Origin of the sequence: Paenarthrobacter nitroguajacolicus (genome assembly GCF_007786235.1) — a bacterium.
GTDB classification, from domain to species: Bacteria; Actinomycetota; Actinomycetes; order Actinomycetales; family Micrococcaceae; genus Arthrobacter; species Arthrobacter nitroguajacolicus_A.
In genome coordinates this window covers 1-57671 of sequence record NZ_VNFK01000013.1, presented here as the reverse complement: position 1 = coordinate 57671, position 57671 = coordinate 1, and the positions used below count along the sequence as shown (strand labels likewise).

Here is a 57671-nt window from a genome sequence, read left to right as displayed (position 1 = left end):
TCCCACCATCGGCCGTGGCAGGGTGATGCGGGGCGGCTCATACCTCTGCCACGATTCCTACTGCAACCGTTACCGCCTGGCCGCGCGGAGCTCCAACACACCGGATTCGGCCAGTGCCAACCTGGGCTTCAGGACTGTGGCACTGTAGCTTACTTGGGCCTGTGGCCCCTGTGCCCGTGGCCGCCCTTGACTCCGGCGGGCAGTTCCCCTGCCACAATCCTTATGGCGGTCACGGTATCGCCGTCTTTCGTGCCGCTGAGGCGCACCGTGTCTCCGGCGGCGAGGTCAACAGCGGCGGCCGAGGGCAGCGTGGGCTTGCCCCTGCCGTTCCTCAGCTCGGACACGTTTGCGGGGACCTTCGCGATGCTGGTTTCCGCAGTGATCGCGTACCGCTGCGTGAAGCCGTCTTCGCTCTTCACGGTTACTTCGGAGCCACTGATCGCGTCGATGGTTCCGGCCTGGGTGACAACGGTCCGGTAGGTCCCGTCCTGCTGCCTCACGACATGTTCGCCATGGATGGCATGCCCGCGGCCTTCCGTGGACTGGGCGTTGGCGGATGCCGATGGTCCGGGCGACGCCGAGGCGCTCGACGGCGACGGGCCGGGTTGGGTGCCTGCCCACACGACGGCGGTCCCTCCCGCGGTCAGTGCGACGGCGATCCCGCCGGCGAGAAGGGCCCTGTGAAGGCCTGGAGTCGTGGTGCCCATGAATCCATTGTGCGCCCGTCCCACAAAAAAGTAGCTCGCAGTTGTGGTTGTTCTGAGCTCTCAAAACAACCACAACTGCGAGCTACTTGGGCTTGGACCCGGAGTCCTTAGCCTTCTACGCCGAGCTTCTCCAGGATCAGTTCGCGGACGCGGCCGGCATCTGCCTGGCCACGGGTAGCCTTCATGACACCGCCAACAATCGCGCCAATGGCCTGGACCTTGCCGCCACGGATCTTCTCCGCGACATCCGGCTGTGCGGCCAGTGCGGCGTCGATGGCTTCCAGGAGCGGACCGTCGTCGGACACGACCGCGAGGCCGCGCTTCTCGACGATTTCCGCGGGGGTACCTTCGCCGGCGAGGACGCCGTCCAGGACCTGTGTGGCCATCTTGTTGTTGATCTTGCCGTCTTCGACGAGCTTGTTCAGCTCAACGATCACCTGCGGTGTGACACCAAGCTCGGAAGGATCGACGTCAGCTACCTTGGCGCGACCGACGATCTCGCCCATCCACCACTTACGGGCGACATCGGCGGACGCACCTGCTGCGATGGTCTCCTCGATGGAATCCATGACACCGGCGTTAACGACGTCGCGGAATTCCAGGTCCGAGTAGCCCCAGGCTTCCTTGAGGCGCTTGCGGCGCTCTGCCGGCGGCTCTGGAAGGGTCGCGCGGAGTTCCTCCACCCACTCACGGGAGGCGACGACGGGAACCAGGTCCGGCTCCGGGAAGTAGCGGTAATCGTCGGCGTCGGACTTGGGGCGACCCGACGTCGTCGAACGAGTGTCCTCGTGCCAGTGGCGCGTCTCCTGGATGACCGGCTCGCCGGAGTCCAGAACGGCGGCGTGGCGCTGGATCTCGTAGCGGACGGCATGTTCGACGGCGCGCAGCGAGTTCACGTTCTTGGTCTCTGAACGGATGCCGAACCGCTCCCGGCCGTGCGGGCGCAAGGAAACGTTGGCGTCGCAACGGACGTTGCCGCGCTCCATCTTGGCATCGGAAACGCCGAGATTCTTCACGATCTCGCGGACAGCCGCGACGTAAGCCTTGGCCAGCTCAGGCGCACGGCTCCCGGCCCCCTCGATCGGCTTGGTGACGATCTCAACCAGCGGAACACCCGAACGGTTGTAGTCCACCAGCGAGTAGTCGGCGCCTTGGATTCGGCCTGCAGCGCCGCCCATGTGGGTCAGCTTGCCGGCGTCCTCTTCCATGTGGGCGCGTTCGATCTCCACGCGGAACACCGTGCCATCCTCCAGCTCGATGTCGAGGTAACCGTCGTAGGCGATCGGCTCGTCGTACTGCGAGGTCTGGAAGTTCTTGGGGGTGTCCGGGTAGAAGTAGTTCTTCCGGGCAAAACGGCAGGATTCGGCGATCTTGCAGTTCAGGGCAAGGCCGATCTTGATGGACGACTCCACAGCCGTCTTGTTCACCACGGGCAGGACGCCCGGCATGCCAAGGTCAACCTCGTTGACGTTGGTGTTCGGCTCATCACCGAAGACGTTCGGCGCGGAGGAGAACATCTTGGTCTTGGTGTTGAGCTCCACGTGGACCTCGAACCCCAGGACGGGATCGTACTTCTCCATGGCCTCTTCGAAGCTCAGGGTTGCGTCGACGGACATTAGTTGGAACCTCCGGCGGTGGTGGATGCTGCGTCAAGGACAGCATTTTTCAGATCCGGCGCCTGCGCGAGCATGGGGCCGCCCCACTTCTCTTCAAGGATGGATTCGAGTACGGCACCCACGCGGTACAGGCGGGCATCCTCGCGGGCCGGAGCCAGCAACTGGATACCAACGGGCAGGCCGTCTTCGTCAGCAAGGCCACCCGGAAGGGAAAGGCCAGGGATACCGGCAAGGTTTGCGGGAATCGTGGCGACGTCGTTCAGGTACATGGCCAGGGGATCGTCCAGCTTCTCCCCCAGCTTGAACGCCGTGGTTGGCGCCGTCGGGGAGATCAGGACATCGGCCTTCGCAAACGCGGCGTCGAAGTCACGCTGGATCAGCGTGCGGACCTTCTGAGCGGAGCCGTAGTAAGCGTCGTAGTAACCGGCGCTCAGTGCGTAGGTGCCCAGGATGATGCGGCGCTTGACCTCGTCGCCGAAGCCGGCAGCACGGGTGGCACCCATGACGCGTTCAATGGTCATGGGACCATCCTTGGGCAGCACGCGCATACCGAAGCGGACGCCATCGAACTTGGCCAGGTTGCTGGAGACCTCGGACGGCATGATCAGGTAGTAAGCCCCCAGGGCGTACTTCAGGTTGGGGCAGGAAACCTCGACAATTTCCGCACCGGCATCCTTCAGCAACTGGAGGGACTCGTTGAAACGGTTCTCGACACCGCCTTGGTAGCCCTCGCCGTGCAGTTCCTTGATGATGCCGATCTTCATGCCGGCTACGTTGCCCACGCGGGCAGCAGCAACCAAGTTGTTGAACGGGTCAGTCAGGGACGTGGAATCAAAGGGATCGTGTCCACCGATGACTTCCTGCAGCAAGGCGGAGTCCAGCACGGTGCGGGACACCGGGCCGATCTGGTCCAAAGACGACGCCATGGCAATGGCGCCGTAACGGGACACGGCACCGTACGTCGGCTTCATGCCAACAGTTCCGGTGACGGCACCGGGCTGGCGGATGGATCCACCAGTGTCCGTCCCGAGGGCCAGCGGAGCTTCAAAAGCGGCGACGGCGGCAGCGGAGCCACCGCCCGAACCGCCGGGAATGCGGTCCAGGTCCCATGGGTTGCGGGTGGGGCCGTAGGCCGAGTGCTCCGTGGAGGAACCCATGGCGAATTCGTCCAGGTTGGTCTTGCCCAGGATAGGCATCTTGGCCGCGCGAAGCTTCTTCACCACGGTGGCGTCATACGGGCTGTGCCAGCCCTCGAGGATCTTTGAACCAGCGGTCGTCGGCTGGCCGATGGTGACGATGAGGTCCTTGACCGCGATCGGCACACCCGCAAGGGCGTGCAGTTCCTCGGCAGCAGCACCGCCGGCGGCGCGAGCAGCATCAACTTCCGCGGCAACGGCCAAAGCCTCTTCGCTGTTAACGTGCAGGAACGCATTAACCTGACCGTCGACGTCGGCAATGCGGTCAAGGTGCGCCTGCGTCACCTCGACCGCGGAAACTTCGCGGGCAGCCAGCTTGGCAGCAAGATCGGCAGCGGAGTGGCGGATGAGTTCGTTCTTCAGTTCAGTCATGGTGATTAGTCCTCATCCAGGATTGCCGGGACCTTGAAACGGTTCTCGAAAGCATCCGGGGCGCCGGACAACGCCTGCTCGGCCGTGAACGTGTGACCCACAACGTCCTCACGGAAGACGTTGGTCAACGGAATAGGGTGCGAGGTAGCCGGGACATCGTCCCCGGCAGCTTCACTCACGCTCTTCACCGAATCCACGATGACAGCAAGCTCAATAGCCATCCTGTCCAGTTCTTCGGCACTCATTTCAATGTGAGCCAGACGCGCAAGATGCGCGACGTCGTCACGGTTGATCGCAGCCATGGATCTCCCCTGCAAAGTTCAAATGGTTTTCCGAACCAGTCTACTTGTCTTGGGTGTGCCGGGGTGTCCTGACGCTACACCCGGGCGCCATCCTCCGCGTGCTCGCACGCCAATTCGCGGGTCCGCTGCACAATACGCCGTTACTGAACGGCGAATTCATAGCGAACCCGCGAACTCGACACTTGAAGTGGTGGCTGGTTAGCCGATGCCGATGGCCCCGGTCAGGACTCCGACTGCCAACATCACGATCGAAATGACGGCCGTGCGCCAGAGGACCTTCTTGTGGTGGTCGCCCAGATCCACCTTGGCGAGGGAGACCAGCAGGAGGATTGCCGGAACCAGGGGGCTCTGGAGGTGGAAGGGCTGGCCAGTGATGGAAGCGCGAGCCATGTCCGCTGCTCCTACGCCGTAGTGCGCGGCGGTTTCGGAGAGGACCGGAAGGACACCGAAGTAGAAGGCGTCGTTGCTCATGAAGAACGTCATCGGGATGCTGAGCAGGCCGGTGATGACCGCCATGAACGGGCCCATCTCTGCGGGGATGATCTGGACCAGCCACTCGGACATTGCCTTGACCATGCCCGTGCCGTTCAGCACGCCGGTGAGGACAGCAGCAGCCATGACCATGCTGACTACGGCCACGATGGACGGTGCGTGGGCGATCAGCTGGGCGCCTTGGTCCTTGACCTTGGGGAAGTTGACCAGGAGGGCGATGGCCGAGCCCACCATGAAGACAAACGGGAGCGGCACGATGTTGGCCACCAGGACCACCATGACGGCTACGGTCAAGCCCAGGTTGAACCAGAACAGCTTGGGGCGCAGCGTGGTGCGATTGGGGTCCAGGGCGGTATCTGCCATGGCGGTGTCGTGGTCGTCAACCAGGGTTGCTGGATCTTCAAGAACCGCGACGCCGGAACCTCCGCCGGTGCCCGGCTTGCCTGCGGTGGCGACTGAACCGCCGCGGCGACCTGAGCCGCCGTCGAACGCTTGCGAAGGATCAGCGACGTCCCCCCAGATCTCGGGGGCAGTGGTGCGGAGGCGGTTGCGTTCCTGCAGGCCGAGGAGCCAGGAGAAGACCAGCACGACGATGAGGCCAACGATGAGGGACGGGACCATGGGGACGAAGACGTCGTTGACATCCAGGTGCAGCGCGGTGGCGGCGCGTGCGGTGGGACCGCCCCACGGCAGGATGTTCATGGTGCCGTTGGCGAGGCCGGCCACACAGGTGAGGACCACCGGGCTCATCTTGAGGCGCAGGTAAACGGGCAGCATCGCGGCAGTAGTGAGGATAAAGGTGGTGGAGCCGTCGCCGTCCAGGGAAACTGCTGCGGCGAGGATGGCGGTGCCGAGGACAACCTTGGCGGGGTCGTTACCCAGCTTGCGGAGGATGAACTTCACCAGGGGGTCAAAGAGTCCGACGTCGATCATCAGGCCGAAGTAGATGATGGCGAACATGAGGAGTGCGGCCGTGGACGTCATGGACTTCATGGAGTCCATCACCATGTCGCCGATGCCGAGGCCCGCTCCGGCGAACAGGCCGAAGACGGTGGGAACGATGATCAGCGCCAGCACTGGCGTCAATTTTTTGGTCATGATCAGGACCATGAATACCGCAATCATTGCGAATCCAAGCAAAACCAGCACGGCCGGCTCCTTACTACTGTGAATGGCGCCACGTCGATGTGATGCGCACTACAGACGATATGGTGGCGCCCGTCACGGGCTGGGGTTTCCGGGAATTGTTGGGAATACTGCTCATTGAGAACGTTTTGCGCATTGTGCTCAATGCTTCAATGGAGCTGGAGGAAAGGAGTGAAGGTGCCCCGCAACAGGCGAGTCAGTATGCGCTTCTCCACCCAAACCCTCCTCCTCCAACTAGGGGTGGTGCTGCTGGTGGTCCTGCTCAGCGGCGCCGTCCATGCCTGGCTGGTGTACGAGCGGATCGGCGACGAAGCCGAAAACCAGGCCCTGACCCTTGCCAGGACAGTCGCGGCAGATCCCGATATCAGGGCCGGTGTCCAGGAGATCAGCAAGGAAGAAGGCACACCGCCACCGGAGGTCCTCGCTTCCGGTCCCCTGCAGGCGGCAGCGGAGGCAGTCCGCGTCCGCACCGGCGCTCTCTTTGTTGTCATCACCGATGAAACAGGGCTTCGCCTGGCCCACCCGGAGACGGCCCGGCTCGGCGAACGGGTCAGCACCGATCCCACCGTGGCCCTCGGCGGACAGGAAATCACCACCCGCAACACAGGAACGCTGGGGCCCTCGGCCGGAGCCAAAGTGCCCGTCTATGCACCGGACTCCACCAGCACCATCGTGGGCGAAGTCAGCGTCGGCTACTCCGTTGAGTCCTTGGGCAACAGCCTGGCGCGCGACATTGTCCCCATTGCCCTGACCGCAGGCGGGGCGTTGCTGGCGGGCGTGCTGGCGTCCTTCCTGCTCCGGCGCAGGCTGCAACGGCTCACCCTCGGCCTGGAACCGGAAGAAATCAGCACCCTGGTCCACGACCAGGTGGCAGTGCTCCAAGGTGTGGACGACGGCGTGATCGGCGTGGCTCCCGACGGTCGGATCTCGGTGTTCAACGCAGCCGCATCCCGGCTCCTGGACATCCCGGACGCCACCGGCCAAGACTGGGCCACGGCCAACGTTCCCGAACAACTCAAGCACCTCACCCAGCCAGCGGCGCAGGACGCCCAGGCCGTTGAAATCGTGGCCGGCGGACGGGTCCTGGTAGCTAACGCCCGTAAGGCCTGGCACCGCAAGGAAGACCTCGGGTGGGTGGTCATGCTGCGCGACCGCACGGAACTCCAGCAGCTCACCCGGCAACTGGACGCCGTGGGAACCATGTCCACGGCCCTGCGTGCTCAGCGCCACGAGTTTGCCAACCAGCTTCATACAATCGCCGGGTTCATCAGCATCGGCCAGCACGATTCCGCCAAGGAATACCTTGCCAGGATCTCTGCCACAGGGCCGCTGAAATTCCCCGTTGAGCAGGCAGAGCTCCTGCAGGATACCTATTTGCAAGCCTTCATCGGCGCCAAGGGGGTGGAGGCCTCGGAGCGCGGGGTTGCCCTTCGCATCGGCCCGGAAACGCTGGTCCGTGGGCACGTTGCGGATCCGCAGGACGTCACCACAGTGCTCGGCAACCTGATCGACAACGCGGTAAGTGCCGCCGTCGCCGGTTCCGCAGCGGAGCGCTGGGTGGAAGTTGAGCTGCTGGACGACGTCACCCGGAGCGGCGGGACGCTGCACATCGTGGTGGGCGACTCAGGCGACGGTTTTGGGAGCCTGGAACCTGAGGAAGTCTTCGCCGAGGGATTTACGACGTCGGAACAACCGGTACGCTCGGGGGCCGGGCAAGGTTTGGGGCTGGCACTGGTCCGGCAGCTTGCGCGGAGGCGCGGAGGCGATGTTCGTGTCCTGGATCCAGGCAGCGAAGGTGGTCCGGGGGCGGTCTTCATGGCGAGCATCCCGGGGGTCATGGATGCGGCCGGCACCGGGGTGGAGTCGACGATGAGGGAGGACAGCAGTGGCTGAGGATCTGAGGGTGCTGATCGTTGATGACGACTTCCACGTGGCCAGGCTGCACGCGGCCTATGTGGATTCGGTGGCCGGTTTCATGGCCCTGGCACCGGCCGGCTCTGTATCCCAAGCGCTGCAGGCTATCCACAGCCTTCGGCCCGATTTGGTGCTGCTGGATGTGTACTTGCCTGACGGCTCGGGGCTGGACCTGCTGGGCCAGCTGGACGTGGATGCCGTGATGCTCACTGCTGCCTCTGATGCGCAATCCATCAAGGTGGCCCTGCGCCGCGGAGCCCTCGGATACATGCTCAAGCCCTTCACCGCGGAAACCCTGTCCCAGCAGTTGAGGTCCTACGCCCGGTATCGCAGGATCCTCGGACAACAGACGGCTGTCGACCAGACCACCATTGAACGTGCCAAGCGGTCACTCATTCCCGGCGACGTCGCACCAAGCGCCAAGCCGAGGTCCGCAACTGAAGCGGCAGTCCTGGATTCCCTGCTTCCGGGCGAGCAATACTCCGCCGCCGAGGTCGCGGAACGGGTTGGCGTCTCCCGCGCCACAGCGCAAAGGTACCTGTCGTCGCTCGCGGACGATGGCGCCGTCGAAATCCAATTGCGCTACGGAACCACCGGCCGCCCGGAACACCGCTACGGCATCCCGAGCTAGCCCAACCAGCTGGCATTAGTGGTTGTTCTGAGCGCTCAGAACAACCACTAATGCGACTCAGTTGGGTGCGTTACGCGGACTTCTGGGCCACGAGTTCGATCTCCACGAGCATTTCGGGATCCAGGAACGGCAGGACGTGGACAAGGGCCAGCGTGGGGCGGATCTCACCGAAGACCTCGCCGTGCGCGCGTCCGGCATCTTCCCACTTGCTGATGTCCGTCAGGTACAGCTTGGACTGGACCACGTCTTCGTAGGAGAATCCGGCGTCTTCCAGCACCGCGCCGAGCTTCTCAAGGATGTACTTGGTTTGCGAATAGAAGTCATCGCCAACAATGCCATCGGGGCCGCTGGCAGCCGTGGCGGAAATGAAGAGAGTGTTGTCCACCTGCACTGCGCGGGAGTAGCCAAGGGTCTGCTCCCAGACCGAACCCGTGCCGAATGTCTTGCGCATGCCGCGCCTTTCCTGTCGTTTTCGCCCGGTCCGGTGACCGGCCGTACCAAGGAAACTTTATGACTGCGAGAGCTCGAGCCTGTAAACGAACAGCTTTATGTCGGTGCCGGGAACGAACCAGTCGCGGTGCGGGGCGCGGTCAAAACCGGTCCGCGAGTAGAGGGCGTTGGCGCTTTCCCATGTTGCCCCGGTGGTCAGCGACACCGCGTTGATCCCGTCCATGGCTTTGGCTTGGTCCACCACGGCCTGCACCAAGGCCCGGCCCGCGCCGGAGCGCTGGACAGCCGGATCCACCACGAGGGTGCGCAGTTCCAGTTCGTCATCCAGTCCGATGTCCGAGAAGCCACCGCCGGCCGGAGCTGCCGTCACGGAACCGATGACCTCACCGTTGCGCTCTGCCACCAGAATCTCGGCGTGTTCCGCACGGCCGGCCACGTCCTGGAGTTTTTGCAGGTACGGGTGATCGGCGTCGCCGTAGTACCCCGCGGTGACGTAGGAGTCCTGCGTAATGCGGGCAACGGCGTCGTAGTCTTCGGGCAGGGCGGGACGGACGGTAATCGGCGAAAGCACCTACCAATGGTAGTCGCGCCGCACCGGCGCCGCGTGCCAAATGCGCCTTTCCGTGATGGAACTATCAGTCACGTGTGGAAGGCACGACGGCGGATAACCGGCTGCCGCTGTTCAGCCGGGTGGCCAGTGGGCTGCTTTTGTGTTGCCTCACGTGGCGGCGAATTGAGCCGCATTGCGTGCGGTGAACCCCGGTTTCCTGCTGTTGCGTGCACATGTCGAAACGCTGGTGCACGGCATAGTGCGCGTGTTTGAGTTGCCACACGGGGAGTGACTGACGCCCTCACCTTTGACATCTTCGTGGATACAGAACAGGAGGAACGATGCCCAAGACCGTTTCGAATGCGCACGCAACGCAGGCTCACTCCTGCTGTCCGTCCTGCCTTCAGAACTAAGCGATCTCCCCCGCTGCCCCGTCGATGCCCTCGGCTCCGGGCCACCAGCGAACCCCCAAGCACCTGAAAGGCTGTTCATGTCGTCCGCGTCCCTTCGCGCCCAAAAACACCCCAAAACCCCTCCGAACCGCCGCCATGTCCTCGGCGCCCTCCTCGCACTTCCTGCCCTCGGCCTGCTGACGGCTTGCGGTGGAGCAGCAACAGCGGGAGGTGAAGCCACGCAGGCCGCACAAGTGACCGCCCCTCTTGCTACTGCCGTGCCGTCGGGCACCACCCTGGTAGTAGGTGACCCCTCGGTCCAGGTGGCGCTCGAACTCTCCGGTTTGGACAAGCTGCTCAGCTTCCCCGTGAAGTTCGCCAACATCTCCGGCGGCCCTGCCACCACCGAAGCCTTCCGGGCCAACGCCCTGGATGTGGGGTCCGTCGCCGACATTCCTCCCATCCACGCCACGTGGACCGGTTTGGATGTCCGGATCGTCGCCAGCGTCTACCGCCAGGACGCCGTGAACCACCCGCTGTACGAACTGGGAGTGGCACCCGGCGCGGGCATCACTGACTTGCAGGGCCTCCGCGGCAAGAAGATCGCGTACAGCCCCGGCCAGGCTCAGGGTGCTTTAGTGCTGCGCATCCTGGAAAAGGCGGGCCTTCAGCAGGGCGACGTGAAGCTCGTGGAACTGCCCAGCACCGGCGACACCTATTCCACGGCCCTGTCCAGCAAGCAGGTTGATGCCGCTCCGCTGGGTGGCGTCCAGATCAAGCGCTACCTGGCCAAGTACGGCGCCGACGGCGGAACCACGCTGCGGCACGGGCTCCGCGACGACCCCGGCCACCTGTATGCGCCGGCCAAGGTGCTGGATGACCCGGCGAAGGCCGCAGCGCTTGCTGAGTATGTCGAGATCTGGGGGCAGGCCCAGCGCTGGATCCAAGACCACCCCAAAGAGTGGCTTGAAGGCTACTACGTCAAGAACCAAGGACTTTCCGCTGAGGACGGCCAGTACCTGATCGATGCCGCCGGCGAGCGCGACCTCCCCACCTCATGGACCGACGCGATAGCACGGCACCAGCAAACCATCGACCTGCTCTCACGGGAGCAGAAGAAACCGAACCTGGACGCCGCCAAGCTGTATGACCTGCGATTCGAGGCCATTGGCGGCACCGCCTACGCCGCTGCAGGGAAGGGTTCGTAGCCATGACTACCACTGCTGCCCGACGCTCGACCACGGTCACCGCTCCCCCGTTCGGGGGCGGCCACGGCACCCACCCGGGTACCGTCGTCGAGCCCCATCTTGATCCGAACCTCTCCACTAGGCCGGACATCCGGCCGAGCAGCCGCCGCCTGGGACCTGGCCGACGACGCCGTTTTGCCGGTCTGGTTGGCCCTGCCGCGCTGATCCTGTTGTGGGTGGCAGCCTCCGCCACAGGCCTGTTGGACCCCCGCATCCTGTCCGAGCCGTGGACCGTAGTTTCCACGGCGGGGGAACTGATCGCGGATGGCCGGCTCCAGGAGAACCTCGCGATCTCTGCACAGCGTGCCGGTCTGGGCCTGTTCTTCGGAATCGTTGTGGGTGCTGTCCTGGCGGTCCTGTCCGGGCTGAGCCGTGTGGGTGAGTCCCTGATCGATGGTCCTGTGCAGATCAAGCGTGCCATCCCCGGGTTGGCGCTCATCCCATTGCTTATCCTCTGGTTCGGCATCGACGAAACCATGAAAGTCCTCACCATCACATTGGGTGTGTTCGTCCCGATCTACCTCCAAACGCACGCCGGACTGCGCGGCATCGATCTCCGCTACGTGGAACTGGCACAGACCGTTGGCCTGAGCCGGGCCGGTTTCATTCGCCGAGTGGTTCTTCCCGGGGCATTGCCGGGGTTCTTCCTGGGCCTGCGGTTTGCCGTCACAGGCGCGTGGGTGTCCTTGGTAGTGGTGGAACAGATCAATTCCACCAGTGGCATCGGCTACATGATGGAGCTCGCCCGCACCTACGGCCAAACCAACATCATCGTCCTGGGCCTGGCCGTGTACGGCGTCCTGGGACTGCTCTCCGACGCCGCCGTCCGGCTCCTGGAACGAAAGGCCTTGTCATGGCAACGAACACTGGCGGGCTAGGCACGCCGCCTTCCTACGAGGTTTCCGTCCGCGGCCTCATTCGCAGCTTCGGGCCGAAAGGTGTCCTGAACGGCGTCGACCTCGACATCGCCCCCGGCGAGTTCGTGGCCCTCCTGGGCCCCAGCGGCTGCGGCAAGAGCACGCTGCTGCGCGCACTGGCGGGCTTGGACCGCGATGTCCGCGGCAGCGGAGTGGTTAAAGTCCCCGAACAGGTCTCGGTGGTGTTCCAAGACTCCCGGCTTCTGCCATGGGACAGCGTCTTGGGCAACGTCACCTTGGGCCTCAGGGACCACGACGCCGACGCCCGCGGCCGACGCGCCCTCGCCGAAGTGGGACTCGCCGGCCGTGAAAAGGCGTGGCCGCACGAGCTGTCCGGCGGCGAGCAACAGCGTGTTGCCCTGGCGAGGTCCTTGGTGCGCGAGCCGCGTCTGCTCCTGGCCGACGAGCCCTTCGGGGCCCTTGATGCCCTGACCCGCCTGAAAATGCACGCGCTCCTGAAGGAACTCGTAGCCGCCCATCAGCCCGCGGTCCTGCTGGTCACCCACGACGTTGACGAGGCCATCACGCTCGCGGATCGCGTCATCGTCCTCCAGGACGGTCGTGTCGCCCTGGAGCGCGTGGCCGGAGCCGGCGTCGACCATTACTCGCTGAGGGGCGAACTGCTCGCCGCCCTTGGCGTCCACGCAGCCGCCTGAATACCTACCGCCCCACCTTAATTGCCACCCAAGGAGAAACCATGTCCGAACCACAGCGCCACCTCCACCTCAACGCCTTCCTCATGAGCACAGGGCACCACGAAGCTTCGTGGCGGCTCCCGGAAAGCGACCCCCTGTCCCCCACCAAAGTGGAGCACTACCAGCACCTCGCCCGCACCGCCGAGCGCGGAAAGCTCGACTCCATCTTCTTCGCCGACTCCCCGGTCCTGTTCGGCGAGGTGGGACGCCGTCCCGCCGGCAAACTGGAGCCAACCGTCCTGCTGACCGCCATCGCGGCGGCCACGCAGAAGATCGGACTGATCGCCACGGCGTCAACCACCTACAACGACCCCTTCAACCTGGCACGCCGCTTCGCGTCGGTGGACTGGGTCAGCGGCGGCCGCGCTGGTTGGAATGTCGTCACGACGGCGGGACCGGACGCCGCGCGGAACTTCGGCGTGGATGACCAGCCGGCCCACGCCGTCCGCTATGAACGGGCGGCCGAGTTCATCGACGTGGCCCAGAAGCTCTGGGACAGTTGGGAAGACGACGCCGTACTGGCCGACAAGGCCGAGGGTGTGTGGGGCGACGACAACAAGATCCGGGCCATCGACCACCAAGGCAAGCACTTCCGTGTCCGCGGTCCGCTGAACGTTCCGCGTTCACCGCAGGGCCATCCCTTGATAGTGCAGGCAGGATCCTCTGAGGACGGCAAGAAGCTGGCCGCACAGTACGCAGAAGCTGTGTTCACCGCGCACCAGACCCTGGCCGACGCCCAGGCGTTCTACGGTGACCTGAAGGCCCGCACCGCCGCAGTGGGCCGGGACCCCGAGGGCATCAAGATCCTGCCGGGCATCGTCCCGGTGATCGGTTCCACCGAGGCCGAGGCCTTGAAGCTTGAGCGTGAGCTGGACGAGCTGATCAAGCCGGAGTATGCCCGCGAACAGCTGGCCAAGACCCTGCGCCTGAAGCCTGAGGACCTTCCGCTGGACCGGCAGTTGCCTGCAGACCTGCCCTCCGAAGATGAAATTGAGGGTGCCAAGAGCCGCTACACGCTGATCGTGGAACTGGCGCGACGCGAGCAGCTCACGGTGCGGCAGCTGATCGGTCGCCTGGGCGGCGGACGTGGCCACCGTACCTTCTCCGGAACGCCCGAGCAGGTTGCGGACGCCATCCGGGATTGGTTCTTTGCCGGCGCCGCCGACGGCTTCAACATCATGCCGCCGGTCCTTCCTTCGGGCCTGGAGACCTTCGTGGACCACGTGGTGCCGATTCTCCAGCAGCGTGGCCTTTTCCGTACCGAATACACCGCCTCCACGCTGCGCGGACACTATGGGCTTGCCCGCCCTGAGAACCGCTTCGCCGGTTCCAGCGCTCAGCAACTCACGTCCATCGGATCGGCGTTCTGACCGTCGATCAGCGCTTGGGCCAGCTCCATAACGGACCTTCCAGCGATCCCAGGCCCTTGATCCTGGTTTCGCCGAGGTCCTTGTAGAGCTCATGCTCATGTGCCGACCCGCTCTCCCGCAGTGCTTTGAGCAAGGCCTCGGAGTGGGTCACCACGATCATCTGGCTGTTGGCACTGGCCTGGACAATGAGTCCAGCCAGTGCCGGCATCAGATCGACGTGGAGGCTTGTCTCGGGTTCGTTGAGCACCATGAGTTCGGGAGGCCTTGGAGTCAGTAACGCAGCTGTGAGCAGGAGGAAGCGAAGCGTCCCGTCCGAAAGCTCGGCGGCCTTCATCGGCCGCAGCATGCCAGGCTGCCGCAGCTCCACGCTGAAACGGCCATCGCTGACGGAGATCCCCAGCCGACTTCCGGGAAAAGCATGATCGACGGCGGCGTCAAGCTGCCGTTCGAAGCCCACCTCGCGCAGCGTCTGGAGGGCGGCCGCCAGGTCCCTGCCGCTGTGGTGCAGAACAGGGGTGCGGGTACCTATTTGGGCCTGCCGCGCGGGAGCTTCGGCATCCGTTCGGAAATGATCGTAAAACCGCCAGGATCGCACGGAATCGCGGACCCGCAGGACTTCCGGGGCCCGGTCCTGGTCCGAGACCTCAGTCAGCATGCTCTGGTAGGTGTCCAAACGCCGGGAGAGTTCCGTCCACTCACCGTCCGGACCGCGCAGCCTGGCGAGGGCCCCTTTGCGGTCAACCAGCAATGAGCCCGGCCTGGCTACCGGTCCGGAGAAGATCTGCTCCCGTTTGATCTCCGGATCCAGGCTGAAAGCGGAGGGCTGCGTTTTCCCGGTCTCCGCGTCAAAGCCGGAGCCGCTGGACACCGGCATGCCGAGGTCTACCAAGTAGCCGAACCCGTCACCGGAGTAGCCCAGTTTCAGGTTGACCGACTCCCGCCGGACGGTTCCTTGGAGGGGAACATCACCGCGGCGCATTGCCTCGCTGATGGTCTCCGGCCCGGCCCACAGCGTGGACGACAATCCACCGTCCCGGGCAAGGGAACCCACGACGTTTCCGGAATCGCCCCCTGCGCATTCGGCCAGCAGCCGCAGGGCGCGGTACAGCGAAGACTTCCCACTGCCGTGGCGCCCGTGACAATGTCCAGTCCGTGCAATTCCATCGCGAGGTCCCGGATGGACCGGTAGTTGGCGATGGCGAGCGTCCTGATCACTGGATGGTTGTCACAGCGGGAATTTGCCGGACAGTTCCAAGGCACCGGCGCACATCCAGGCAGCCAGGCGATCCTCTGTGCTGGGCCCGCCGTCAAGGGGACTTTCCAGCCGTGGCCTACGCACCCAGCAGCCTGCTTCTTCAGCGATCAAGGCACCGGCGGAGAAGTCATGCTCGTTGAGTCCGCGTTCGCCGTATGCGTCGAAGGTACCGTCCGCCACCAGGCAGAGGTCCAAAGCAGCAGAGCCCAGCCGCCGGACGTCCGCAAAGCCGTCCATGAGTTCAGCGAGCCCAGCTGACTGATCGGCCCGGGTGGCGGGATCGTAGCTAAAGCCGGTGGCCAGGATGAGTCCGGTCCTTCCGGGGACCGGGCCGGCAAGGCGCGTTGTCTCTCCGGCAGTTTCGAGCCAGGCACCGTGGCCCCGAGCAGCGGAATAGACGCGTCCCAGCGCTGGTGCGTGAACCACGCCGGCCAGCCACACGCCGTCGGAATCCGCCACAGCGACGGACGTCGCGTAGTAGACGATGTTGCGGATGAAATTGGTGGTCCCGTCCAGTGGATCGATGGACCAACGGTAGCCGGAAGGTTGGTCCGGGCGGGTAGTCCCGTGCTCCTCCCCCGTGATGCTGTCCTTCTCCCGTTCAGCAGTAATTGCTTCACGAACGGCGTTTTCCGCGGCGACGTCGAAGGCTGTGACCCAGTCCCCGGCCTCGCCCTTGTTCGTGGTGTCCAAACCATCGCCGGCTGTTCCACTGGCAGAGCGCTGCGACAGCACCGCGGCTCCCGCCGCAGCGGCTCGTTTGGCGACAGCAAGCAGTTCCAACGGATCCGTCATTCGGATTCTGCCTCCGCTGCCGGTTCTTCGGGTGCTGCTTCCGGTTCCGCGTCCGTCTTTGCCGGTCCGTTGGCAAGGAGCTCGCGGAAGCCGTCCTCGTCCAGCACCGGAACGCCCAGTTGCTCCGCCTTGTCCAGCTTGGTCCCGGCGCTTTCACCGGCCACCAGGTAGCTGGTGTTCTTGGAGACGGATCCGGAGGCCTTCCCACCGCGGATGATGATGGCTTCCTTCGCTTCGTCGCGGCTGAAGTTAGGGAGCGTGCCGGTGACCACCACCGTAAGGCCTTCGAGTGTTCGCGGCATCGAGGTATCGCGCTCATCCTCCATTCGGACACCAGCAGCCGCCCAGCTGTCCACGATCTCGTTGTGCCAGTCCACTGCGAACCATTCCTTCAGGGCCACCGCAATGGTGGGGCCCACGCCATCCACATGCGCCATTTGCTCCTCCGTGGCGTTGCGGATGGCGTCCATGCTGCCGAACGCAGTGGCCAAGGCCCGGGACGCGGTGGGGCCCACATGGCGGATGGAGAGCGCCACCAGCACACGCCAGAGCGGCTGCTTCTTGGCTTTCTCCAGCTCAGCAAACAACTTCTCGGTGGTGGCCGTCGGCTTGGACGGGGACTTGGCCGTTCCCTTGGTGTAGAAGTACGGAACGAGTTCGTACTCGCCCGTGCCCACGCCCTTCGAACGCTTCTCCCGGCGGATCAGGACATCCGCCAGGTCCTCGCGGGTCAGGCTGAACAGCCGGGCTTCGCTGGTCAGCGGCGGCGTTTCCGGTTCCGCCGGTTGGGTCAGCGCAACCGCTGCTTCCCAGCCCAGTGCTTCGATATCGAACGCACCCCTGCTGGCTACGTGGAACACGCGCTCACGCAACTGTGAGGGGCACGACTTGGCATTGGGGCAACGAATATCCACATCGCTTTCCTTGGCCGGCGCCAAGGGGGTGCCACAGGAAGGGCATTCCGTGGGCATCACGAATTCACGGACCGGCGGATCCTGCTTGTCCCGCAGGGCGAGCACGGGGCCTACGATCTCTGGAATAACATCACCGGCCTTGCGGAGAATCACGATGTCGCCGATCATCACGCCCTTGGCCTTGACCACATCCTGGTTGTGCAGCGTGGCCATTCCCACGGTGGATCCGGCAACCTTCACAGGCTCCATCAAGCCGAACGGCGTCACGCGCCCCGTGCGGCCAACATTGACGGCGATGTCCAGGAGCTTGGTGTGGACTTCTTCCGGCGGGTACTTGTACGCCGCGGCCCACCTGGGGACGCGGGACGTGTAACCAAGCGCGCGCTGCGTGGCAAAGTCATCGATCTTGACCACGATGCCATCGATCTCGTGCAGGAGTTTGTGCCGGCGCTCACCGTAGTCGGCAATGAACTTCAGGACATCGTCGAACGAGTCCAGGACCTTGAGGTACGGGCTGACGGGAAGCCCCCACTGCTCAAGAAGCTTGTACGTTTCCGATTGGCTCTTGGCATTCAGACCTTCACGGGCACCGATGCCGTGCACAAACATGCTGAGCGGGCGCTTGGCCGTTTCCGCAGGGTCTTTCTGGCGCAGCGAACCTGCCGCAGCATTGCGGGGGTTGGCGAGCGGCGCTTTACCCGCGGCGACGAGGGTCTCATTGAACTCGAGGAAGGCCTTGGAGGGAATAAACACCTCGCCCCGAATTTCCACTTCCGAAGGGTAGCCGGATCCGCTGAGCTCCCGCGGGATTTCCTTGATGGTGAGGACGTTATGGGTGATGTCCTCCCCCGTGGTGCCATCGCCTCGGGTGGCAGCGCGGACCAGTTTGCCGTCACGGTAAAGGAGGTTCACGGCCAGGCCGTCAATCTTCAGCTCGGTCAGCCATGCGATGGCCGGGACGGAGTCGCCCAGCTTAGCAACGGAGGCTTCGGCCTTGCGGACCCAGGCTTCGAGCTCATCCAGCGAGAAGACGTCGTCAAGGCTGTACATCCGCTGCAGGTGCTCCACCGCGGCAAACGCCGAGGAAACCTCACCGCCTACTTCCTGCGTGGGGGAATCGTTGGAGACGAGCTCCGGGTGGAGCGCTTCCAGCTCTTCCAGGCGCCGGTACAGTTCATCGAACTCAGCGTCCGATACCGTGGGCGAGTCCTCCTGGTAGTACGCGTAACGGTACTTGCGTACGAGGTCCGCCAATTGCTCATACTCGTCACGCAGCGTTTCCGACGGAGGTGTTCCCTCGTCAGCAACGATGGCCGCTGCGGCGTCCTGGGTTGTGGTGTCGACCGGATCCGGATTCTCTGGTGTGCTCACAGGTCTATCTTGCCGCAAGCGGCAGACATTAAAGCGCTGCTAGTGCGACGAGAGGCGGTTCTTGCTCCACAGCGCAAACGCCAGTCCGCCCAATCCCACCAGCAATACCGCACCCAGGATGCCGAACAGACCCAGCATGTTCGGCCCTGTGAATGAGTTCGATGCCATCATGGCGGCCTGGGTCTCCTGGCCTTTGTCCACGGGGGTATTCCAGTTGGAGGACTTGGAAGGGCTGGGGCTGGCCGAGGTGGGGCTCGCGCTCGGAGAGGCCGACGGCGTCGCTGACGCCGCCGAGGTCTCAGCGCTCGGGATCGGTTCGGAAGAGTTCGACGCCGGACCGGCCGGCTGCGGTGCCACAGTTACCGGGGCCTGGGTCACCACGGGTCGTGGCGCTTCCACCTTGGGCGCCGGTGCCGCCGGTTCCAGTGCTGCCTCCGTTTCCCGAACGCGGGTCGGTTCCGGCTTGGGTGCAGGCTTCTTGTCTGCTTCCGGGGCCAGCCCGGGCTGGGTCGGCAACGGGTCGTCGGCGCCCTCGGTGGGCGCGCAGGAGAATTTCCCGTCGCACGGAGCGGCTTGGGCGGCGGCAGCGGGCGCCAGGAACAGGCCAGCGGCCAACAGAACGGCAGGGACAACGGAGTGTCGCATGAAAGTAACCTCAGCTGGGGCGTTGGGGCGCCCGCAGTAATCAGGAAGTTCGGGTGTTTCCCGAAATCCTCCTACATCCTCCTGCATCCGGCAAATCCTAGCTGCGGTTCTCCGGCGGCATGGCGATTTGGAGCTTGCGTACCTTTCCACGTCCCACGATGTATCCACGGCCCGGAATGAAGTCGGTGCTGATGCGGCCCAAGGTCGTGTTGAGGAGGCTGTCGCCTTCCACGTCTCCGGGGTTAAGCAGCAGCCCACGGCGTCCGGACTTGAACGGCTGGGCAAGGGACCAGGCCTGCGACCAGGTGGATGTTTCGGACTCGCCCACCACCCATTGGTCGGCCTTGATGGCCGCCGTGACCAACCGTCCCACGCCCGACTCGGCCAGCGTGTCGGTGAACTCGGTGAGGCCCTCGATGAAAATGGCCATGGTCCCCGGGTTGTCCGACGCTTTGTCGATCAGGTCATCCACCACGTCCGAGACCTCGTCCGGCCCCACCAGGGAACGGCTCCAGATGTTCAACGACGCAACGGCAGAGCGACGCGATCCAATGTAAATGAGGTCCGTCCGCGGGTTGGAGCGTCGCAGGGCGTAGGCAAGCGTCACCAGCGCAACGGTGCGTCCAGCGCCCGGAGGTCCCGCGAGGAGAAGCGAACCCTTGGCGGCGATGGCTGCCGAACCCAGCGTCTCGTCGTCGACACCTATCACAGGGTTGTCCGGGGCGCCTGTGGGCAGGATGTCCAGGTCCACCAGCTCCGGAAGGCGCTGGATCTGCGGTGCCTGCTCCAGGCCCTGGCGCACCATTGCCTGGCTGAGCTTAGCCACTTCACGGGCCTGGAGCGCCAGGTTCGAGTTGCCACCCAGCACGGCGAGCTGGACTTCGAGTCCGTCCAGCAAGCCGCGCCCGGGTGGCGACGCAGCGTTGAGGACATCCTTGGGGACATCGAGGGTCATGTAGTCGTCTTCGGAACTGAGGCGCAGGACCAGCCGCTTCTGGATGGAGGCCAGGAGCGACGCCGGAACGGAGTTGGTGCGGTCCCCGCTCACTACCAGGTGGATGCCCAAGGGACGGCCGTCGGTGGCCAGCGTCAAGAAGATATCCCACAACGCCGACAACTTGCTGTACTCGTATCCTTCGCGGAAGGAGGACATGCCGTCCACCAGGATGAAGATGCGCTTCTCGTCCGGCCGGTTGGCCAGCTGCCGGTATTCGACAATGGTGGAGGCGCGGACCTCGGCGAAACGTGCCGCCCGGTCGTCCGCTACTTCCTTCAGCCAGCGCAACAGACGGCCCACGCGCTCCACGTCGTCACCGTTGATGATTTCGCCAACGTGCGGAAGCCCGTCAAGCATCTTCAATCCGGACGAACCACAATCGATGCCGTACACGTGCACCGGCCCACCACGTGGGGTAACCGCAGCGGCGATGGCGATGCTTCGCAGCGCGGCGGACTTTCCGGATCCGCCCGTACCGTAGACGGCCATGTTGCCGTCCTTGTCCGGTTCGTAGAACACCGTGGGTTGGTCCTGGTGGGCGGGGTCGTCAGCTACGCCCAGCAGCAGCCGCTCGTCGGTGCGCGGGTTGGGGAGCTTGGAGAAGTCATATGTGGTGGCCAGTTCGTTGAGCCATGGCTTCCGGGGAGGGGCGATGGACAGGACGTCAGCTGCCCGGATGATGTTCCCGGTCATCCTGGCAATGTCGTTGGGCCCGGCGGGCTCTTCCTCCACCTGGGCCACCAGCGGCGGTTCCCAGGTGGGGCCGGACCCGAAGGCCATCTCCACAATGTCGATCCGCGGCCGCTGGGGCTTGTCCGTAGTCCAGCCGCCGGCGTAACCGGTCTGGAAGCCTTGGATGCGGCCCGGACCTGTCTTTGCTGCACCGCGGCCGGGAATGGACGGATCAAAGTAGGCGGCTGTCGGAACGCCCAGGATGTCCACCGCATCCACTTCGTCGGCCATTCGCAAGGCGACGCGGAGGTTGGTGTTGGCGCGCAGGTTGTCCTTAATGACACCGGCGGGCCGCTGGGTGGCGAGGATCAGGTGCAGGCCGAGTGAACGGCCACGGGCAGCGACGTCCACCACGCCATCGACGAACTCGGGAACTTCAGTAGCCAAGGCCGCGAACTCGTCCACGATGATGATGAGGTACGGCGGTGCTTCCGGATCGGCTTCACGCTGCAGTGCCAGCAGGTCCTTGGCCTTCTTCCGGTTCAGGAGACGTTCGCGGTAGTGCAGCTCGGCCCGCAGGGAGGTCAGCGCACGGCGCACGAGGTGCGGGGACAAGTCCGTCACGAGGCCCACGGTGTGCGGCAGGTGCAGGCAGTCGGCAAAGGCCGCACCGCCCTTGTAGTCCACAAAGAGGAAGCTGACGCGGTCCGGGCTGTAGGCCGCGGCCATGCCCATCACCCAGGACTGCAGGAACTCGGACTTACCGGCACCTGTCGTCCCGCCCACCAAAGCGTGGGGTCCCTCATTCTTGAGGTCCAGGTAGAACGGCTCCACGCCCTTGGAACCCACCAAAGCGCGGAGGCTGCCATTGTCCTTGCGGTTGGGCACCGCGGTGGCGTGGACCGAGTTGTTCTCCTGCCAGCGCTCGGCAACCGCCTGCGGGTTGTCCATCAGTTCCTTGCCAATCAACGTGGCATAGGAGACGGCCCGCGGGAGGTCGGAGTCGTCGTCGAGCGGGTTCCCAACGTCCACCAATGGCGACATCATGCGCGCCAGTTGCGTGGCGAGGCCTGCGTCGAGGCTCTCGCAACTCACCGGGTACGTGTGGCGTCCCAGGCGGACCTGGCCGGTGGTGGTGCCGTGGTCGCCGTCGACGGAGAGGAAGTCGCGGCACGCGGCCGGAAGCGACTGCACGTTGGCGGCAACCCACATGATATGAACCCCGTAATCGGGGCCGCGCTCCACCAGCCGGGTGAGGCGTCCGCGGTCTACGGGGGCGTCGTCCTCCACGATGACCAAGACGGCGGGCACTACGGGGCCGGGGAGCTCTTCATGCTCGTCCTTGAGCCCCGACCGCAGCTGCGGGCCCGGCTCCTTGGCCTGCGATTCGCGTTCTTCCACGAGGTTTTCCAGGCGCGACAACAAAGCGGCACCGGCCCCGGGGCCGGCTGCCAAATGGTCGCCGGACAAGGGGCTGTGGCCTGATCCTACGTGCGGGAGCCACTGCAACCAGTCCCAGCGTTCGCGGGAACGTGCCGAGGTCAGGGCCGTGAGGACAACCTCAGCCGGCGAGTGAAGGGCCACCAACTGGAGCACCATGCCCCGGGCAACGTCATCCACCACGCTGCGGTCCCCTGCCACACCGAAGGAACCTGAAGTACGCAGCTGCGACACGATCGGTACGCCTTCAATAACACGGACCTGCTGCAGGCACTCCTGGATCTCGCGCATGTACTGGGGTTCGGTTTCGTTGGCGCCGGGCTCATCAAAGGGTATGCGCGAAGGCGCGGACCCCAGCCCAAAACGGACGCCCATGAAGTGCTGGTGCTCGGGCCGGTTGGTCCAGAGGAGCGGACCAAGTTTGTAGATCGCATCGACGGTATCGCTGACGGAGGGCGCTTCCTGGAGCCTGACGGCACGCTCAATGTTCTGTTGCTTGTCGATGTCCTCCCGGAAGGCCAGCATGGCGGCTTTGAACTGCTTGTGGCCTTCCTTGGCTTGGCGCTTGCCTTGCATCTTGTGGTCAACGTAGTGGCCCACAATGAACAGCGGCATCATGGCCATGAAGAGCACGGACAGCAGGTTCTGGGTGACGGCGAACAGTACTCCGCCCATCAGGAGCGGCGCCACCAGCATGATGTACGGGAACGGTTGGTGCTCCGGACGCTTGGGACCGGCCGGCGGTACCCGCTTGGGCGATTCGAACCTTGGCAGCACGCGGGGTGAACGGTTGAAGTCCACCAACGGCGAGGAAGGACCTCCGCCGTGGTTGCGTGACAGCGCGACGACGCCCACCGTAGTGTCTCCGAGCGTCACCGTGTCCGACGATTCAAGCGTGGCCCGTGTCACGGGAAGCCCGTCCATGAGGAGACCGTTTGCCGAGTTCGTGTCCACGATCTCCACGGTCTCGCCCACGGTGACGCGCGCATGGCGCTTTGACGTCAGTGGGTCGGACAGGCGGATGTCCGCGTCCCGGTCCCTGCCGATGTAGCTGGTGCCGAATGGCAGCGAAAATTCGCGCCCGACGTCGGGTCCTGACATCACGCGCAAGGTCGCCGCTGCCGGCCCCCGGTTGGTGCCGCCGGAGTGGCCATTAGAGGCGAACTGTTCGCTCACCTGGGCGAGCGAGACTTTCGAGCCGGGCCGGAGCCCGGACTCCAACAGGTTGTCCGTTGGCCTCAGGATGTGGCCGGAAAGGCCGCCGCCAACGAATGCTTCGTCCACGCTGATGGACAGGTTCGACGGCGGTTCGGTCCCCTTGCGTGCGGGGTCGGCAGCCCAAAGTTCGGTGGCAATGTCAGCGACGGTGGCACGGCCGTCCACCGTGACGGCGAGGTCCTTTGCTTCCGCAGGGTCACGCCGCAAGGTCAGGCGGAACTTCATCCTTCGTCGACTCCAGTCATGGTTTCAAGGAGATGCAGGTCGGCCGCGGTCACCAGGTGTGACGTCACGGCGTGCTCCACCAAGCGTGCACGGCGGTTGGTGGCGAGCTTTCCGGCGCCTCCGCGCAGACCCACTACGCCAACGCGGTCCAGTTTGTCGCATACGTTGTCCAGCTTGCGGTTGAAGCGGGTCAGGGCCCACCCGAGCCGCTTGGCCGCTTCGGCGGACGACGGTATGGCGCTGAAGCCAGTGCCGTCGCGTCGCAACATGGGTTCGGCCAGCGCGACGATGAGCGCCTTTTGGGAATCGGTGAAGACCACCGGGCCTATGGTGGTGTCGCCGGCTTGGTCTTCGTCGCGGGCTTCATGGCGGAAGGACGGAGTCTTCAGATGGACGGCGAACTCATACGTGGTGGGTCCGGCCGTAAAGATGACGTTCGTATGGCTGAAGACCAAAGGGATCCTCGCGCCCGGTGACAACCATGCCTGCATCCCGCCTGAACCGTCCGCAATGGTCGCCGACAACATGCTGCCAACGTTGCTGAGCCACCACATGCCGTCGTAGCGCGCAATTTGCAGGAACCGGCGGTGCAGGTAGGGGTTGTCGTCAACTTCCAGATCCCCTTCGCGTCCGATGTCGAAGACGTCCTCGTCCGACGGTTCGTACCATTCCCCACAGAAATCTATTGCTAGATCCCCCATGATCTGTGCCTCCTCAGTGGGCGGTGTGATTGTTGCATGTGCCGGCTAACTGTCCAGGCAGGCAATGGAACCCGGTCCCTCAGGCGATGCGCTGCCGTCTGACCGGACAATGATCACCTGGACGCAGATGGGCGGCTCACCGAATCCGGAAACAAAAGCCTTCTCGGTTCGCGTTGTTTCGTAGGCACCGTCAGCCTTCGCGGACTTGGTGCGCCACTTGTAGGTATCGCCCTCTTTTGGCTGCGGGTTCTTCCAGGAGAAAACAATGATGTTCGGATCCTTGGTGTCCCGAGCAGCGGCAAGGGCTTCGACGTCCGGGACGCTGCCGCTGTCCAAAGCGTCGGCCGGGGGCTTGCTGGCGGCCTCGGTGGGCACCACTTTGGGCTGCGCGGAAGCCCCAAGGACAAGACCAACCACGACGGCGACCACCAGGACCGCTGCGCCGGTTGCGGCCAGCCATAGGTTGCGTTTGCTGTGGTCGGCAACCGGGGCTTCCTCCGTTGCCGGTGACGCGTCGGCGGAAGCACCGGCGCGGTTGACTGTCGCTCCCAGGTCATCATGCGACGGCGTGGACTGCCAGCCCCGCAGGACCGTGGACTCGGCCGCGTCCGGCTCCGCCAAGTCGCCGGGCCTTGGGGCGGTGTGCGCCGCCGGCGCGTGGAATTGCGGGGGTTGCTGTGGTGTTTGGGCCGGGACAGTCTGTGGGGGCTGTTGCGCGGGCCGCACAGACTGCGGGCTGCTGCCCGGAACAGTGGACGGGAAGGTCCGCGCCGGGAACGTCGGCGCGGAGCCTGTCGTGGCCGTTCCTGAAGCATCCGGATCGATCGCGGCGATGCTCCGGACTCGGGTTTCCTCGAAGTTGTCGTCCGGATGTTCCTCGCCGTGTCCTGGTTCTTCGAGGACCTCGAAGGGTGTGACGGACAAGTTCAGCTCGGTCTGGATCCGTTGCAGCGCCAGTGCGAACGCGTGGGCCGACGAGTAGCGGGACTCCGGGGACTTCGCCATGGCGGTGGCAAGAACCAGCTCAAGCGACTCAGGAACGTCGGCACGGCCAAGCCTGGGCAGCGGCGCGTTGGTGATGCGCGAGATCAGTTCCCGTTGCGAGTTGTCCTGGCCGGGAAGGACAAACGGCGATCGACCCGCCAGGAGCGTGTAGAGGGTGGCCCCCAGTGCCCAGATGTCCACAGGAACACCGTCCACCGCGCCGCCCCTGAACTGTTCCGGCGGCGACCAGGGAATGGACATGCCGGCGTCGTCCTCGGTGTCGGCGCCGATGGTGCCGGAAATGCCAAAGTCCGTCAGTGCGGGCCTGTTGTAGTCGGTCACCAGGATGTTGGCGGGCTTGATGTCGCGGTGGACAATGCCGGCGCGGTGCGCGGTTTCGACGGCGGAGGCCACCTGGATGCCGACGGCCAGGACCTCATCAACACTGAAACGTTGGCGGCGGTAGCGGACGTCGAGGCTCGGCCTGGAGCAGTATTCCATGGCGAGGTACGAGTGGCCGTTCTCGGTGATCTCGGCCTCGAAGATCGTCACGATATACGGGTGTGACGACAGTTGCGCCATCAGGTTCGCCTCGGACTCGAAGCGGCGGCGCGCGCCTTCGGTCTTCAGGTCCGACAACAGCACCTTGACCGCAACCTTCCGGCGGGGTCGGTCCTGTTCGTACAGGTACACATCCGAGAAGCCACCAGAGCCAAGCAGGCTGATGTACTTGAAGCCCGGGATGGGTGGAGGCGGTGCAGGGGGCCTCTTGGAACTCAAAGAATCTCCTCGAAACGCAATGAAATGTCGTCGCCCAGCTCAGCGATATCGCCGTCCAGAAGGATGGCCATCTCGTTTTGGGCAAGCCGGCGTGGTGCCTGGCCCTCCCTGATGAGCACGGTTCCGTTGGTAGCCTTCAGGTCGCACAGCATGACGTGCCACCCCTCCAGCCGAACCTCGACGTGGGAGCGGGAGATGTCCCCGCCGGGACTCTCCACCTGGACCAAGCGGGGCATGGTGCCGCCTTGGACGCGGGAAACCGAAGGCTGACGGCCGATGATGAGCGACTGGTCCAGGTCGATCAGCTCGCCGGTGGACACCCGCATCCGGCCCAGGCGCGGACGCGGAACATGGATGGAATCTCCGGAGACAGCGACCCCGCAAACGGAGCACTGCGGATATGTTGGCGGGTTGGCGTGCCCTTGGGGGCACACCCGAGCGAGAACGCTGGGACCGTTGACGGCGAGCTGTTCGGCGTTGGCCGGTTGGGCGCCCGCTGGGTCGTCCGTGGGCAGGCTGCTCTTCATGATGGTTTGGCCGTCGTGGTCTGAGTCGTCATCCGCGGACGGAGTTTGGGGCGGTGGCGTCGGCCAGTTGGCCGGCAGCTGCGGCGCGGGGGCCGCAACAGGGTGCGACGGAACCACCGGCTGGTCACTGACCGCGCTGGCTGACGACGTGGTGCTGCGGAGCCAAGGAACGGAGTCGATCAGTCCTTGGGTCGCCGGGACCTGCACGGCTGGAGGGGACTGAACAGTGGCCGGTGCGGATGGGACTGGTTCCGGGTTCTCCGGTTCCAGGGCCGGGGCCGCCGGCGCGTCCGGGGTTTTGGAGGCAGGTGCGTCGTGGTCATCCGACTCGTCATCCAGGCGGACGGCTGCATCCTCAATGTTCCGCATCACCGTCTTGTCCCAGAGGTGGTCATAATTGGTGGTGTTCTCCAGCGACGGAATCACGGGATCGGTAGTACTCGTGTGGACGGACACTTCAGAGGCGTCCACAGCAGGCCCGCCGACCTGTTCGTCGGCCGCTTCGTCGGCAGCAGGTTGGTCGGCAACAGGTCCGTCCACGACCGGTTCAGCCGCGGATTCTTCCGCGGCAGGCTCGTCGGCTGGTTCCTCGACCGGTTCCGCGACCAGTGCCTCGGCAACAGTCCCGTCGGTCAGAAACTCCCCGGCGGCAGGCTCGTCGGCAACGGATGAACCGGGAGGCGCAATATCGGGCACCCTGCCCACGCCTCCAGGCGCTATGGTCAGTCCCAGATCGGCTTCCGTGTAGCCGATCATCGTTTCGTCCGAAACCCGCGCATCAGCAGGGAACTCCCCTGCAACAGGTGCTCCCTCCATGGCCGGAACGGCTGCCGGGTGGACCTGCGGCTCTCCGACGGTGTGCACGGATTCGCTGGTTCCAACCTCAAGGGCCGCAAGCAGCACTACGCCCTCAGTCAAGGGCAGGCTGTTCAGTGATGGGCTATCCAGGGTGGGACTGTTACGAGGTGAACTGTTGCTTGCCGAACTATTCAGCGGCCGGCTGCCCTCCCCAATGCGCAGGCTGTAGGACGCAACGCCAGGGAGCCGCCGCTCGGTCCACGTAGTGACGTCACGCCCTGTGATCTGCTCCGTGCCGGAGGGAAGCTGCACGAGCAACTCGAGATCGCCCCGGAGGAACACTCGGAGTGCGTCCTTGACGTCGATGATCCCGAAGGGAGGAATGCGGCTGAGCGAAACGCCGAAGGCATCCGTCACCTCATGGAGGACCTCGTGAGCCTCGGGAGCGGAAGCCAGCAGTTCCCAGACGGTGTCGATCAGCGCATGGGGCGTGTCCGGACCGAGGAGCACCACGGTTCCATTCCGCACCACGCCAAACCACTCGCCCCGCTGGTAACGCGTAAGTGACAGCCGGTTACTGCTTGCCATCGGCGCCTTCCTCCTGGTCGGTTTCCTTCAGCTGGTCCGTTCCATTCAGCTGGTCCGTTCCATTCACCCAGGCTCTGGGAAGGGTGTCCTCTTCAACCTCAGTCCCAACCTCCGGTCGGGGCGCAGTGGTGGCGATGCCGGCGTCGTTCAACACGTTCTTGGCATCAACAACAATCACGGTGACGTTGTCACGGCCGCCGCTTCGCAGGGCGGCCTGAATCAGCGCGTCCACGGCGTCCTGCGGATGTGCCACCGTGCTGAGGATGCGGAACATGTGGTCATCGCCCAGCTCACCGTTGAGGCCGTCCGAGCACACCATGATCCGATCGCCCTCCTGGATGGGAAGCAACCAGAAATCGGCCTCGGTCTCGTCGCCGGTGCCCAGCGCTCGGGTGACCACGTGGCGGCGAGGGTGAACTGCAGCTTGCTCTGAGGTGATGTCCCCGGAATCCACAAGTTCCTGTACTTCAGAGTGATCCACGCTGACTTGGGCGAACTCCCCTTGGCTCAGGCGGTAGGTCCTGGAGTCGCCAATGTTCATCACCAGCCAGTACGGCAGTCCCATCTGTTCCACCACCACCACGCCGGAGAGCGTTGTTCCCGCTCGGGCCCCCGTGGCATTGCGGATGCTGGCATCGGCCTTCAACAGGCAGGACTGGAGGTCGGCCGCGGATGCGGTGCGCACACCCGCCGCCAACTCAGGGGCACTGCCGAGGGTTCGAACGCACATGCCACTGGCGATCTCGCCGGCCTCGTGGCCACCCATGCCGTCAGCGACGGCAAACACGGGGTCCGCCGCAATAAACGAATCCTCGTTCAGTTCGCGACGAAGGCCCCGGTCTGTTCCGTAGCCATAGCTGAGGCGAAAGGAGGACCCGCCTGCAGTGGGACCGGCTTCGGCGTGGGCAGGAGTGGCCGGCTGTGAATTCATGCTTGTCCTAGGTGGAAGGAACGGTCCCCAAAGTGAACGGTGGAACCTGGACGGACAAAGACAGCTTCGCCCGGGTGGAGCCTGGTCTGGATGCCGTCGGGGGTGGTGACAGCGCTTCCGTTGGTGGAGTTGCGATCCGAGACCCACACTCCGTCGCCATCGACGCGCAGGTGCAAGTGGGTCTTGGAGATCGACCTGCCGGGATCGGAGACGGGAAGCAACTGCTCCACGGCCTCCCCGGGCTGCGGTGCCGGGTTCCGTCCAAGCAGGACAGACCCGCCCAGTTGGACATCCTGGCCGTCATCCACCCGTATCCGCAGGACGGCCTGTGCTCGGGATGTGCCGGGGCGCATCTGCGTCCGCTCTACGTCATCGTCGGGGTGCGCGGGCGTCTCGGCTGCGGGTTGTGGGATGACGGTGGCCTGCGGGGGTACCGCCGAGGCCGGCCGGGGCGCTGTTGGCGGGCGCCACTGGTTGGGATCGTGCGGCGGCTGCACTGAAGGCGCCGGGGCCGACTGCGCAGTGACCGGCGCGGCGACCGGTGCGGCGGCCGGCGTGACCTGCGCGGGAAGGACCTGCCCGCTTCCGGATGCTGGGCCTACAGGTACGGGGGACGCTACGGGCTGCACGGGAGGCAGGTCCATCGGCGCGAAACTGTAGGGACCCTGGATGCCACCAGTCGTCACGGGGTTACGGCCGGCGTTCACATCGAACACCAGGGACTTCGCAGCCTTGTCCTGCCAGCCGCGGAGCTTGCCGTTCTTGTCCCAGGCGTTGGAGATGACCACGAGGACGGCCCACACCACGCCCAGGGCCATGAGCGGCAGTCCGATCCACAAGACCAGGCCGATCAAGCCCAAAGCGGAAAGAACAACCGAGACGATGGCCCCGAGAAGCACGCCACCGCCTGTGATAATGCCCCGGACAAACACGGCGCCGGCGCCCGGCGCGTAGCCGTCCGCATCGGAACTCCGGATACCCATGAGTTGGTTGCCGACGGTGTTTCCGGACTTGGCCTCCAACGCCAACAGCACCACGACATAGACCACTGTGATTCCAAGGCCGATGCTGCCGAGCAGGACCAACAAACCTGTGTCATAGACGATGAAGCCGTTCCTGCGCGTTTGCGTGATACCGGCGATGCCGATGGCGAAGGTGGTGGCGAGGACGGCAACGGGTCCCAGCCAATCCAGCACAGCTGCGCCGAGACGCTTTCCCGCAGATGCGGGCACCAACTCGAGCTTGGTGGTCATGGTGGTCCCTCCCCCTGGCCCAGGCTTTCCGTTCGGCGTTGATGTTGTTCCCGGATACACCGGTTGCACCGGCGACGCCGGCGCCGACACTACCGAGATACTACCGGGATCGGGCAGGCCCTGGCGGGTTGCGAACTCCAACGCCGCCTTCTGGGCGTGGTTGATGTTCCCTTCCTTGCGTGCACCTCGGTTGTTCAACGGTGACCCGCACTGCGTACAAAACGTTGCGCCCGGCCGGACCGCGTGCCGGCAGGCGGGGCAGAGTTCCACGTCACTGCTCATCCGTGGTGTCCTTCTTCCGACGAAGGCTGAACCGACGCTTACCCGGATCGCTGGGGGCCTGATCGCGGCGGCGGAGGGCAGCCCTGCCGTCGGACAGCAGGGACCGGGGCGAGAATCGGGCCTGCTGGCGCTTCCAGAAACCAACGCTTCCCGTGATGTCGGTCAGCGATGAATCCACGATCTCCCAGTACTGCTTGACTTCGTCCTCGCTCGGCTGGCCGGCCCCGAAGACGGCGGCATCGGCACGGTGGGCAAGCATCGTGGTGGTGGTCCCTGTGGTGGGGAACGCGTCCGCGATGACCGTGGCCGATTCCCGCCGCGTGGACTTCGTGTCGATCGAAGCACCCATGTCGGTGGCGAGGCTGATCACTTCGTTCCAACCGCCCCCGACCCGCTGGGCGGGGTGGCCATCACGGAAGCGGGCCTTCCGGCGTCGTGATTTCAACAGGAGGATCAGCAGCAGCGGCAAGGCGAGGATCCCCAAGGGAATCAGCGCCACACCGATGGCTGCCAGCAAGGGACCCCAGAACAGCCAGGGGTTGTTCTTCTTCTCGTCAGCGTCCAGGGCATCCGGGGTGGAGTCCGGCGGCAAGTCCGCGGGTTCCTGCGGCGGGGGTGGCGGCTGCAGCACCTGGGGCTTGGGCTTGGACTTGTTTTCCGGGTCAGGCGGGATGGGCACGTTGTCCTTGGGCGGCGTGGGATCAAACGGCACCCAACCTACGCGGTCGAAGGCCACCTCCACCCAGGCGTGCACATCCTTGCCCGTGATCTTGACGTCGCCGGCACCGTTTTCGGGGCTCTTGGGATCCGGATAGAAGCCCATGACCACCCGGGACGGGATCCCGAGGTGGCGGAGCATCAGGGACATGGACACCGCGTACTGTTCGTCGTCACCGAGCATCTGCTTGGCGGAGAGCATATTGCGGACACGCGCGGCACTGTGGCCGGGAAGGCTCGGAAGTTGCCCATCGGCAACCAGGCCGTTACTGAACGCGCCGCTCTTCTGGAAATGCGCCTCGATCTGGCGGACACGGTCGATGGCCGTGGGCGCGTCAGCCGAAATCTCGTTGGCCTGGGAGGCAACGATCGGCGGTACTTCCTCGGCCTCCGGCAACGTGAGTTTGGCGAAGTCGTACTGCGTCAACTGGCCGTGCTCCAAGGTGCCCGGATCGGAGACCTGAACAGTGTAGTTTTCGCCCTTGGCCAGGCCCTTGGTGGTGACGGCAGTGTCCGTACCGGCGTTGAAGTACAGGCCGGACGCCGCACCGGAAGTCTCCGCGAAGCTCATCCCGGTGGTGTGCCGCCCGCCCGGCACAAAGTAGCCCTGGTAGTCCTCGATGGTGATGTCCAGCGTGTAGTTGGTGCCCTCCACCGGGCTTCCCGCGTCCGCCAGCGTGTTCAGCGAACGGGCATCGCCCACTTTGCTGAAGTTACCCGAGCTGTTCGGATCCATGGTGTAGTTCAGTCCATTGAAGGCATCCAGCGCCGCGAGCCGCACACGGGCGTCCTTGGGCAGTCCTTTGACGGTGAACAGCGTGCTGTCCTTCTCGTCCTTGACGAAGTTGCGGAAGCTCGCCAGCGGTGTGATGTAGTCGCGGGGGTCGAAGGGGGGAACGATCGTGTTGCGGAGGACCTTCCTGTCGTCGCTGGCGGTCACCAGCGGAGACGCGATGGCGGTGACGCCCACCGCGACGGCGATCACTGCTGCGGCAGTCCCCAGACGGCGGAGCTGGCCGCGGCGGGCTGCACCGGCGTCGGAATCCGGCCGGTTGGCCGAAACGGTCTTGGTGCTTCGTTGGCGCAACACATCGCGGCGGAACGTAGCCCACACAATGGACACGATGGTCAGTGAGACGCCGCGCTCCACGTTGAGGAACCCGGCGCTGGTGCTGAAAGCGATGCCCGTGACGAACAGGACCAAGACGGGAAGCAGCGGCCAGTACGGGCTCTTCAACCGCCACGTCAGCAGTCCCGCCGCCAGCCCCGTGAGCAGCGAGCTGAGGAACGGCACAATGAGCATGCCGTTCGCCGTGCCCACTGGCACGCCTACGGTCAACATGTCCTTCCAGGCGAAGACGACGCCCAGGAGGAGCGTTCGCAGGGAATCGAGGCTCGGCAGGAAACCGAAGACTGCCGAGTCCGGTACAGCCAAAGCGGTTCCGAACAGCATGTACGCGCCGAAAGCCATGGCGGTGGTAATCAGCAGTCCGAGGCGGAGGTGGGCGTTCAGGACAGCAATGCCCACCCCCAGGAGCACGCCGCCCAGACCCGCGACAAGATAGCGGGGGTCTCCACCGAAGCTCAGGGTGAAACCAAGGACGCCCAGGAACAGCAGCACCACCAGGGCGCCGCAGTCCACGGCGAAATGCCACCACGGCCGCCCGTCGGCGAGGAGCGATCCCCCGGCGGCGCGGTTGGCGCTGCCTGTTGACGTAGTCTTCTTGGCGGCGCGGGGACGCACGCGAAGATTGGGCGCGGAGCTCATGCTGCCGCCTTTCGAAGAACAATGGCGAGGTCATCAAGGTCGCCGACAGTGAGGACCGTCAGGTCTGCGATGTTGGCCCTCGACGGCGCGGCGCCGGGTTGGACACGGACAGCCAGGCTGCGGACGCCGGGCGGAACGGACGCGGCGGCCGAACGCAGCTGCGTGGCCGTTACGTGGCTTCCCACTACGAAGAACACCACGGAGGCGTTGGGGACCGTATCGGACAGCGTCCGGGCGAGGTCGACGGCGGTTTTCCGCATGGGTGCCCCGACGATCCTTGTGGTGTCGTCCAGCAGGTTGCGGCCGGTTTCGCAGCGGAGCGGTCCCTTTTGGGTCAGGACATCGAGTTCCCGCTGTTCACGGATGGCCTGCCGACCAATCGAGGCTGCCACGGAAATGGCCATCTCGAACTCGGGCTCGGAATCGTACTCATCGGTGTTGATGGAGAGCGCAATGGCAAGGTGGGCCCTGCGGGTCTCTTCGAATTGGCGGACCATGAGCTTGTTGGTGCGGGCCGTCGTCTTCCAGTGGATGTGGCGGCGATCGTCGCCGGGCACGTAGTCACGCAGGGCATGGAAGGAGACATCGGCGCTGGAAAGTTCGGTGGTGGGCATGCCCTCAAGGTCCCGGATGAAACCTGCGGCGGAGCTGCCCAATGAGACCGTGCGGGGATGAACGAACAGGTCCACGGGTTCGGTCCACATCACACGGCGCCTCAGCAGGTGAAGGGGGTCGGCGCGGACCGAACGAACCGGACCCACCACGATCACTGCGCGCCTGGCGGTGGGAATGGTGAACAGGTCCTCGTGCACCTGCGCCGGTTTCATGCGGGGCAGGTGGAAAACGGCGGTGTTGGATCCCACCGGCAATTCCAGTGCCGCGGGCAACAACGGCCTGGTGGACACGTTGGAGACTGCGATGCTTCCCACGGCGTCATCCCCCACGGCCACGCGTGTGCGGGCAAGGTCCAGGACCACGCCGTACGCCGAACGCCCCACAATGAAGGCGATGGCCAGGACGAACAACAGGAATGCCACCATGGCGGCAGACTTGGCTTCTTGCCAGCCCCATGCCTGTCCGGCCCACCACAGCGCGATCGCAGCGGCCAGCACCACCCAGCCCAGCAGGCTCACCACTGACAGGACCGGCCAGGCGAAGGCCAACCAGACACCGCGGACCTTGCGCCATGCGGGCGCGAGGAACTCACCAGCGGTACCGGCGGCTTCCGACCACACTGAGGCAGGGTGGAGCTTGCCGGTCTTGCGGGGCTTTGCCGAACCGGCTGGTTTGCCGGTGGAGGAAGGGCGCTGGCCCGCGCCACCACCGGAGCCGCGCAGGTTGCGTATCTTGCCGCCGAACGCGGACGTTGCGCGTTTCAGCGAATCAGCAGCCCTGTTCAGGGGTGTGCTGGAGGACATGTGGGGACCTTTGTTTGGGCTGGGGATGTTTGGCTGGGGGTCTAGGGGTAAGGCGCTGAGCAGGCTTAGGCGGTGGCGCGCTGCTGGGGTGCAGCGACGTCGCCGAGGACCCGGCTGAGCACAACCTCCGGTGTCGCGCCGGAGAACTCGGCCTCCGGGTCCATCACCAGTCGGTGGGTCCACACCACGGGCGCGAGTTCCTTGATGTCATCCGGCAACACGAAGTTCCGGCCCTGACCTGCCGCCCAGACCTTGGCAGCGCGAACCATCGCCAAGGCGCCACGGACGGAAACGCCGAGGCGCGTCTCGGATGCGTTACGGGTCTCCTCACAGAGCCGCGAAATGTATTCAAGGACCGCCGTGTCCACGTGCGTCGTGGCCGCGAGGTCCGCCATGTCGGCCACGGCCTGCGTGGTGATCAGCGGGGTGAGTTCCTTCGACCGATCCTTCAGGTTGGCACCGCCCAGCAAACGCACAGTGGAGGCGTGGTCCGGGTAGCCGATGGACGTCTTGATGAGGAACCGGTCCAGCTGTGCCTCGGGCAATCGGTACGTTCCCGCTTGCTCGATCGGGTTCTGGGTTGCCAGCACCATGAACGGACGGCCCGCCTCGTAGGTGGTTCCATCCACGGTGACGCGGGATTCCTCCATGACCTCAAGGAGTGCGGACTGCGTTTTCGGCGAGGCTCGGTTGATTTCGTCGGCCAGGACGATGTTGTTGAACACCGGTCCCTTATGGAACTCGAACTTCTGGGTTTTCTGGTCGTAGATGGTCACACCCGTCACGTCGGACGGCAGGAGGTCCGGGGTGAACTGGATGCGGTTGTGGGAACCTTGCACCGTTGCCGCCAAGGCGCGGGCCAACGAGGTCTTGCCCGTACCCGGCGCGTCTTCGAACAGGACGTGCCCCTCGGCCAGCATCGCGGTGAAGGTCAACCGGATGACGTGTTCCTTGCCGAGGACGGCCTTGCCCACGTTGGCAACGAGCTTCTCGAATGTTTCCGCAAACCATACGGCCTGCTCGTTTGTCATGGTCATCGGTTGGTCCTGTTCCTTTGGTTGATATGCGAATGGAGTTGATGAACGGAGGGTGGGAGCATCAGCAACCGCCGGGCCTGTTGCCGCGAATGTCCACGGTGGTGGACTTCACGAACCATCCCGGGTGGCTGCCCTCAGTGACGCGGTACCACGGCGTGCCGTTGTTGTAGATGTCCTTGGTGCAGTTGATGGTCAGCCAGCCTTCGGACCTCGAGACCCAACCAACGCCGCAGGACGGTCCACTGGGGTTGTAGGTGTCCGTCTGACCCGGCTTTCCCGGGCAGGTGTTGTTGTGTGCCTGGACTGTAGGCGGCGCAGGAGGCGGAGGCGGCGGGGTCGGGTCGACTCCGCTGGTGGCAGCCACATTGCCACTGGCAGGTCCCACCGCGACTGTCACGGCCCGAACACGCAGATGCCGGGTCTTCTCCCAGCCACCACCGGAGGCATCAAAGCTGTTTGCCTTGCCCACTCCGGTCCAAGCGCCACCATCGAGGCTGACCTCATAGTGGTCCAACGCCCGACCATTCATGGCGGGGTTGTTCCAGGTCCAATGCACTTGGCCATCGCCCTTGGCCGACTTGCCGCCACTGACGTTCGGTGCGTTGGGGGGCCCATAGGGGTTGCCGGTGCCGATGGCCTTGGCATCGCCGGCCATGCCGTTCTTCACCGACGTGGCAATAATGTTGACCACCACGTTGGTGCCGTTGGGCTGGCCGCCGATGTCACCGCCGCCGCGTCCAATGGGGCCGGATCCGCTGGCGGTCTGCCAGCGATAGGTGATCTCGTTGTCCTGGGAGCCATTGCGTTCAGCGGCTGTCAGTGGCGTGAAGGTCACCCGCAACTGTCCGCTGGTGCCGGTTGCGGTCACCGAACCACTGCCCACGGTGCCAGGCTTTCCTGCAGCTCGAATGGGCGCGGATTGCTGGCTGACGCCACTGACCCCGGCCTTGTTCGTTGCCGAGACCGTGAACGTGTAGTCCGCTTCGGCATTGGCAACGGTGACGTTCTGCGAGGTTGCGCCCACCGACTGGGTACCCACGACGGCGCCGCCACGGTAGGTGGTCAAGGTGTAGGCAGACACGGCGTCACCGTTGTTGTTGGGCGCCTTCCAGCTGACCTGCAGTTGGCTTTGCGTGCCCACCGACCCAGCGCCGGACACCGACGGAGCAGCAGGGGTGGCCGGAACACCGGCGGGCGTCTCCGCAGCGGAGTAGGGGCTCCATTCGGAGGGTTCCTTGGCATCGTTGCGGGCCAGGACGCGGACCTTGTATCCCACACCGTTCGTCAGTCCCGTCCACACGTGGCTGTTGCCCGTGAGGTTTTGGATCTGGGGGTTCTGGCCTGCCGGAGCAGGAGAAATCTCAAGATCGTAGGACTTGATGGGCGAACCCTTGCTGGCAGGAGGAACCCAGGCCACCGAGAGTTGCTTGTCGCCAAACTTGAGCGTCGGCGCTGCGGGAGTATCCGGCTTGACGTCCGGACGTACCTCCGCAGACACCGGTGAGCGTTCGGACTCGTTGATGGCATTGGTGGCAGTCACCGCGAAGTGGTATTTCACATTGTTGGTCAAGCCAGTCAAAGTACAGGTGTTGGCAGGGCAGTCCTGTTTGAACCCACCCTCGCCGTACACGGTGTATTTGGTGATGGGCGAGCCACGGTCGGCGGGTGCGTTCCAGGTGAGCAAGGCCGTCTGGTCCCCCACGCTCTGCGCGAGCGGGGTTGTGGGCGCTGCCGGCTTGTCCTTGACCGTCAAGCGGATACGGGCGGTCGCGTAGCGCGAGAGCTCCCCGGTCTTGTCCTCCACGGTGTAGGCCACAACCATGGTTCCGGTGAACCCTGCGGAGGGCGTGACCGTCACGTTTCCGCCGTTGGCTTCGGCAGTGCCCTGGCCCGTCTCGGTGACCGCAGAGACAATCTTCAGCGGTGTATCCGGGAAGGGATTGGAGTCATTGGCGAGTGCGTTGACCGTCACGGGCTTCCCGGATTGCGCATCCGGTTCAACGTCGTCGTTGGCAACAGGCTTCGGCCGGTTGGAGGCCGTCAAGGAGAGCTTGTACGTCGCCAAAGCCTCCAGCCCGCGGGGGTCCTTTGCCTTGATCTGGACCGTGCCACCTTGGCCAATCTGTACAGAGTCGTCAGCGGAGACTTTGAGGCTGTTGCCATCCACGTTCACCCTGAAGCCGCCGGGGGCAGCACCCGCCAGTTCGTACTTCATATTCTGGACGTCGTCAGCGTCAGGATCGGAGGTCAGTTTCCCCAGGTCCAGGCTGGCCGAGTCGCCCTTGGGAACCTCCACGTCGCTGCCCAGCAGCACCGGCGGGTTGTTCTTGTTGGGATCAGGCAGCACCTTGGTGCGGATACTGAGCGTTGACTTCAGGCCGTTGGGATCGTCAGGGCCGCTTCCATCAGTGACTTCGAAGCTGATGGAGCCCGGCCCCACATACTCGGCACCGGCTGTGTACTTGATGGATGCCCCGTTGTTTGCCACGGGGTCACTTCCGTCAGCGCCGATGAGCTTGATCCGGTCCGTCTGGGTCAGGCGCGGCGATTTTCCTTCGCGGACCTTCACCCACTCGGCCAGGTCAACGGTGACGGACTGGCCGGACACCAGTTCAACGACCTCGTCTTTGGCAAGGGTTGGCACCTGCTGGCCGATGCCCGGAACCCAGATAACGGCCGTGGACTTTTGTCCGTCGACGTCCTCCACGGTGTACGGGACCAACTGCGGCTGCTCGGTGAGGTCAACAATCACGTTGCCTTCGGGACCCGGGCGCGCCGTGTCCAAACCGGTAGCGACCTTGAGGTTCTCCCCCACACCGTCCGGGTCCTCATCGTTCTTCAGGACGGGCACGTCCACGGCAGTTTTGCCGAGAGTCTGCGCCGACGTCACCCGGTCGTCCCTGGCGATGGGAGCCTGCAAAGGGATGTCGTTCTTGACGATCACCCGGATGCTGGCAGTGCCCACGGCATCACGGTCATCGGCCACCGAGTAGCGGACATTCACGGTCCCTTCGGCGGCCGGTGCCGTCACCAGGATCCTGCCGCTGGTTTTGCTGACCTGGGCATCGAGTCCTTGATCGGCTTCGATGCTGTCCGTCAGGATACGGATGATGTCGCCGTCCGGATCAGTGTCGTTGGCGGTGGCATCCACAGCAATCTGGCGTCCGGGACGGACCTTGACCTCGTCGTCCACGGGGGCAGGTTTCTGGTTGTCTTCGCCTCGCGGGGCGACGCCGACAGTCACCGTTCCCGTGTTCACGGCGCCCTGGCGATCAATGACCTTGTACCGGAACGTATCCGTTCCCGCGCCATCACCGGCGGCTACGAAATCGATGAAGCTGCTGCCCGCCGTGGCGGTTCCCATGGTGGGCGTACTGTCGATGCCGGTGAGCTGGACCGAGTCGCCGTCGGGGTCGATGCCGTCCAGCGGAACCGGGATGCGGACACTGCCGCCGGCCACCACGCGTGCCGTGAGGTTCTGCGGCTGGGGCCGCGAATTCTGCGTCCCTTCCAGCGGGAGGATATGGATGGTCACTGCGGCCGCGCTCTTCTGCCCCTGCGGATCCACGGCGTTGTAGATGGCCCGGACAGTCTTGGGTGTTGGACCTGCAATGAAGCGCAAGGTCTTTTCGGAAATGAACGCCTTCCCGTCTTCCTCAGGGACGCTCTGCGCCAACACGGGGTCCACGGAGAGCTCTTCACCCTGCGGGTGCGTGTCGTTGTCCAGGACCGGAATGGTCACGACGTCGTTGACGCGGACGTTGACTTCGTCAGGCTTGGGTTGCGGAGCCTCGACGACGGCGGGAGCCGGCACCGGGACGACGCCCACCGTTCCAGTGGCCGAGGCACGGCCGTTGGACATCGTGTAGCTGAAGACGAACGGTTCCTTGGCACCGAGGACGTCCGTGACGCGCAGGACGCTGTGGTCGATCACGCTGACCGAGGCCGACGAGCCGTCAGGCACCGTGACCGATTGCAGGACCAGCACACCGCCGGAGGGATCGGAGTCGTTGGCCAGCGGGTCCACCAAGACGCTTCCGCCGACGGGCAGGAGCGCCACGTCATGAACGGCTACAGGCGCTCCGGCATCCTTGCCTGACTCCACGTCGACGCGGATCAAGCCCTGGCTGCTTTGCGGGCCGTTGCTGGCGATGTACGTCAAGTACACCGGCCCCGGGGTGGTGCTTCTGAAAGTGAAGGTTCCGCCGTCGGTCACTGGTCCCAGGTCGGCCGGACCTGCAGCCTCGACGTGGGCCACACGCAACGCGCCACCGTTGGGATCAACGTCGTTCTTCAACGGTGCGATGACCAGGTCCTGGCCCACTACGGCCGTAACGTGGTCGGCATTGACAACAGGAGCCAGGGCACCGGGTGGCTGCACATTCACCACCACGCGGCCCGTGGTGGTGGCGCGGCCGTCCCAGACCGTGATGGAGACGTTCTTCTTGCCCGGTGCCGCCCCGGAATCCTGGTACGTGAGGAGTCCGTCGCGGCGGACCTTCACCTGGTCTTGGTCATTGTCCGACTTCGCGTCCAGCAGAACGAGGTCATCGCCGTCCGGATCCATCCAGTCGGTCAGGATGTTTTGGCTGACGGACTTGCCCTGCTCCACCAGCATGGTGGTGGGCTCACCGCGTTTGAAGAAGGGCGGTTTGTTCTCTTCGGGGGGCACAACCCGCAGGGTGACTTTCCCGCCGGCCGACAGGCTGCGACCGTCCGACGCGTTGTAGTCAAAGACTTCCGTGCCCGGTTTGGCATCAACCGGAACTTTGATCTGGAAGGCGGAGCCACCGTAGATGTTTTCGAGAACCCCTGCCTTGGGGCCGTTGGCGCCCACCGCAGCGGTGAGAACATCGCCGTCGGGGTCTGAATCGTTGTCCAGGACGCTGAGGATGGTGGTCCGGCCCGGTCGGACGCCGAACTCGTCCGGCTTGGTTTCCGGGGGGCGGTTGGGCTTGGTGCGGTCCGGGAGCACGTTGATGGTGTTGTTGTCCGCGGATTCCTGATCCTGGTCATCGGACTGGTTCTTGGGCGGGACAACATCGTCCCAGTTGTTGACCAGCTGCATGTTCTGGTTGACCAGCCATACGCTGCCGGAATTGACGTCATTGAGGACCACGAGGTCCCGGTTGACGCGGAACACATAGCTCGGGGAAGCACTGGCCTTGGGGACATCGTTTTTCTTGTCGTCTGCGTCGTTGTCGCAGTCGCGGAGGTACTTGTTGGCGCCGGACCACGCAGCGTGGACGCACTTGCTGACCTGCACGGGGGCAGCCGGGACGCCTTCGCCATCGGCGTTGACCGTTGCGGCTGTGGACCCGTCCAACGGCTGCTTCAGCAGGGCTTTGCGGGTGGCGATGGCAACGTAGCCGCTCTCCTCGCTGCTCTGCTGGAGCTTGGCTTCGCGGGCGTCCTGCAGTTGGAGCCTGCGGCCACCGGGGAGGAAAAGGTTGCCGGAGGAAGCATCAAGTACTACAGGCTTGTCGCCCACCACGGCGATCTGCAGGTCGCCGGAGCCCTTGAGCTCGTCCACTTTGGTGACTTCGGAGTTGGTCCGCTCGCCATTGGCATCAACGGTGGTGACAGTAATCTCGCCCTTGCCGGGATCGGCTGTGTAAATGCGGTTGTCCTGTCCCACCGCCGAGACCATCCCCTGGTTGCCCGTCAGTACGGGCTCGGTTCCCTCTTCATCGAAGCCGTTGACGGTGGAGGGAGACAACGCCCACACCTTGCCGCGTGCTGGATCGGTTACCGAGAGGACGGTGGAGCCGTAACTGACCTGTGACGAGGCCGGCAGCTGCTTGTCGCCGCCAAGCTTCAGGTTGGCGGCAGATACCTGGTTGATGGTGGACCCGGATTCATCGTCCACGAAGACGTTGCCGTCGTGCTGCAGGACGTCAAAGGTAGTGGTAGCCGGCGTCACGGCACCATCCAGAACACGGGACGGGTAGTTCAGGCGGCCCACAGCGTTCTTGGTTTTGCTGACCACCCACACTCCGCCGTCGTTCAAGTCCACCTCGGTAGTCTTGAACCCCGGGTACAGCACAGCACCTGCCACGAGCACAGCGCCCGCAGCAGTCACAGCGATGCCCGATATGAGTTTCTTGTTTTGACGCTTTTTCAGCCCCAGCTTGCCGAAGAAAGTTGTCACAGCCCCAGAATTCCCTTTGTATACAGCCGCCCCCCAGCGACTTCCTGGCCAACCGGCATGTGCCGGCAGCCGTACATTCCGCAGTACCCCCATACGGCGGCGGAATTTTCAGTCCCTAAGACTATCCCACGCACCAAACGGCTCGCCAAGGAAACCCGAGACCGGGCTATCCATTGGCTTTGACAGCCTACGGCCTTAATCGCGGGGCGCGCGATGGGGAGAACTGCCCGGCCGCATTTCCTCAAGGTCAGCATGGCGGGGCCCCCAAGCCAGCTGGGTCACCCAAGTGAGTGTGACCTGCGATGATGTACCGGCCCACGTTTCGGTACGACCCGGATTCGATGCGCCACCAACGGTGCATACCGGTCCAATTATCTGTTTGGTCGATGTAACAACGCACCACAATTGCGCCCTGGTCAGCCGAGGCCATCCACGGTGGCGTGTTGTTGCTTTGGCCGTCACAGGTGAACTTCTTGGGGTCGTAATTCGCCCCACCCAACGTGAAGCTGCAGGAACGGACCACGGCGCCCGGGTTCATGGTGGTTGTCCACACCCCTTGGCGTCCGGACGTGGCGCTGGCCGTAGCCAGACCGCCGCCCGTGCCGAGAGAGTTGAACGTCTGCACAGTGATGCTGTGCTGCTCTTCCCAGCCAGCTGTGTTGATGGTCCGGCTGCCCGAGGCACCCACTGTCTCCCAACCACCGCCGTCGATCCGGATCTTCGTCGTTGCGACGTCATTGGTGGATGGTGATGGGGACGACCAGTTGAAGGTCACTGATTTCTGGTTCACGGCGCCATTCGAGCCCGACGCCGACGGCGTACCCGGCGCACCATAGGGCTTCGCGGTGGCTGCAGCACTCGCATCCGAGCTGGGCGCCACTGTTGAGTGTGCCGTGACGGTGACGCTGGTGGCCTGGCCGTTGGTGAAGCCTCCCACTGTCTGCCCGGGCTGGATGGCGCCGGAGCGTCCGCCCGCAAAGTAGGTGTAGCTGACTTCGTTGGCCTTGGAACCGTTGCGTTGGGCATCGCTGAGCGCGCTGAAGTTGATGGTGAGCTGCCCGCCGGCGGCGCCGGTGTTGGCCGGCGTGGCGCTCACGTTCTGGACAGTGGCCAGCTTTCCTGTTGCCCGACGCGGCGGCGACGCAGCACTAACCGCGCTCTTCCCCGCTTTGTTCTCCGCCTGAACCGTGAACGTGTACGCCGATTCATCGGTGGAAACCTTGAAGGTTGCCGTACGGACGTTCCCCGGAATGGTCTGTGTCTGTGTGGCTCCGCTGCCACCACTCATGCTGACGTAGTAATTCTTTATGGGGTCACCGTTGATGTCCGGCTCGGCCCAGTCGACGCGGAGCTGGTTCTGGGAACCCACGGCGGACACCACTGTGGTGCTCGGCGGCGACGGCGTGCCGGGGATGCCGGCAGGGTGGTCCTCGGCGGAGTACAGACCCCATTCCGAGGGACCGAGATCGTTCACCGCTTGGGCCCGGACCTTGTACTTCACCCCATTGGTCAAGCCTGGCCACGTGTAGCTGAGGCCGGTTACCTCGTTCTTGACGGCGATACCGTTGGCAGGTGGTGGAGAGATCTCCAGGTTGTAGTGCTTCACCGGAGAGCCTTCGGTCTTGGCCGGTGTCCAGGTAATGGCCATGTCCTTGTCGCCGGCCTTAACGGCAGGTACGTCAGGGGCGGACGGCTTTTCATCCGGAGTGATCTCGTTGGACGGGACTGACGGCTGGGACTCGCCTACCTCGTTGGTGGCCACCACAGTGAAGACATACTTGACGTTGTTGGTCAGCCCGTTCAACGTACACGTTGTTGTGGGGCATTCCTGCTGGAAACCAGCAGCCTTAACGGTGTACTTGGTGATGGCTGCGCCATTGTCCGACGGCGGGGCCCACTTGAGCACAGCCGTCTTGCTGCGAACGTCAGTGGCTACCGGCGCCGAAGGTGCGTCCGGTTTGTCGCGCACCGTGATGCGGACCCGGGCCACGGCCTGCCTGCTCGGATCATCCGTCTTGTCCTTGATGGTGTACCGGACCACCAAGACCCCTTTGAATCCCTCGGAGGGAGTCACCGTGATCGAATCACCGGAGACAGCGGGCGCGCCGGAGGCAGCTCCTGTCTCAACCACTGCCGACACGATGGTCAGGGGCTCGCTGAAGGGGTTGAAGTCATTGCCCAACACATTGATGGTTTCGGACTTCCCGGCGTCGGCCTTTTCCACAACGTCATCGTTGGCTGCCGGCTTTGGCCGGTCGGAAGAAACCACCGTGACCGTGACGGCGGCCTTGACCGGTTCGGAGCGGCCATCGGTCACCTTCAGCGGCAGCGTGCCGCGCGCTCCCGGGTTGAGTGAACCACCCGGGGTGACCTTTAGAACGGTGCCTTCGATCCGCGCGTCAAAACCGGCGGGCATGTCACCGTCCAACCCGAAGGCAAGCTTGCCTTGGTCTTTCTCGTCCACGTCCGCGGCGAGGTTGGCAAGATCCAAGTCCACGGTGTCGCCCTTGGGGGCCTCGATGGCCGCCCCGCTGAACGTAGGAGCGTGGTTTGCGTTCGGGTCCGGCAGCACCTTGGTGAGGATGGTCAGCGTGGACTTGAGGCCCTCGGAATCGTCAGGACCGCTTCCATCCGTCACTTCGAAGGTGATGGAGCCGGGGCCTGCGTACTCCGCCTGGGCGGCGTACCTCAGGGCCGTTCCGTCGCCCGCGATGACGTTGGTGGGCTCGCCGCCTTGGACACGGATCTTGTCGGCAACCGTGATACGGGGCTGGCGTCCTTCCCTCACCTTGACGTAGTCCTGCAGGGCCAGGGTGACCTCCTCCCCCGCAGTAATTTCCACGACGTCGGTAGTGGAGAGCGTGGGGTACTGGAGGCCTTGGCCCGGAATCCACATGACTGCCGTTGCGGTCTGCCCATCAACGTCCGTCACGTTGTACGGAATCAGTTGATCCTGGGGAGCCAGCGTCACCACCACGTTCCCGGTTGTCCCAACGCGTGCGTTCGGGTTTCCGTCAGGAAGGGAGATCTTGAGGTCCTCAGCTACGCCGTCGGGATCCGAATCGTTCTTCAAGACAGGTACGTCCACCGCGGTCCTGCCCAGAGTCTCAGCCAGTGTGATCCGATCGTCCACTGCCACCGGGGCATGAAGGGGTGCGGTCGGACTGGTCTGGACACGGATGACGGCGGCGGCCTCCGCTTTCTTGTCGTCCTGGATCCGGTAACTGATGCTTTCGGTGCCGGCGGCGCCGGGTGCTGTCAGCACCACTTTGCCTCCCGCAGTCTCCACCTGGAGCTCGGGCTTTGCCTCCAACGTCGGCACCAGTCCGATGGGGTCGCCGTCGGGATCCGAATCATTCTTCAGAGCATCCACCGCCACCCTGCGACCAGGGCGAACATCGATGGTGTCATCCACGGCGATCGGCTTCTGGTTGTCGGCTTCGGCCGGCGCGATGCCCACAATCACCGTTCCCGTGTTCTCGGCGCCGATGCGATCACGGACGCGGTAACTGAACGTGTCCGTACCGGCGGACTTCCCGCCTGCCGTGAACTCCAGGTAGCCATCCCTGAGAATGGCCGTACCCAGTTCGGGCGCTTTGTCGATGCCGATGAGCTGGACGGAGTCGCCGTCGGCGTCGATGCCGTCCAAGGGTACGGGGATCCTCACGGTCATACCGGCAACCACCCGGGCTGTCAGGTTCCGCGGTTCCGGCCTGGTGTTGGTTGCGTCGTCACGGCCACGGATCCTGATTGTGACTTGCTGCGAATCTGTCTGGCCTGAGGCGTTGCTGACCTTGTAGATCGCGTAAACGGTGGCAGGTTCCTCGCCTGCGATGAAGCGCAGCGTGTTGCCGGCGACGAACATCCGCCCGGCTGCTTCATCTGGCTGCTGCGCCAACACAGGATCCAGGGTGAGCTCTCCGCCGTTGGGGTCGGTATCGTTCGCCAACACCGGAATCGTCACCACATCGCCCACCCGTACTGAGACTTCATCAGGCTTGGCCTGCGGAGCTTGAAGCTTGGTGGGTGCAGGGACCACTTGAACGGAGATGTCCCCCGTCGCGGAGGCCTTGCCGTTGGAAATCGTGTACTTGAGCGAGAGTTGTCCCTCGGCACGGATATCGGTGATCTTGATGACCGAGTGGTCCAGCACTGCCACCGAAACGGGCAGCCCGTCAGCTGCCGTCACCGATTGGACCACCAGCACGCCACCGCCCGGGTCTGAGTCGTTGCCCAGCACGTCAACCACCACACTGCCGCCACTCGGCAGGAGCGCGATGTCCCGGACAGCTACGGGCGCACCGTCACTGTTGCCGGATACGACGTCGATCCGCACCAGTTGCTGCGCACTCGCCGGTCCGTTGGTCACCATGTAGGTGACGTAGTGGGGTCCGACGACTGTGGAGTTGAAGGCGAATGTCTGCTGGTCGGGTCCCACCACGGCCGTTGACTGTTCATCGGGCTGCGCCTGCGCCAGCCGCAACGTGCCGCCTTGCGGGTCAGTGTCGTTCTTGAGCGGGGCGATCACGGTGTCCTGGCCGGCAACAGCCACCACATGGTCGGCGTTGGCAATGGGGGGCAGCGCTCCCGGTGCACGGACGTCGACGCTGATCTGGCCCTGGGTGGTCAGGGCGCCGTCGGAAACGCTGACGGTCAGGGTCTTCCGACCCGGACCTGCGCCTGAGTCCTGGAAGGTGAGCAAGCCGTCCGGCCTGATCCGGACCTGGTCAGCGGGATCGCTGCTGGAGACAGCGACGGCGAAGATGTCATCGCCGTCGGGATCCAGCCAATCGGTGAGGATGAACTGACTGGCGATCTTGCCGGACTGGACCACCAGCGCGTTGTTGCGGTTGGGCTTGGGCTGGGGTGCGTTGTTTTCTTCGCTGGGGACGATCCGCAGGTCCACGTCCGCGGCGCCTGTTCCGCCGCGGCCATCGTCCACCGAATACTTGAACGTCTCGGACCCGGTAGTCCCGGCCGGAACGGCGATCTGGAAGCCCGTCCCACCATAGACCGCGGACAATGCGCCCGACTTAAGCGGCTCGCTGGTGCTGACAGTGAGGACGTCTCCGTCGGCGTCGGCGTCGTTGTCCAGCACCGGAAGGATGGTGGTCTTGCCGGCCCTGATTCCGAATGAATCAGGCTTGGCCACCGGCACGGTGTTGGGTTTGCTGCGGTCCGGGAGGACCGTCTGCTGGACTTCGTCCGCGGAGTCCTTGTCGGCGTCGTCCGATGTCTGCTGGGGTGGGATGACGTCGTCCCAGTTGTTGACCAGCTGCATGTTCTGGTTAACCATCCAGACGTTGCCGGAGTTTACGTCGTTCAGCACCACGAGCTCGCGGTTGACCCGGAAAACGTACGACGGCGACGCACTCGCCTTGGGGACATCGGCGCGGCGGTTGTCAGCCTCATTACTGCATTCGCGGACGTACTTGTTGGTCCCTGACCAGGCCGCGTACGTGCACGACCCCAGATGGACAGGTGCTGCCGGGATGCCGTTGCCATCGGATTGGATGGTCTTCGCGGTCCCACCGCCCAAGGGCTGCAGGAGCAAGGCAGTGGGCGTCGAGATGGCCACGAAGTCTGCGGCCGGGCCGCTCTGTTGCAGCTTGGCGTCGCGGGCGTCGGCCAAATGCACCTTGCTTCCACCGGGGAGAACGATGTCGCCAGTGGACTCGTTGAGGACCACTGCTTTGTCTCCGACGGCGGCCAGTTGGACCTCCCCTGACGCCTTCAGCCGATCATCATTCCGGACCTGGGAGTCAACGGCCTTGCCGTCGGCATCTACCTTTGTGGCTGTCAGCCGACCTGTTTCGGGATCAAGTGTGTGGATGGTGTCGTCCACGCCGACCACCGAGACAACGCCCGGGGACTGTTCGAACAAGGGCTCGGACTCGTCGCTGAATCCGCCGATGGACGTCGGAGAGACAGCCCAGACTTTGCCTTTGGAGGGATCGGTAACTGCCAGGACCTTGCTCCCGAAGCTGACCTCGGCGGCACCCGGCAGTTTCTGGTCTCCCCCGAGCCGCATGTTTGCTGCACTGACCGGGTTGATGGTCCCGCCGTCAGCGTCATCAATGAAGATGTCCCCCGCCTGCTGGAGGATATCGAAGTCGGCGCTGGCAGGGGTTACCGCCCCGTCCAAGGACTTGGAGGGATAGTTGAGCCGACCTGCTGCATTCTTGGATTTGCTGACGACCCAGACGCCACCGTCGTTAAGATCGACATCCGTGGTCTTGAAACCTGGATAGAGGATGGCGCCGGTTACCAGGACAGCGGCCGCCGCGGTAAAGGCGGTCGCAGTGATGACCCGGCGCCGGCGGTTCATGGCACGGCGTTTCCCGGACTCGTTAGGCAGAGCCATCCAACATTCCCCCACATTTAGGCAGCTTTAAAGCGCCCGACGCCGACCCCCACGGCTATCACGACACAAACAACCCAAGAGTACCGGGTTAGTCCATCGATTTGTTAAGGCTGCGTCATGTGGATCTACTCACACCCAGGACTCAGTCCAGTACGAGGCCCTTGCCGCGGCCCCTGGCAAGCATCACGGGATGGATTTCGCCGAAGCCGCGGACATTCTCGGATTTCTGCGGAACCAGGACGAAGCGGTCGTCCTGTCCAAGGGCAGCGGCGGTCATGGCATCAACCAGCACGGTGCCGGGCTGGGCAAGGGTGGTTAGCCGGGCAGCCAGGTTCACGGTGGGTCCGTAAATGTCGCCCAGACGGGAGAGGATGCGGCCCCAGACCATGGATACGCGGCACTGCGGCAGGATCTCGTCTTCGGTGAAGGCTTGAGCCAGTGCAAGGGAAATCTCGGCACCGGCCGCAGGAGTCTCGGCAATGTAGAGGACTTCGTCGCCCACTGTCTTGACCAGCCGGCCGCCACCCACGGAGATAATCTCGGCGCACTTGTTCTCGAATCGCTGCACCAGCTGGGCCAGTGTCTTCTCGTTCATGCGGCGCGAAAGGCTGGTGTAGGAAACGAGGTCCGCAAAGCCGACAGCACGGGCCAAGGGCAAAGGGGAATCGTCCTCGTCACCTTCGCGGCCTTCCTCGCTGGCTTGCAGCCCGGCTTCGGCCCGGACAGCGAGGCGCTGAACCCCGGCATTGAGTTGGCGCCGGTAGGAGTAGACCAGGATCTCTTCCAAGGAGTCCACCAGGGAAGGCAACCGTCCCACCAGCTGCTTGCGCGCAACGGCATCCGGAATTCCCTGTTCGGACACCATGTCCTCAACCAAGGCTTCGATCTGCCAGACCACCATGCGGTCAGTCATCTGCCCGATGGAGCGTGTCACCGAGATGGCGGCTTCTTCGGTCAGGATGCCTGCCCGGACGAGGTCCAGAATGCTCGACAACGCAGCCTGGTCACGCTCAGTGAACGCCACGTCTTCGTCGCCGAAGTTCGGGAAACCCAGAGCACGCCATACCTTCCGCGCTGAGAGGATGGACACTCCTGCTCCTGCAGCGACTTCACGACGGCGGAGCTTGCGTTCGCCGCCCAGGAGCTTCGCCTCGAGCGCCTTGATGGCCAGGCGCTCCGCGGACATGACACCAGTGGGCGGGCCGGTGGGGACCGGAGCTGGCCCAGCTTCAGTCTCCTCGTCCACGGAAGGTTCGGGTACGGCGTCGAACTCCTGGTCCAGGTCCTCGCCGGACTGCTGATCCTCAACGCTCATCTCTTCCACCTTCTCTCAACTCCCACGGCAATTCTTCAAAATCCCTTAGTACTTCGCCCTCAAAAACCTCACCTTGCGGGAGTTCGTCCATCGCGTCAAGAATGAATCCCCTGAACTTACCCACCTCAGGGACGTCGGCCATAACGGCTGTTCCGGAGTGCCCGGTATCCAAGGATATATTCCCGGAGTGCAGTGTCCGTTGAATCAAGCTTTGATGGACACCCACATTGCGGACGGCCATCAGCGACACCTGCCAATCGCTGCGGCGAAACATTCCGTACTTGGCAAGTATCCGCCGACTCGTGAGGACGTACCTGACCGAGCGCCATCGGAGCACGCGCTTCACGCTGTAACCAAGCACAACCCAAGCAGCAAGCACCACTGCGGCACCCAAGAGCCACGGCGTCCATTCAACTGTAATGAACGGGACAAGCCGTTGCGCGTTTCCTTTGACAACCCAGGCACAGGCGTAGGCGGCCAAGGCAGGAACCACAACGAAGGCCAGCACCGGAAAGAAGAGTGAGCGGGCCTGCTGATGCGTGATGGTGATGACCTGCTCCCCCGGAAGCAGCTCTTTACGCATAACCGCTTTCCGTGGCGCGCAAATGCACCACATCCCCGGCTGTGACTACGTGCTCCCTGCCACCGTGGTCCACCACCAACAACGAGCCATGCTCATCGAGGCGCGATGCATGCCCCACCAACTCGTGGTCGCCGGGCAGGTGCGCGCGCACTTCGCGTCCCAATGTGACCATGGCAGATTCAACGCGCTTATGCAGGGACGGCCCACCCACCAATCCGGCGGCCGGGTCCCCCTCCGAGTTGCAGAAACTGCGGTAGAGCCTGGCGAAACGCGAAAGGTAGCTCTTCAGCAACGCGGTGCGGTCCGTCGTCGTGGCTCCTTCCAAGGCGAGCGACGTCGCCGTCGGCACGGGGAGTTCCTTCTCGGCCAGGGACACGTTGAGCCCCACACCCAGAATCACGGCAGGCACGGAGCCGTCACCCATGGGCGTCATCTGCGCGAGGATGCCGGCGATCTTGCGCCCATTGACCAGGACGTCGTTGGGCCATTTGATCTCGGCCGTCACACCGGCCGTTTCCTGCAAGGCCTCGCGCAGGGCAACGGCCGCAAGAAGGGACAGCCACGAGTAGCTCTGTGTTGGTACTGGCATGCCGTCTGCCGTGACAGGTCGCAACACCATGGACACGGATACCGCGGAACGCTCCGGCGATTCCCAGTGGCGGTCCAGTCGCCCGCGCGCCGCAGTCTGGTGCTCCGCTGTCAGGACGGCGAGATCGGCCCATTTCTTCGGCTCAACGGTTACTGCCCGGACCAGGTCCTGGTTGGTTGACCCCGTGGATTCCACGATGGTCAGTTTCGAGATGCCCGTGGCCGAAAGGAAATCCGCCTGCAGCAGTGCTTCGCGGTCCAAAGGGGCGCGCGACTGCCCGGATGATTCCTGGGGTCCACTGCTGGCTGGTTGTTCGGCGTCCATAGCTGAATCCTATCCAGTTGAGGCGGCCCCGGATGGTGCCTTTCACCGAAAAGCGGCTGGGAATCCGCCTAGAGGAAGATGTCCGGAACGAGTCGGTCTTCCGGAGCCCCAAGGCTGTAGGGCGAAAAGTCCGACACGCCGGCCGCACGAAGGACCTCTTCATCGGTGAAGAAATTCCCGGTAGCGCCAGAACCGGTCAGCACTGCGTGCGCAGCATCGGCCATGATCTCCGGCCCCCGGGCAGCCTGCACCATCTGCTGCCCACCGGGCATGTTCCTGATCGCGGCAGTATCAATGAGGGTGCAGGGCCAGAGCGAGTTGACGGACACCCCGTCGTCCTTCAGTTCTTCGGCGAGGCCCAGTGTGGTGAGGCTCATCCCGTATTTGGCCATGGTGTAGGCGAGGTGCATACCCGCCCATTTGGGGTCCAGGTTGAGGGGCGGGGACAACGTGAGGATGTGGCCGTGGCTGGATTCCCGAAGGGCGGGCAACGCCAGCTTGGACAGCAGGAACGTGCCGCGGACGTTGATGTCCTGCATGAGGTCGTAGCGCTTCATGTCAACGGCGTCGGTGCGGGAGAGGTCGATCGCCGAGGCATTGTTGATGACGACGTCGATTCCTCCGAAACGCTCGACGGCGGCGGCCACCGCAGCCGCGACGTCGTTATCGTTGCGGACGTCCCCTACGAGTGGCAGCGCCTGGCCGCCTGCGGCGACCAGCTGTTCGGCGGCGGTGAAGACTGTCCCTTCCAGTTTCGGGTGGGGGTCGCCGGTCTTGGCCATGAGCACGATATTGGCGCCGTCGCGGGCTGCGCGGGTGGCGATTGCCAGTCCAATGCCACGGCTGCCGCCTGACATCAGGATGGTCCGGTCCTTCAGTGAGCCGGTGGCGACGTAGGGGCTGGCACCGTGGGAAAGTGTGCGGGAAGCGTCGTTGCTTGAAGTCATGGGGACACTCTAACCCAAGTATGTTACTGACGGGTAACATAGGGATGGCTTTGGCTTGGACGCTGAAAATTGTAGGGTTTCTACAGCGGTTCGCGGCAAAGGCGTCACTAGACTGGCCATCGGGGCCTGTTCTTTGTACGGAAGCTACTTAAGCTTGCGACCGTCACCTAACTGCGCCAGCGAAAATCAGCTACAGAGCCGGAGACACTTGATGAGCCACGATCTGACAACGACAGCGGGAAAGATTGCCGACTTCCGCGACCGCCAGGCCCGTGCAGAACAGCCTTCCGGCCCGGAAGCAATCGAAAAGCAGCATGCGCGCGGCAAGAACACCGCCCGCGAACGCATCGACCTCCTGGTTGATCCCGGATCGTTCGTCGAGTTCGACGCCCTCGCAGTCCACCGCTCCACGGCGTTCGGCATGGAAAAGAAGAAGCCCCTCGGCGACGGCGTTGTTTCCGGGTATGGCACAGTCGACGGCCGCCTGATCGCCATCTACAGCCAGGACTTCAGCGTCTATGGCGGCTCGCTGAGCCAGGTCAACGGCGAGAAGATCGTCAAGGTCCAGGAATTCGCCCTCCGCAACGGCTGCCCGGTTGTCGGTATTAACGACGGCGGCGGCGCGCGTATCCAGGAAGGCGTCGCCTCGCTGGCCATGTTCGCGGACATCTTCCGCAACAACGTCCACGCTTCCGGCGTCGTCCCCCAGATCTCCCTCATCATGGGCCCGTGCGCCGGCGGCGCCGCCTACTCCCCCGCACTGACCGACTACGTGGTCATGGTGGACAAGACTTCCCACATGTTCATCACGGGACCTGACGTCATCAAGACCGTCACGGGCGAAGACGTGGACATGGAAACGCTCGGTGGCGCCCGGCAGCACAACGCCACCACCGGTACCTCCACCTACCTCGCGTCCGACGAAGCAGACGCCATTGAGTTCGTCCGTGAACTCCTGGACTTCCTCCCGTCCAACAACTTGTCCGAGGCCCCGGTGGTGGAGCACGACCAGGAACTGGAAGTCGACGACGACGACCTCGCCCTGGACGGGTTGATCCCCGACTCCGCCAACCAGCCCTACGACATGCGCAAGGTCATCGAGCAGATCGTGGACGACGCCCACTTCCTTGAGATGCAGTCCCTCTACGCACCCAACGTCATGATCGGCTACGGCCGCGTTGAGGGACACACCGTAGGCATTGTGGCCAACCAGCCCATGCAGTTCGCGGGAACGCTGGACATCTCGGCCTCGGAGAAGGCAGCCCGTTTCGTTCGACACTGCGATGCTTTCAACATCCCCATCATCACGCTGGTGGACGTCCCCGGCTTCCTGCCCGGCAAGGACCAGGAATTCCAGGGCATCATCCGCCGCGGCGCCAAGCTCCTCTACGCTTACGCCGAAGCCACCGTTCCCAAGCTCACGGTGATCACCCGCAAGGCTTACGGCGGCGCGTACATCGTCATGGGCTCCAAGAAGCTCGGCGCCGACCTCAACCTCGCCTGGCCCACTGCGCAGATCGGCGTCATGGGCGCCCAGGGTGCCGTCAACATCCTGTACCGTCGCGACCTCGCTGCTGTTGCCGAAGCCGGTGGCGACGTCGAGGCGAAGCGGGCCAAAATCATCCAGGGCTACGAGGAAGAACTCCTCAACCCGTACCAGGCGGCGCAACTGGGCTACGTGGACGCGGTCATCGCCCCGTCCGACACCCGCCTGCAGATCATCCGCGGCCTGCGGGCCCTGCGGGACAAGCGCGCCAGCCTGCCCACCAAGAAGCACGGAAACATCCCGCTGTGAGCACGCCCAAGCACCGCGCCGATTCCGCGCCCGACCAGTTGCCCGCCGAAGCAGCCGCTGCGCCCCTGTTCTCTGTGGTCAAAGGTGAACCGACCGCCGAAGAACTCGCGGCGCTGGCCGCCGTCGTGGTTTCACTCGGTGCTCCTTCGGAAGCTGCCGCGTCGAAGCCGAATGTCCGGCATTGGGTGCGTCGGCAGCAACTGCGTCTGGACCCTTCCCCGGGTCCGGGAGCGTGGAAGCGCAGCCGGGGCTAATTTTCCCGAGCGTAGAAAAGTTCAACAACCCTTTCACGTAAGCGGCGTCGCGGTTAGGCTCTGTGGGTGACTACTGCAAACACCCCGTACGCCCGAAGTCCGCCATTGATGCCGTCGCTGACGCGTACACAGAAAAGCTGATCGAACTCAATCCCAGCTTCGCCACCACGCTGGGATTGCCGGGACACGAAACCGAATACCAGGACTACTCCCCTGCCGGTGCTGAGGCCCATGCGGAGGCCACGAGATTGGCCTTGGATGCCCTGGCAGGCCTTGAGCCGTCCGATGATGTGGATGCCGTCACCCTCGACGCCATGCGCGAGCGGCTCGGCCTGGAACTTGAGATCCACGAGTCCGGTTGGGACGCCGCCGACCTCAACAACATCGCCTCCCCCGCCCAGGACATCCGTGCCATCTTCGACCTCATGCCCACCGATACGGTGGAGCACTGGGAACACCTCGCCGGTCGCGCGGCTAATGTTCCCGGGGCCGTTGAGGGCTACATTGAGTCGCTTCGCTCCGCTGCTGACGCCGGAAAGGTAGCCGCCGCCCGGCAGGTGCGGATCGTCATCGAACAGACCGGCCGCTACGCCGCCGAGGATGGCTTCTTCGCCAAAATGGCGGCCAACGCTGCCATTGATGCCTCGCCGCTGCCCGCCGAGGTTCAGGACAAGCTCGACGCCGGGACTGCGGCCGCGCGTTCTGCGTACAGCGCCCTGGGCGACTTCCTTCGGGACGAACTCCTGCCCCTGGCACCGGAGAAGGACGCAGTCGGGCGCGAACGCTACGCGCTGGCCTCGCGTTCATTCGTTGGCGCCGAAGTCGATCTGGAAGAGACCTACACTAGGGGCGTTCAGGAGCTTGAAAGGCTCATCGGCGAGCAGGAGAAGATCGCCAACCAGATCAAACCTGGTGCATCGATCGAAGAAGCCAAGAGCATCCTCAACAACGATCCTGCACGCCAGATCAAGGGCACGGACGCCCTCAAGGCCTGGATGCAGGAGCTCTCCGACCGGGCCGTGTCTGAACTTGCAGACGTGCACTTCGACATCCCGGACGTCATGAGAACTCTTGAGTGCATGATCGCCCCCACCGACGAAGGCGGCATCTACTACACCGGCCCTTCCGACGACTTTTCCCGGCCCGGACGTATGTGGTGGTCAGTGCCGGCAGGCGAAGACACCTTCACAACGTGGTCCGAAACCACCACCGTTTTCCACGAAGGCGTGCCCGGCCACCACCTCCAAGTCGCCACGGCAACTTACCGCCGGGAACTCTTGAACAACTGGCGGCGCAACGTCTGCTGGGTCTCGGGACATGGTGAAGGCTGGGCGCTCTACGCCGAACAGCTCATGCTGGAACTGGGCTACCTCAAAGACCCGGGTGACCACATGGGCATGCTGGATGGCCAGCGAATGCGGGCAGCCCGCGTAGTGTTCGACATCGGTGTGCATTTGGAACTGCCCGTCCCCGAACGCTGGGGCACCGGCACCTGGACGCCGGAAAAGGGCTTCGACTTCCTCAAGTCCAACCTCGACATCAGCGAAGGCCAGCTCCAGTTCGAATTCACCCGCTACCTCGGCTGGCCGGGACAAGCGCCGTCCTACAAGGTAGGGCAGCGTCTCTGGGAGCAGATCCGTGCCGAGCTTGAGGGGCGCGACGGCTTTGACCTGAAGTCCTTCCACAGCAAGGCACTCAACATCGGCTCAGTTGGTTTGGACGTGCTGCGGCGGGCTTTGCTGGGCTGAGGCTATTCCCACTGATCGCCCCGTGTGACTACGAGGTGCGATCGGTGGGGCAGGTCGTGCAGCCAGGCGACCGAATCAACTCGCTCAAGTCCGGTGTAATCTTCCCCACTACTGCTCAAATTCAATCATGTCTTCGACGGCCTGCCGGAACCAGCAGGTCAGGTCGTCATATCTTTCCCTTTGCTCCCACCCGGAATTGGCAAAATCATGAATGACGCTGATCGCATCGCAATCGGCATCCAGGTCCCAGCAAGCCACTGCGTCAGAATCAATCCTGCGCGCGAAGGGAACAAGCAAACGAGAGGGATACCGCTCCCTTAAACCTACGGTCCGCTGGATCAGCATTTGACCTTGAAGTATCCGCCAGGGTTCAAGGTTAGTGAGGTTCAGTGCTATCAACCTTTTGTAAAAGCCAGAATAGTGGAACCCAGATGGAAGAAACTGAGCATCAAGAAGAGGGTCCATTGGTTTCCAATCCGTACCGTAATGGTGAAAGTGTAAGGACAACGAATAAAGCTGCTCATCGCTCTCGCATAGCCTCCCGATCCAGAAGTGCTGGCCTGCATTGAGTTGCTGCTCGTGGAGCCAAACTTAGAGGATGGCTAGGTGTACTGCCCAGGGAGGTTGGTTAGCCGGCTGACGGGTGGGGTGCTCCCGAGTGCGGTGTGGGTCCTCTGGTGATTGTAGTAGTGGATCCAGCCGGGTAGGGCCTCCCTGCGGCTGGATTCGGTGCTGCAGAACTTGGCGTAGGCCCAGCCGTCGTTGAGTGTTCGGTGGAGCCGTTCGATTTTTCAGTTGGTCTCGTTTCTGGGGTGCTTGCTGGAACGGGCGTAGCCGCTGCGTGCTGCTGAGGACCTGAAGTTCTTTCCGCCCTCGACCCTGCCAAGGTAGCGGTGGCCGCCGCCGTCGAGGATGTTCCCGAATTTGGGGACATCTACGTGGAGCATCTCGCCCGGGGCTGTGTGTTCGTAGCGGCGGTTTGGTTCGCCGGTGATCCGGTCGATGTATCGCAGCCTGTTGATCCGACAGCGGACCAGGACAGTGTGCACGGTCGAGGCCGCGATGCCCAGCCGCCCGGCGATCTGCACCGGGCCCAGCCGCTTGCGCCACCTCAGGGCAACAATGCGTTTGACCCAGTTTCCACGGGGTGCGGTTGGGGCTGCAGCGGGGACGGGACGACTTGTCATTCATTCCTTCGCGACCGAGTTAGAGGTAGCGGGTGACCCAGCGTTTAGCTGTGGGCCAGGAGACCATGTAGTGCTTGGCTGCCTCGGTGATCGTCCAATGGTCTTCAACGACCAATTGGGCGAGCTTCAAACGGGCTTTTGGGGTCAACATTGCGTTAGCGTGGGACACGAAGGCCTCCTAGGTGTGCAGCGGTTTCTTAGACAACTCCACTCCACACGGGGAGGCGTTCGTCATCCCGGAAATCTCACGCCGCGTCCTCGCACGTCCTCAACAACCTCCCTGGGCAGCACAGCTAGGCAACATACACTGCTATGGTCAGGGACTTTTTCGTCCGATGAGAACCACGTCTGGCAACCGCATCACCCAGGGATCCAGATCAGTATCCGGGAAAACATGAATTGTAAATCCCGAAGTGAAGTAGAAAATAAGGTCGGAAGCATCCGACCTTCCTTTGGATGCTGCTTCCATCGATAGCCCAACCAACTTCTCCGCCTCAATATCAAGAAGATCTGACTCCCAAGGGATGGTTTCATCCGGCGTTTCTAGCGTCCACGGACAGTTCAACGCGAGCGACCAATTTTCGCCGACTAGGCTTAAGAAGGGGTCATTGACTTCAATGCGCATAACTTCGAGGGGTAAGACAGCATTTATACGAGAAATCAGGCGATCAATCATGGCATCAATTCAATGTGCGTGCGTTCCCGAACGTAAAGCGCTCTTTCAGGCCTAGTGAGTCCTCGGGGTGGCTGGACGGGCTTTCCAGTGAACGGTTGGACCGGACCTTCGTTCGCGTTTGTGAATGAAGCCCTGAGAGGGGCTCCGCCAGACGGCTCCATAATGCGAACAAGACTACCATCTGGCATCGTGTACTGCATTCCCATCGAATCAGTAGGCTTGCTGGCAAGCCCGGCCTTTTGAAATCCTGTTTCCAAAGTAGAACGATTTGTCGGTATAACGACTCCATCGGCACTGGCAATATAGGCGGATCCGGATCGATTGGCGGAACCCAGAGGTGAAGGCGGCAAAATGCCCCCGGAAATCCTCCCGCGCCCCCGACACCAACGGGGCCCGTGACCCCGAATGCTCCTGAACCCGCGACG

General features: G+C 64.0%; 37 protein-coding genes and 2 pseudogenes (1 of these 39 running past the window's edge). 10 read left to right on the top strand and 29 right to left on the bottom strand.

Translation table 11 applies throughout. The features are described 5' to 3' along the window. A protein-coding gene (locus tag FQP90_RS16010; protein WP_144652074.1) for a formylglycine-generating enzyme family protein crosses the window boundary here: on the top strand, nucleotides 1-148 show its 3' end. 884 nt of this gene lie to the left of the window's left edge; only the last 148 of its 1032 coding nucleotides appear in the window; its start codon lies beyond the left edge, outside the window; the stop codon is at nucleotides 146-148. A 1-nt stretch (nucleotide 149) separates the two neighbouring features. On the opposite strand, the gene FQP90_RS16005 is transcribed toward FQP90_RS16010, so the two are convergent. From FQP90_RS16005 to FQP90_RS15985, 5 genes are all read right to left on the bottom strand, one after another. Continuing rightward, nucleotides 150-707, bottom strand: coding sequence for a hypothetical protein (locus tag FQP90_RS16005; RefSeq protein WP_144652073.1), 558 nt, complete (start codon nucleotides 705-707; stop codon nucleotides 150-152). Nucleotides 708-814: 107 nt separating this feature from the next. Then, nucleotides 815-2323: an Asp-tRNA(Asn)/Glu-tRNA(Gln) amidotransferase subunit GatB gene (gene gatB / locus FQP90_RS16000; RefSeq protein WP_089594286.1), complete on the bottom strand. Its 1509-nt coding sequence runs from the start codon at nucleotides 2321-2323 to the stop codon at nucleotides 815-817. After that, nucleotides 2323-3891, bottom strand: coding sequence for an Asp-tRNA(Asn)/Glu-tRNA(Gln) amidotransferase subunit GatA (gatA, locus tag FQP90_RS15995; RefSeq protein ID WP_144652072.1), 1569 nt, complete (start codon nucleotides 3889-3891; stop codon nucleotides 2323-2325). The genes gatB and gatA overlap by 1 nt, the downstream gene beginning before the upstream one ends. A gap of 5 nt (nucleotides 3892-3896) precedes the next feature. Further along, nucleotides 3897-4193 (bottom strand): Asp-tRNA(Asn)/Glu-tRNA(Gln) amidotransferase subunit GatC, encoded by a 297-nt coding sequence (gene gatC / locus FQP90_RS15990; RefSeq protein ID WP_144652071.1) that lies wholly within the window; start codon nucleotides 4191-4193, stop codon nucleotides 3897-3899. Between the two features lie 198 nt (nucleotides 4194-4391). Beyond that, nucleotides 4392-5834 (bottom strand): CitMHS family transporter, encoded by a 1443-nt coding sequence (locus FQP90_RS15985; protein WP_144652070.1) that lies wholly within the window; start codon nucleotides 5832-5834, stop codon nucleotides 4392-4394. A 198-nt stretch (nucleotides 5835-6032) separates the two neighbouring features. On the opposite strand from FQP90_RS15985, the gene FQP90_RS15980 reads away from it, so the two are divergent. Both FQP90_RS15980 and FQP90_RS15975 read left to right on the top strand, forming a co-directional pair. Further along, nucleotides 6033-7724: a sensor histidine kinase gene (locus FQP90_RS15980; protein WP_144652137.1), complete on the top strand. Its 1692-nt coding sequence runs from the start codon at nucleotides 6033-6035 to the stop codon at nucleotides 7722-7724. Further along, the gene (locus tag FQP90_RS15975) at nucleotides 7717-8376 is read left to right on the top strand and encodes a response regulator (RefSeq protein WP_144652069.1); all 660 of its coding nucleotides are present in this window, start codon (nucleotides 7717-7719) and stop codon (nucleotides 8374-8376) included. Before FQP90_RS15980 ends, FQP90_RS15975 begins: the two co-directional genes overlap by 8 nt. Nucleotides 8377-8446: 70 nt before the next feature. On the opposite strand, the gene FQP90_RS15970 is transcribed toward FQP90_RS15975, so the two are convergent. Both FQP90_RS15970 and FQP90_RS15965 read right to left on the bottom strand, forming a co-directional pair. Further along, nucleotides 8447-8827: a RidA family protein gene (locus FQP90_RS15970; RefSeq protein ID WP_144652068.1), complete on the bottom strand. Its 381-nt coding sequence runs from the start codon at nucleotides 8825-8827 to the stop codon at nucleotides 8447-8449. A 57-nt stretch (nucleotides 8828-8884) separates the two neighbouring features. Further along, nucleotides 8885-9397 carry a GNAT family N-acetyltransferase gene (locus tag FQP90_RS15965; RefSeq protein ID WP_144652067.1) on the bottom strand — a complete coding sequence of 171 codons (513 nt, stop codon included), beginning with the start codon at nucleotides 9395-9397 and terminating at the stop codon, nucleotides 8885-8887. Nucleotides 9398-9866: 469 nt separating this feature from the next. Between FQP90_RS15965 and FQP90_RS15960 the strand changes: the two genes are divergently transcribed. The 4 genes from FQP90_RS15960 to FQP90_RS15945 are packed head-to-tail and all read left to right on the top strand — an operon-like array spanning nucleotide 9867 to nucleotide 13997. After that, nucleotides 9867-10976, top strand: coding sequence for an ABC transporter substrate-binding protein (locus tag FQP90_RS15960; protein WP_144652066.1), 1110 nt, complete (start codon nucleotides 9867-9869; stop codon nucleotides 10974-10976). A 2-nt stretch (nucleotides 10977-10978) separates the two neighbouring features. Further along, a complete protein-coding gene (locus FQP90_RS15955; protein WP_144652065.1) occupies nucleotides 10979-11893 on the top strand; it encodes an ABC transporter permease in 915 nt (304 codons plus the stop codon). Next, nucleotides 11869-12588, top strand: a complete 720-nt coding sequence (locus tag FQP90_RS15950) for an ABC transporter ATP-binding protein (protein ID WP_144652064.1) — start codon at nucleotides 11869-11871, stop codon at nucleotides 12586-12588. The genes FQP90_RS15955 and FQP90_RS15950 overlap by 25 nt, the downstream gene beginning before the upstream one ends. A gap of 41 nt (nucleotides 12589-12629) precedes the next feature. Then, nucleotides 12630-13997 (top strand): LLM class flavin-dependent oxidoreductase, encoded by a 1368-nt coding sequence (locus FQP90_RS15945; RefSeq protein WP_144652063.1) that lies wholly within the window; start codon nucleotides 12630-12632, stop codon nucleotides 13995-13997. A 7-nt stretch (nucleotides 13998-14004) separates the two neighbouring features. On the opposite strand, the pseudogene FQP90_RS15940 reads toward FQP90_RS15945, so the two are convergent. From FQP90_RS15940 to FQP90_RS15850, 19 genes and pseudogenes are all read right to left on the bottom strand, one after another. Beyond that, a pseudogene (locus FQP90_RS15940) lies at nucleotides 14005-15212 on the bottom strand (AAA family ATPase). A 10-nt stretch (nucleotides 15213-15222) separates the two neighbouring features. Continuing rightward, the gene (locus FQP90_RS15935; protein ID WP_144652062.1) at nucleotides 15223-16047 is read right to left on the bottom strand and encodes an inositol monophosphatase family protein; all 825 of its coding nucleotides are present in this window, start codon (nucleotides 16045-16047) and stop codon (nucleotides 15223-15225) included. Continuing rightward, nucleotides 16044-18332 (bottom strand): NAD-dependent DNA ligase LigA, encoded by a 2289-nt coding sequence (gene ligA / locus FQP90_RS15930; protein ID WP_144652061.1) that lies wholly within the window; start codon nucleotides 18330-18332, stop codon nucleotides 16044-16046. Before ligA ends, FQP90_RS15935 begins: the two co-directional genes overlap by 4 nt. Nucleotides 18333-18371: 39 nt before the next feature. Further along, nucleotides 18372-18977 carry a hypothetical protein gene (locus FQP90_RS15925; RefSeq protein WP_144652060.1) on the bottom strand — a complete coding sequence of 202 codons (606 nt, stop codon included), beginning with the start codon at nucleotides 18975-18977 and terminating at the stop codon, nucleotides 18372-18374. Between the two features lie 97 nt (nucleotides 18978-19074). Beyond that, complete coding sequence (locus FQP90_RS15920) at nucleotides 19075-23529, bottom strand: FtsK/SpoIIIE domain-containing protein (protein WP_144652059.1); 4455 nt, start codon at nucleotides 23527-23529, stop codon at nucleotides 19075-19077. Beyond that, a complete protein-coding gene (locus tag FQP90_RS15915) occupies nucleotides 23526-24230 on the bottom strand; it encodes a hypothetical protein (RefSeq protein ID WP_144652058.1) in 705 nt (234 codons plus the stop codon). The genes FQP90_RS15920 and FQP90_RS15915 overlap by 4 nt, the downstream gene beginning before the upstream one ends. Before the next feature lie 45 nt (nucleotides 24231-24275). Continuing rightward, nucleotides 24276-25994: a serine/threonine protein kinase gene (locus FQP90_RS15910; protein ID WP_144652057.1), complete on the bottom strand. Its 1719-nt coding sequence runs from the start codon at nucleotides 25992-25994 to the stop codon at nucleotides 24276-24278. Then, complete coding sequence (locus FQP90_RS15905; RefSeq protein WP_144652056.1) at nucleotides 25991-27907, bottom strand: FHA domain-containing protein; 1917 nt, start codon at nucleotides 27905-27907, stop codon at nucleotides 25991-25993. The genes FQP90_RS15910 and FQP90_RS15905 overlap by 4 nt, the downstream gene beginning before the upstream one ends. Beyond that, nucleotides 27894-28838, bottom strand: coding sequence for a PP2C family protein-serine/threonine phosphatase (locus tag FQP90_RS15900; RefSeq protein WP_144652055.1), 945 nt, complete (start codon nucleotides 28836-28838; stop codon nucleotides 27894-27896). The genes FQP90_RS15905 and FQP90_RS15900 overlap by 14 nt, the downstream gene beginning before the upstream one ends. Beyond that, nucleotides 28835-30373, bottom strand: coding sequence for an RDD family protein (locus tag FQP90_RS15895; protein ID WP_144652054.1), 1539 nt, complete (start codon nucleotides 30371-30373; stop codon nucleotides 28835-28837). The genes FQP90_RS15900 and FQP90_RS15895 overlap by 4 nt, the downstream gene beginning before the upstream one ends. Then, nucleotides 30363-32858, bottom strand: coding sequence for a transglutaminase family protein (locus tag FQP90_RS15890; protein ID WP_144652053.1), 2496 nt, complete (start codon nucleotides 32856-32858; stop codon nucleotides 30363-30365). Before FQP90_RS15890 ends, FQP90_RS15895 begins: the two co-directional genes overlap by 11 nt. Beyond that, on the bottom strand, nucleotides 32855-34276 hold the full coding sequence (locus tag FQP90_RS15885; RefSeq protein ID WP_144652052.1) for a DUF58 domain-containing protein: 1422 nt from the start codon (nucleotides 34274-34276) through the stop codon (nucleotides 32855-32857). The genes FQP90_RS15890 and FQP90_RS15885 overlap by 4 nt, the downstream gene beginning before the upstream one ends. Nucleotides 34277-34341: 65 nt before the next feature. After that, entirely contained in the window at nucleotides 34342-35313 is a 972-nt protein-coding gene (locus FQP90_RS15880) for an AAA family ATPase (RefSeq protein WP_144652051.1), read from the bottom strand. Between the two features lie 61 nt (nucleotides 35314-35374). Next, on the bottom strand, nucleotides 35375-41464 hold the full coding sequence (locus FQP90_RS15875) for an Ig-like domain-containing protein (RefSeq protein WP_167510505.1): 6090 nt from the start codon (nucleotides 41462-41464) through the stop codon (nucleotides 35375-35377). A gap of 247 nt (nucleotides 41465-41711) precedes the next feature. Then, nucleotides 41712-47828 (bottom strand): Ig-like domain-containing protein, encoded by a 6117-nt coding sequence (locus tag FQP90_RS15870; RefSeq protein WP_144652049.1) that lies wholly within the window; start codon nucleotides 47826-47828, stop codon nucleotides 41712-41714. Nucleotides 47829-47970: 142 nt separating this feature from the next. Next, nucleotides 47971-49143, bottom strand: coding sequence for an adenylate/guanylate cyclase domain-containing protein (locus tag FQP90_RS15865; protein WP_144652048.1), 1173 nt, complete (start codon nucleotides 49141-49143; stop codon nucleotides 47971-47973). Further along, nucleotides 49133-49726: a PH domain-containing protein gene (locus tag FQP90_RS15860; RefSeq protein WP_144652047.1), complete on the bottom strand. Its 594-nt coding sequence runs from the start codon at nucleotides 49724-49726 to the stop codon at nucleotides 49133-49135. Before FQP90_RS15860 ends, FQP90_RS15865 begins: the two co-directional genes overlap by 11 nt. Beyond that, complete coding sequence (locus tag FQP90_RS15855; protein WP_144652046.1) at nucleotides 49719-50639, bottom strand: biotin--[acetyl-CoA-carboxylase] ligase; 921 nt, start codon at nucleotides 50637-50639, stop codon at nucleotides 49719-49721. The genes FQP90_RS15860 and FQP90_RS15855 overlap by 8 nt, the downstream gene beginning before the upstream one ends. Nucleotides 50640-50707: 68 nt before the next feature. Then, a complete protein-coding gene (locus FQP90_RS15850; RefSeq protein ID WP_144652045.1) occupies nucleotides 50708-51586 on the bottom strand; it encodes an SDR family oxidoreductase in 879 nt (292 codons plus the stop codon). Nucleotides 51587-51797: 211 nt separating this feature from the next. On the opposite strand from FQP90_RS15850, the gene FQP90_RS15845 reads away from it, so the two are divergent. The 3 genes from FQP90_RS15845 to FQP90_RS15835 all read left to right on the top strand — a co-directional run bounded on the left by FQP90_RS15845 (nucleotide 51798) and on the right by FQP90_RS15835 (nucleotide 55383). Then, nucleotides 51798-53381 carry an acyl-CoA carboxylase subunit beta gene (locus FQP90_RS15845; RefSeq protein WP_144652044.1) on the top strand — a complete coding sequence of 528 codons (1584 nt, stop codon included), beginning with the start codon at nucleotides 51798-51800 and terminating at the stop codon, nucleotides 53379-53381. Next, on the top strand, nucleotides 53378-53635 hold the full coding sequence (locus tag FQP90_RS15840) for an acyl-CoA carboxylase epsilon subunit (protein ID WP_144652043.1): 258 nt from the start codon (nucleotides 53378-53380) through the stop codon (nucleotides 53633-53635). The genes FQP90_RS15845 and FQP90_RS15840 overlap by 4 nt, the downstream gene beginning before the upstream one ends. A gap of 62 nt (nucleotides 53636-53697) precedes the next feature. After that, a complete protein-coding gene (locus FQP90_RS15835) occupies nucleotides 53698-55383 on the top strand; it encodes a DUF885 domain-containing protein (protein ID WP_144652042.1) in 1686 nt (561 codons plus the stop codon). Between the two features lie 108 nt (nucleotides 55384-55491). Here the strand turns inward: FQP90_RS15835 and FQP90_RS15830 are convergent, their stop codons facing one another. The 3 genes and pseudogenes from FQP90_RS15830 to FQP90_RS15820 all read right to left on the bottom strand — a co-directional run bounded on the left by FQP90_RS15830 (nucleotide 55492) and on the right by FQP90_RS15820 (nucleotide 57246). Then, complete coding sequence (locus tag FQP90_RS15830; RefSeq protein WP_144652041.1) at nucleotides 55492-55848, bottom strand: hypothetical protein; 357 nt, start codon at nucleotides 55846-55848, stop codon at nucleotides 55492-55494. Between the two features lie 137 nt (nucleotides 55849-55985). Further along, a pseudogene (locus tag FQP90_RS15825) lies at nucleotides 55986-56739 on the bottom strand (helix-turn-helix domain-containing protein). Nucleotides 56740-56886: 147 nt separating this feature from the next. Continuing rightward, entirely contained in the window at nucleotides 56887-57246 is a 360-nt protein-coding gene (locus tag FQP90_RS15820; RefSeq protein ID WP_144652040.1) for a hypothetical protein, read from the bottom strand. Nucleotides 57247-57671: the final 425 nt, after the last annotated feature.

Coding starts and splice junctions, on each gene's coding strand:
- FQP90_RS16005 (WP_144652073.1), bottom strand. CDS start 707: ATGGGCACCACGACTCCAGGCCTTCACAGGGCCCTTCTCGCCGGCGGG.
- gatB (WP_089594286.1), bottom strand. CDS start 2,323: ATGTCCGTCGACGCAACCCTGAGCTTCGAAGAGGCCATGGAGAAGTAC.
- gatA (WP_144652072.1), bottom strand. CDS start 3,891: ATGACTGAACTGAAGAACGAACTCATCCGCCACTCCGCTGCCGATCTT.
- gatC (WP_144652071.1), bottom strand. CDS start 4,193: ATGGCTGCGATCAACCGTGACGACGTCGCGCATCTTGCGCGTCTGGCT.
- FQP90_RS15980 (WP_144652137.1), top strand. CDS start 6,033: ATGCGCTTCTCCACCCAAACCCTCCTCCTCCAACTAGGGGTGGTGCTG.
- FQP90_RS15970 (WP_144652068.1), bottom strand. CDS start 8,827: ATGCGCAAGACATTCGGCACGGGTTCGGTCTGGGAGCAGACCCTTGGC.
- FQP90_RS15960 (WP_144652066.1), top strand. CDS start 9,867: ATGTCGTCCGCGTCCCTTCGCGCCCAAAAACACCCCAAAACCCCTCCG.
- FQP90_RS15955 (WP_144652065.1), top strand. CDS start 10,979: ATGACTACCACTGCTGCCCGACGCTCGACCACGGTCACCGCTCCCCCG.
- FQP90_RS15950 (WP_144652064.1), top strand. CDS start 11,869: ATGGCAACGAACACTGGCGGGCTAGGCACGCCGCCTTCCTACGAGGTT.
- FQP90_RS15945 (WP_144652063.1), top strand. CDS start 12,630: ATGTCCGAACCACAGCGCCACCTCCACCTCAACGCCTTCCTCATGAGC.
- FQP90_RS15935 (WP_144652062.1), bottom strand. CDS start 16,047: ATGACGGATCCGTTGGAACTGCTTGCTGTCGCCAAACGAGCCGCTGCG.
- FQP90_RS15925 (WP_144652060.1), bottom strand. CDS start 18,977: ATGCGACACTCCGTTGTCCCTGCCGTTCTGTTGGCCGCTGGCCTGTTC.
- FQP90_RS15920 (WP_144652059.1), bottom strand. CDS start 23,529: ATGAAGTTCCGCCTGACCTTGCGGCGTGACCCTGCGGAAGCAAAGGAC.
- FQP90_RS15915 (WP_144652058.1), bottom strand. CDS start 24,230: ATGGGGGATCTAGCAATAGATTTCTGTGGGGAATGGTACGAACCGTCG.
- FQP90_RS15905 (WP_144652056.1), bottom strand. CDS start 27,907: ATGGCAAGCAGTAACCGGCTGTCACTTACGCGTTACCAGCGGGGCGAG.
- FQP90_RS15900 (WP_144652055.1), bottom strand. CDS start 28,838: ATGAATTCACAGCCGGCCACTCCTGCCCACGCCGAAGCCGGTCCCACT.
- FQP90_RS15895 (WP_144652054.1), bottom strand. CDS start 30,373: ATGAGCAGTGACGTGGAACTCTGCCCCGCCTGCCGGCACGCGGTCCGG.
- FQP90_RS15890 (WP_144652053.1), bottom strand. CDS start 32,858: ATGAGCTCCGCGCCCAATCTTCGCGTGCGTCCCCGCGCCGCCAAGAAG.
- FQP90_RS15885 (WP_144652052.1), bottom strand. CDS start 34,276: ATGTCCTCCAGCACACCCCTGAACAGGGCTGCTGATTCGCTGAAACGC.
- FQP90_RS15880 (WP_144652051.1), bottom strand. CDS start 35,313: ATGACCATGACAAACGAGCAGGCCGTATGGTTTGCGGAAACATTCGAG.
- FQP90_RS15870 (WP_144652049.1), bottom strand. CDS start 47,828: ATGGCTCTGCCTAACGAGTCCGGGAAACGCCGTGCCATGAACCGCCGG.
- FQP90_RS15865 (WP_144652048.1), bottom strand. CDS start 49,143: ATGAGCGTTGAGGATCAGCAGTCCGGCGAGGACCTGGACCAGGAGTTC.
- FQP90_RS15860 (WP_144652047.1), bottom strand. CDS start 49,726: ATGCGTAAAGAGCTGCTTCCGGGGGAGCAGGTCATCACCATCACGCAT.
- FQP90_RS15855 (WP_144652046.1), bottom strand. CDS start 50,639: ATGGACGCCGAACAACCAGCCAGCAGTGGACCCCAGGAATCATCCGGG.
- FQP90_RS15850 (WP_144652045.1), bottom strand. CDS start 51,586: ATGACTTCAAGCAACGACGCTTCCCGCACACTTTCCCACGGTGCCAGC.
- FQP90_RS15845 (WP_144652044.1), top strand. CDS start 51,798: ATGAGCCACGATCTGACAACGACAGCGGGAAAGATTGCCGACTTCCGC.
- FQP90_RS15830 (WP_144652041.1), bottom strand. CDS start 55,848: ATGGACCCTCTTCTTGATGCTCAGTTTCTTCCATCTGGGTTCCACTAT.
- FQP90_RS15820 (WP_144652040.1), bottom strand. CDS start 57,246: ATGATTGATCGCCTGATTTCTCGTATAAATGCTGTCTTACCCCTCGAA.